At 59.0% G+C, this 57,671-nt stretch carries 54 protein-coding genes and 1 riboswitch (2 of these 55 cut by a window edge); of the genes, 32 read left to right on the top strand and 22 right to left on the bottom strand.

Annotated features, from left to right (window positions below):
* The 7 genes in view from KIK84_RS01875 to miaA are tightly spaced (at most 32 nt apart) and all read left to right on the top strand, a layout consistent with a single transcriptional unit that may run on beyond the window.
* A protein-coding gene (locus KIK84_RS01875; protein WP_214121281.1) for an ABC transporter substrate-binding protein crosses the window boundary here: on the top strand, positions 1-469 show its 3' end. Its footprint begins 653 nt before the window's first position; 469 of the gene's 1,122 nt are visible here — the last part of the coding sequence; its start codon lies beyond the left edge, outside the window; its stop codon occupies positions 467-469.
* Positions 466-1,527 carry a FecCD family ABC transporter permease gene (locus tag KIK84_RS01870; RefSeq protein WP_214121280.1) on the top strand — a complete coding sequence of 354 codons (1,062 nt, stop codon included), beginning with the start codon at positions 466-468 and terminating at the stop codon, positions 1,525-1,527. Before KIK84_RS01875 ends, KIK84_RS01870 begins: the two co-directional genes overlap by 4 nt.
* Complete coding sequence (locus KIK84_RS01865; RefSeq protein ID WP_214121279.1) at positions 1,520-2,338, top strand: ABC transporter ATP-binding protein; 819 nt, start codon at positions 1,520-1,522, stop codon at positions 2,336-2,338. The genes KIK84_RS01870 and KIK84_RS01865 overlap by 8 nt, the downstream gene beginning before the upstream one ends.
* A gap of 32 nt (positions 2,339-2,370) precedes the next feature.
* The gene (locus KIK84_RS01860) at positions 2,371-2,829 is read left to right on the top strand and encodes a pseudoazurin (RefSeq protein WP_214121278.1); all 459 of its coding nucleotides are present in this window, start codon (positions 2,371-2,373) and stop codon (positions 2,827-2,829) included.
* A gap of 30 nt (positions 2,830-2,859) precedes the next feature.
* Positions 2,860-4,095, top strand: coding sequence for an MFS transporter (locus tag KIK84_RS01855; protein WP_214121277.1), 1,236 nt, complete (start codon positions 2,860-2,862; stop codon positions 4,093-4,095).
* The gene (locus tag KIK84_RS01850; protein ID WP_214121276.1) at positions 4,088-5,572 is read left to right on the top strand and encodes an MATE family efflux transporter; all 1,485 of its coding nucleotides are present in this window, start codon (positions 4,088-4,090) and stop codon (positions 5,570-5,572) included. The genes KIK84_RS01855 and KIK84_RS01850 overlap by 8 nt, the downstream gene beginning before the upstream one ends.
* Positions 5,569-6,555, top strand: coding sequence for a tRNA (adenosine(37)-N6)-dimethylallyltransferase MiaA (miaA, locus tag KIK84_RS01845; protein ID WP_214121275.1), 987 nt, complete (start codon positions 5,569-5,571; stop codon positions 6,553-6,555). Before KIK84_RS01850 ends, miaA begins: the two co-directional genes overlap by 4 nt.
* Here the strand turns inward: miaA and KIK84_RS01840 are convergent.
* From KIK84_RS01840 to KIK84_RS01810, 7 genes are all read right to left on the bottom strand, one after another.
* Positions 6,552-7,892, bottom strand: coding sequence for an MATE family efflux transporter (locus KIK84_RS01840; RefSeq protein WP_214121274.1), 1,341 nt, complete (start codon positions 7,890-7,892; stop codon positions 6,552-6,554). The two genes, miaA and KIK84_RS01840, sit on opposite strands and share 4 nt — an antisense overlap.
* A 205-nt stretch (positions 7,893-8,097) precedes the next feature.
* Entirely contained in the window at positions 8,098-9,165 is a 1,068-nt protein-coding gene (locus KIK84_RS01835; RefSeq protein WP_214121273.1) for an amidohydrolase family protein, read from the bottom strand.
* Between the two features lie 40 nt (positions 9,166-9,205).
* The gene (locus tag KIK84_RS01830) at positions 9,206-10,741 is read right to left on the bottom strand and encodes a metallophosphoesterase (RefSeq protein ID WP_214121272.1); all 1,536 of its coding nucleotides are present in this window, start codon (positions 10,739-10,741) and stop codon (positions 9,206-9,208) included.
* Between the two features lie 195 nt (positions 10,742-10,936).
* On the bottom strand, positions 10,937-11,608 hold the full coding sequence (locus tag KIK84_RS01825) for an ABC transporter ATP-binding protein (RefSeq protein WP_214121271.1): 672 nt from the start codon (positions 11,606-11,608) through the stop codon (positions 10,937-10,939).
* 3 nt (positions 11,609-11,611) lie between these two features.
* The gene (locus KIK84_RS01820; protein ID WP_250207678.1) at positions 11,612-13,189 is read right to left on the bottom strand and encodes an ABC transporter permease; all 1,578 of its coding nucleotides are present in this window, start codon (positions 13,187-13,189) and stop codon (positions 11,612-11,614) included.
* A 3-nt stretch (positions 13,190-13,192) separates the two neighbouring features.
* On the bottom strand, positions 13,193-14,251 hold the full coding sequence (locus KIK84_RS01815) for a thiamine ABC transporter substrate-binding protein (protein WP_214121270.1): 1,059 nt from the start codon (positions 14,249-14,251) through the stop codon (positions 13,193-13,195).
* Between the two features lie 79 nt (positions 14,252-14,330).
* Positions 14,331-14,422, bottom strand: a riboswitch (TPP riboswitch).
* A gap of 59 nt (positions 14,423-14,481) precedes the next feature.
* Positions 14,482-15,189: a transporter substrate-binding domain-containing protein gene (locus tag KIK84_RS01810; protein WP_214121269.1), complete on the bottom strand. Its 708-nt coding sequence runs from the start codon at positions 15,187-15,189 to the stop codon at positions 14,482-14,484.
* Between the two features lie 109 nt (positions 15,190-15,298).
* Here KIK84_RS01810 and KIK84_RS01805 point away from each other — a divergent pair, with 109 nt between their 5' ends.
* The 4 genes from KIK84_RS01805 to speD all read left to right on the top strand — a co-directional run bounded on the left by KIK84_RS01805 (position 15,299) and on the right by speD (position 19,731).
* On the top strand, positions 15,299-17,707 hold the full coding sequence (locus KIK84_RS01805) for a bifunctional diguanylate cyclase/phosphodiesterase (protein WP_214121268.1): 2,409 nt from the start codon (positions 15,299-15,301) through the stop codon (positions 17,705-17,707).
* Positions 17,708-17,785: 78 nt separating this feature from the next.
* On the top strand, positions 17,786-18,400 hold the full coding sequence (locus KIK84_RS01800; protein WP_214121267.1) for a DUF4337 domain-containing protein: 615 nt from the start codon (positions 17,786-17,788) through the stop codon (positions 18,398-18,400).
* 55 nt (positions 18,401-18,455) lie between these two features.
* On the top strand, positions 18,456-19,259 hold the full coding sequence (locus KIK84_RS01795; RefSeq protein WP_214121266.1) for an exodeoxyribonuclease III: 804 nt from the start codon (positions 18,456-18,458) through the stop codon (positions 19,257-19,259).
* 28 nt (positions 19,260-19,287) lie between these two features.
* Entirely contained in the window at positions 19,288-19,731 is a 444-nt protein-coding gene (gene speD / locus KIK84_RS01790; RefSeq protein WP_250207677.1) for an adenosylmethionine decarboxylase, read from the top strand.
* A 2-nt stretch (positions 19,732-19,733) separates the two neighbouring features.
* Here speD and ntrC read toward each other — a convergent pair whose 3' ends face one another.
* The 8 genes from ntrC to KIK84_RS01750 form a co-directional block, all read right to left on the bottom strand.
* Positions 19,734-21,332: a nitrogen regulation protein NR(I) gene (ntrC, locus tag KIK84_RS01785; protein WP_214121265.1), complete on the bottom strand. Its 1,599-nt coding sequence runs from the start codon at positions 21,330-21,332 to the stop codon at positions 19,734-19,736.
* A gap of 31 nt (positions 21,333-21,363) precedes the next feature.
* Positions 21,364-22,422: a nitrogen regulation protein NR(II) gene (gene glnL, locus KIK84_RS01780; RefSeq protein ID WP_214121264.1), complete on the bottom strand. Its 1,059-nt coding sequence runs from the start codon at positions 22,420-22,422 to the stop codon at positions 21,364-21,366.
* A gap of 35 nt (positions 22,423-22,457) precedes the next feature.
* Complete coding sequence (locus KIK84_RS01775; RefSeq protein WP_214121263.1) at positions 22,458-22,952, bottom strand: hypothetical protein; 495 nt, start codon at positions 22,950-22,952, stop codon at positions 22,458-22,460.
* A gap of 134 nt (positions 22,953-23,086) precedes the next feature.
* Entirely contained in the window at positions 23,087-24,502 is a 1,416-nt protein-coding gene (gene glnA, locus KIK84_RS01770) for a type I glutamate--ammonia ligase (protein ID WP_214121262.1), read from the bottom strand.
* 156 nt (positions 24,503-24,658) lie between these two features.
* On the bottom strand, positions 24,659-25,471 hold the full coding sequence (locus tag KIK84_RS01765) for a competence/damage-inducible protein A (protein ID WP_214121261.1): 813 nt from the start codon (positions 25,469-25,471) through the stop codon (positions 24,659-24,661).
* On the bottom strand, positions 25,468-26,316 hold the full coding sequence (locus tag KIK84_RS01760) for an EI24 domain-containing protein (protein WP_214121260.1): 849 nt from the start codon (positions 26,314-26,316) through the stop codon (positions 25,468-25,470). The genes KIK84_RS01765 and KIK84_RS01760 overlap by 4 nt, the downstream gene beginning before the upstream one ends.
* A 32-nt stretch (positions 26,317-26,348) precedes the next feature.
* Positions 26,349-27,104, bottom strand: a complete 756-nt coding sequence (locus KIK84_RS01755; RefSeq protein ID WP_214121572.1) for a 16S rRNA pseudouridine(516) synthase — start codon at positions 27,102-27,104, stop codon at positions 26,349-26,351.
* A gap of 2 nt (positions 27,105-27,106) precedes the next feature.
* Positions 27,107-27,544 carry an RbsD/FucU family protein gene (locus tag KIK84_RS01750; RefSeq protein WP_214121259.1) on the bottom strand — a complete coding sequence of 146 codons (438 nt, stop codon included), beginning with the start codon at positions 27,542-27,544 and terminating at the stop codon, positions 27,107-27,109.
* Between the two features lie 67 nt (positions 27,545-27,611).
* Here KIK84_RS01750 and KIK84_RS01745 point away from each other — a divergent pair, with 67 nt between their 5' ends.
* The 4 genes from KIK84_RS01745 to KIK84_RS01730 all read left to right on the top strand — a co-directional run bounded on the left by KIK84_RS01745 (position 27,612) and on the right by KIK84_RS01730 (position 31,723).
* Complete coding sequence (locus KIK84_RS01745) at positions 27,612-28,544, top strand: PfkB family carbohydrate kinase (RefSeq protein ID WP_214121258.1); 933 nt, start codon at positions 27,612-27,614, stop codon at positions 28,542-28,544.
* Positions 28,545-28,614: 70 nt separating this feature from the next.
* Positions 28,615-29,379 (top strand): SDR family NAD(P)-dependent oxidoreductase, encoded by a 765-nt coding sequence (locus tag KIK84_RS01740; protein ID WP_214121257.1) that lies wholly within the window; start codon positions 28,615-28,617, stop codon positions 29,377-29,379.
* A gap of 39 nt (positions 29,380-29,418) precedes the next feature.
* Entirely contained in the window at positions 29,419-30,546 is a 1,128-nt protein-coding gene (locus tag KIK84_RS01735; protein WP_214121256.1) for a pectinesterase family protein, read from the top strand.
* Between the two features lie 16 nt (positions 30,547-30,562).
* Positions 30,563-31,723 carry a pectinesterase family protein gene (locus KIK84_RS01730; protein WP_214121255.1) on the top strand — a complete coding sequence of 387 codons (1,161 nt, stop codon included), beginning with the start codon at positions 30,563-30,565 and terminating at the stop codon, positions 31,721-31,723.
* On the opposite strand, the gene KIK84_RS01725 is transcribed toward KIK84_RS01730, so the two are convergent.
* Positions 31,720-32,955, bottom strand: a complete 1,236-nt coding sequence (locus tag KIK84_RS01725) for a GGDEF domain-containing protein (RefSeq protein ID WP_214121254.1) — start codon at positions 32,953-32,955, stop codon at positions 31,720-31,722. The two genes, KIK84_RS01730 and KIK84_RS01725, sit on opposite strands and share 4 nt — an antisense overlap.
* Positions 32,956-33,134: 179 nt before the next feature.
* Here KIK84_RS01725 and mutS point away from each other — a divergent pair, with 179 nt between their 5' ends.
* Entirely contained in the window at positions 33,135-35,774 is a 2,640-nt protein-coding gene (gene mutS / locus KIK84_RS01720) for a DNA mismatch repair protein MutS (RefSeq protein WP_250207676.1), read from the top strand.
* A 182-nt stretch (positions 35,775-35,956) separates the two neighbouring features.
* Positions 35,957-36,979, top strand: a complete 1,023-nt coding sequence (locus tag KIK84_RS01715; RefSeq protein WP_214121253.1) for an SEL1-like repeat protein — start codon at positions 35,957-35,959, stop codon at positions 36,977-36,979.
* A 240-nt stretch (positions 36,980-37,219) separates the two neighbouring features.
* Here KIK84_RS01715 and KIK84_RS01710 read toward each other — a convergent pair whose 3' ends face one another.
* The 6 genes from KIK84_RS01710 to KIK84_RS01685 are packed head-to-tail and all read right to left on the bottom strand — an operon-like array spanning position 37,220 to position 41,773.
* Entirely contained in the window at positions 37,220-37,780 is a 561-nt protein-coding gene (locus KIK84_RS01710) for a hypothetical protein (RefSeq protein ID WP_214121252.1), read from the bottom strand.
* A gap of 11 nt (positions 37,781-37,791) precedes the next feature.
* Entirely contained in the window at positions 37,792-38,637 is an 846-nt protein-coding gene (locus KIK84_RS01705) for an NAD-dependent epimerase/dehydratase family protein (protein WP_214121251.1), read from the bottom strand.
* Positions 38,638-38,671: 34 nt separating this feature from the next.
* Complete coding sequence (locus KIK84_RS01700; RefSeq protein ID WP_214121250.1) at positions 38,672-39,580, bottom strand: SPFH domain-containing protein; 909 nt, start codon at positions 39,578-39,580, stop codon at positions 38,672-38,674.
* Between the two features lie 10 nt (positions 39,581-39,590).
* A complete protein-coding gene (locus tag KIK84_RS01695; protein ID WP_214121249.1) occupies positions 39,591-40,031 on the bottom strand; it encodes an NfeD family protein in 441 nt (146 codons plus the stop codon).
* A gap of 10 nt (positions 40,032-40,041) precedes the next feature.
* Positions 40,042-40,731 (bottom strand): hypothetical protein, encoded by a 690-nt coding sequence (locus tag KIK84_RS01690; RefSeq protein ID WP_214121248.1) that lies wholly within the window; start codon positions 40,729-40,731, stop codon positions 40,042-40,044.
* Positions 40,706-41,773 carry an aldo/keto reductase gene (locus tag KIK84_RS01685; protein ID WP_214121247.1) on the bottom strand — a complete coding sequence of 356 codons (1,068 nt, stop codon included), beginning with the start codon at positions 41,771-41,773 and terminating at the stop codon, positions 40,706-40,708. The genes KIK84_RS01690 and KIK84_RS01685 overlap by 26 nt, the downstream gene beginning before the upstream one ends.
* Before the next feature lie 120 nt (positions 41,774-41,893).
* Here KIK84_RS01685 and KIK84_RS01680 point away from each other — a divergent pair, with 120 nt between their 5' ends.
* The 15 genes from KIK84_RS01680 to KIK84_RS01610 all read left to right on the top strand — a co-directional run.
* Positions 41,894-42,253, top strand: coding sequence for a hypothetical protein (locus KIK84_RS01680; RefSeq protein ID WP_214121246.1), 360 nt, complete (start codon positions 41,894-41,896; stop codon positions 42,251-42,253).
* A 158-nt stretch (positions 42,254-42,411) separates the two neighbouring features.
* A protein-coding gene (gene prfB / locus KIK84_RS01675) for a peptide chain release factor 2 (RefSeq protein ID WP_214121570.1) occupies positions 42,412-43,516 on the top strand; the annotation gives its coding sequence in 2 pieces (ribosomal slippage) (positions 42,412-42,492 and positions 42,494-43,516; 1,104 coding nt in all).
* Between the two features lie 34 nt (positions 43,517-43,550).
* Positions 43,551-44,768, top strand: a complete 1,218-nt coding sequence (locus tag KIK84_RS01670; protein ID WP_214121245.1) for an AAA family ATPase — start codon at positions 43,551-43,553, stop codon at positions 44,766-44,768.
* A complete protein-coding gene (locus KIK84_RS01665; protein WP_214121244.1) occupies positions 44,765-45,370 on the top strand; it encodes a DUF4276 family protein in 606 nt (201 codons plus the stop codon). The genes KIK84_RS01670 and KIK84_RS01665 overlap by 4 nt, the downstream gene beginning before the upstream one ends.
* Positions 45,367-46,044 (top strand): HAD family hydrolase, encoded by a 678-nt coding sequence (locus KIK84_RS01660; RefSeq protein ID WP_214121243.1) that lies wholly within the window; start codon positions 45,367-45,369, stop codon positions 46,042-46,044. The genes KIK84_RS01665 and KIK84_RS01660 overlap by 4 nt, the downstream gene beginning before the upstream one ends.
* Positions 46,028-48,766 carry an aminopeptidase N gene (gene pepN, locus KIK84_RS01655; protein ID WP_214121242.1) on the top strand — a complete coding sequence of 913 codons (2,739 nt, stop codon included), beginning with the start codon at positions 46,028-46,030 and terminating at the stop codon, positions 48,764-48,766. The genes KIK84_RS01660 and pepN overlap by 17 nt, the downstream gene beginning before the upstream one ends.
* A 22-nt stretch (positions 48,767-48,788) precedes the next feature.
* Positions 48,789-49,796 carry a class 1 fructose-bisphosphatase gene (locus KIK84_RS01650; RefSeq protein ID WP_214121241.1) on the top strand — a complete coding sequence of 336 codons (1,008 nt, stop codon included), beginning with the start codon at positions 48,789-48,791 and terminating at the stop codon, positions 49,794-49,796.
* Between the two features lie 159 nt (positions 49,797-49,955).
* Positions 49,956-52,043, top strand: a complete 2,088-nt coding sequence (locus tag KIK84_RS01645; RefSeq protein WP_214121240.1) for a DUF6402 family protein — start codon at positions 49,956-49,958, stop codon at positions 52,041-52,043.
* Complete coding sequence (locus tag KIK84_RS01640) at positions 52,040-52,705, top strand: flagellar biosynthesis sigma factor (protein ID WP_214121239.1); 666 nt, start codon at positions 52,040-52,042, stop codon at positions 52,703-52,705. The genes KIK84_RS01645 and KIK84_RS01640 overlap by 4 nt, the downstream gene beginning before the upstream one ends.
* A 97-nt stretch (positions 52,706-52,802) precedes the next feature.
* On the top strand, positions 52,803-53,402 hold the full coding sequence (locus KIK84_RS01635; protein WP_214121238.1) for a flagellar biosynthesis sigma factor: 600 nt from the start codon (positions 52,803-52,805) through the stop codon (positions 53,400-53,402).
* Positions 53,403-53,415: 13 nt separating this feature from the next.
* Complete coding sequence (locus KIK84_RS01630; RefSeq protein WP_214121237.1) at positions 53,416-54,426, top strand: DUF2515 family protein; 1,011 nt, start codon at positions 53,416-53,418, stop codon at positions 54,424-54,426.
* Positions 54,423-55,082 carry a flagellar biosynthesis sigma factor gene (locus KIK84_RS01625; protein ID WP_214121236.1) on the top strand — a complete coding sequence of 220 codons (660 nt, stop codon included), beginning with the start codon at positions 54,423-54,425 and terminating at the stop codon, positions 55,080-55,082. Before KIK84_RS01630 ends, KIK84_RS01625 begins: the two co-directional genes overlap by 4 nt.
* Before the next feature lie 220 nt (positions 55,083-55,302).
* Positions 55,303-56,427, top strand: coding sequence for an ATP-binding protein (locus KIK84_RS01620; protein WP_214121235.1), 1,125 nt, complete (start codon positions 55,303-55,305; stop codon positions 56,425-56,427).
* A complete protein-coding gene (locus KIK84_RS01615) occupies positions 56,424-56,801 on the top strand; it encodes a response regulator transcription factor (RefSeq protein ID WP_214121234.1) in 378 nt (125 codons plus the stop codon). The genes KIK84_RS01620 and KIK84_RS01615 overlap by 4 nt, the downstream gene beginning before the upstream one ends.
* Before the next feature lie 26 nt (positions 56,802-56,827).
* Positions 56,828-57,671: the 5' portion of a PAS domain-containing sensor histidine kinase gene (locus KIK84_RS01610; protein ID WP_214121233.1), read on the top strand. Its footprint extends 1,025 nt past the window's final position; 844 of the gene's 1,869 nt are visible here — the first part of the coding sequence; it begins with the start codon at positions 56,828-56,830; its stop codon lies off the right edge, out of view.

The following is a 57,671-nucleotide window of genomic DNA, read 5'->3' as shown; positions in this document are numbered from 1 at the left end:
CAGCTACACCTATGGCAAAAACATGTGGGGTGCCATGGCCTCCTTGGTGGGGGGGCGCAACATTGCCGAACCCTTTATCAAGAACTGGGGCGCCATCCACCCCGAGCAGTTTTTGAGCTCCAATCCCGACGTGGTACTCATGGCCGGCTACGAAAGCGTGGCCAACCCCACCGCCATGCAAATGGGCTTTGAGGTCGATGCCACTGCAGCGCAAAAACGCCTGCAAGGTTTTACCCAGCGCCACGGCTGGAGCCAAGTGAACGCCGTGAAAAACCAGCGCGTTTACGGTGTGTACCACGGCGCCACGCGCAGCATCTTGGACTTGGCGCTCATGCAGTACATGGCCAAAGCGCTCTACCCTACGCTGTTCAAAGACCTCGATCCGCAAGCCACCTACTTGGGCTTTTACCAACGCTACCTGCCCATTCGCCCCAGCGGCACCTTCATGATTCATCTGGATAGCAAGTGACCAGCAACAGTACCGCAACAGGCATCAGCCATGCCTTAGCAGGTCAACGCCAGCGGGAGAAATTCCGCTGGCTTTACCTTTTGGCTTTCACCCTCATCATTGCCGCCAGCTTGGTGCTGGACATTGCCACGGGCCCGTCCATGCTGGGCTTGGGCGATGTGGTACGCACCCTGCTCCACCCCGAATTGGCCGACCCCACCAGCAAAGCCATCGTGCTGGACATGCGCCTGCCCATCGCCCTCATGGCCTTGGTCGTGGGCGCAGCCTTGGGCGTGGGCGGGGGCGAAATGCAAACCCTGCTGGACAACCCCATGGCCAGCCCATTCACCTTGGGCATGGCTGCCGCCGCTGGCTTGGGGGCAGCGCTGAGCCTGTACTTTGGCGGTTTTGGCCTCTCGCCCATGGTGGCCATTCCCTTGGGGGCTTTTGTCATGTGCATGCTGTGCGCCAGCGTGCTGTTTGGCTTGGCACTGCTCAAGCACGTTAGCTCGCAAACGCTCATCTTGGCCGGCATCGCGCTCTTGTTTTTGTTCCAGTCCCTGCTGTCCTTGCTGCAGTTCCTCTCCTCTCCTGAGCTGAACCAGCAAATTTTGTTTTGGCTTTTTGGCAGTCTGAGCAAAACCACTTGGCAAACCCTGCTCATCACCACTGTGGTGACGCTGCTGTGCTGCGTGCTGCTGTTCCAAGACGCGTGGAAACTCACCGCCCTGCGCTTGGGTGAAGCACGCGCGCGCAGCTTGGGCGTGGACGTCACGTGGCTGCGCCTCAAGACTTTGGTATTGGTGGCTTTGATGACCTCCACTGCCATCAGCTTTGTGGGGGTGATTGGCTTTGTGGGCCTAGTGGCTCCGCACATCGCCCGCATGCTGGTGGGCGAAGACCAGCGCTTTTTTATTCCGCTGTCCATGCTGACCGGGGGCTTTTTGCTCTCCACCGCTTCGGTTCTGTCCAAAACCCTGGTGCCCGGCGCGCTGTTCCCCATTGGCATCGTCACCGCCATCATTGGTGTGCCATTTTTCTTCTGGCTCATTCTCGGAAAGCGCAGCCACCATGCTTGAAATCGACCGCCTGCGCTTGCAAGCCGGGCCACAAATCCTGCTCGATGGCGTGAGCACCCAATTCCAGCCCGGGCTGGTGTACGCCATCATCGGGCCCAACGGCACGGGCAAATCCACCCTGCTGCGCACCCTGTTTGGCGACAACAAAGCCATCTCTGGCACCGTGCGCTACGCGGGCCAAGAACAACTCGCCACCCGCAGCAGCGACTGGCGGCAGCTATTTGGCTACATGCCGCAAGACTCGCACATCAGCGCCGACCTGAGCGTGCTCGAAGTCGTGTTGCTGGGCCAGATGAGCCGCTTAGGCGTGCGCGTGGCTGACGAACAACTGCACAAGGCCCTGCTCGCCTTGGAGTCGGTGGGTTTGCTGCACTTGGCGCACCGCCCCATCCATGCGCTCAGCGGCGGGCAGCGCCAGCTCAGCCTATTTGCCCAAGTGCTGCTGCGCGATCCCCGCATCATGCTGCTGGACGAACCAGTCAGCGCCTTGGATTTGAAGCACCAGCTGCTCTTGCTCGACCAAGCCCGCACCCTGACGCGCGAACGGCAGTGGATCACCATCATGGTGTTGCACGACCTGAACCTGACGGCCCAGTTTGCCGACACCATCATCGCCCTCAACCAAGGGCAGATGCTGGCTTGCGGCAGTCCGCAACAGGTACTGACACCCCATTTGGTCGAGCAACTCTACGGCGTGCCCGTGCGCGTGCAATTGGACGAGGATGGCACCCCCTTCATACGTCCCAGCCGCACACAAACCCCACCCTGCGCTGACAAAGCCCAGCCCGCTACCCTGCCACAAGCGGCGTGATTTCTGCATGCCGTTTCACACTCCTGCGTCTTATGTTTTTCCGTTCTGCTCTGACAGCGCTGAGCAGCGCTGCCCTGCTGACTGTGCACAGCACCTGCCTGCATGCCGCCGAATACGAAGTGCGCATGCTGACCCAATCGACCCAAGGCCACATGGTGTTTGAACCCGCCTACCTGTCAGTGCAAGTAGGCGACACCGTGCGCTTTGTGCCCACGCAAAGCGGCCACTATGTGCGCAGCATGGCCGTACCCGACGGGGCCGCCAATTGGGCCAGCAAAGAAGATGAAACGCTTACCGTCACGATCACCCACGAAGGCCTGTACCTCTACATGTGCCCACCACACTTGATGATGGGCATGCTCGGCCTGATACAAGCCGGTGCCCCCCACAACCGCCAGCCCGTGCAAGAAGTGGCCGAGGACAAACGCAGCCGCATCCTGATGAACCGCGAACGGCTGGACGCTTTGCTGCAGAAAATCACGCCCCAGTAAAACTTGCGCAGCCCGCTACAGTCTGTCTTTGTGAGCACTCCACCCAAGCCATCCCTTCACAGCGCAGCCGCCAAGGTACTGATTGGCAACGCCTTGGCCTTTAATCTGGGCTTTTACATGGTGCTGCCCTATCTGGCCACCCATATGAGCCAAGACTTGGGTCTGCAAGCGGCCAGCATTGGCTTGGTACTGGGACTGCGCGTCTTTAGCCAACAGGGCTTGTTTTTGCTGGGCGGGTGGCTGGGCGATGTGTATGGCTACCGCCGCACCATCATCGTGGGCTGTGCTGTGCGCACCGTGGGTTTTGTGCTGCTAGGGGCTACCCACAATCTGCTGGGTTTGCTGCTGGGCGCTGCACTCACAGGTTTGGCTGGGGCCTTGTTCACGCCAACGGCACAGGCCTATTTGTCCCGCCTTTACCACGACAATGCAGCGCGCCAACAAGCCTTCACTTGGCACAACTGGATGAGTGAAGCAGGCATGCTGCTAGGCCCGCTGGTGGGTTTGTGGGCTGGCAGCCTTGGTTTTGGAGTGGCCGCCTTGGGGGCCAGCGCCCTGTTTGGCGCTTTGACACTACTGCAGTGGCGTGTACTGCCGCCCGACACGCAAACCCTGCACCACCCCGACAACGCCATCCTCCCCCACCTGCCCGAGCGCACGCTTTGGCGCCAACTGCTGGGGCACAAGGCTTTTTGGGTATTCAGCCTGCTGGCTGCAGGGTATTCGGTGCTGTTTCAGCAGCTCTACTTGGCCGTGCCGGCTTTTTTGCACGCCCACCAAGCCAACGCGACCATGGTGACCACCGTGTTCACCCAAACCGCCCTGCTGAGCATCGTGCTGCAGTGGCCCATCGCCAAATGGGCAGCCCCCCGCATGGGCACCCCCAATGCCATGGGTTGGGGTTTGGCCTGCATGGGTTTGGCCTTTTTGAGCCTGCTCAACCCTTTGGCCCTGAATCTGCCCACCATGATCAGCGTCATGGCCTTGCTGTTTAGCCTAGGGTCGGTGCTGATTTACCCTCTGCTCAGCAACCATGTGGCCCACTACGCTCCCGCCCAAGCCAGGGCCCGCTACTACGGCTTTTTTGCGGCTGTGGGTGGCATAGCGTCCTTGCTGGCCAACGTGCTCATTGGCTATGCGTTGGATAGCAACCATGCCCTGCCCCAACCATCGCTGTGGTGGGTGCTCGGTGTGGGTGCTGTACTGGCAGGCTGGGCCTTGCGCCACCACGTGGCGCTCTGCCTACAATCGCAGGCCCATGCCTGAGATATCTCCCATCGCCTCTACCGCCTCCCCCGCTCAACCATCCTCTCCCACCAGCCCTTGGCTACGCGCTTTGCGCGAGCTGGCCGCTTTGTGGAAAGTAGCGTGGCCCATCTTGCTCGGGCAACTGGCCATCATGGGCATGTCCACTATCGAGGTGGCCATGGCAGGCCACGTATCGGCACCCGACTTGGCGGTGGTGTCACTGGGCGTGTCCACTTGGAACGTGACCATCATCACCATCATGGGCTTGATGATGTCCGTCGCCCCCTTGGTGGCCCACGCCTATGGCGCACGGGACTTGGACGAAATACCGGGCATGGTGCGCCAAGCACTGTGGAAAGCCGTCTTTATCGGCTTGGCTGGCATGCTGGTCATGTGGCTTGCCGCCTGGGCGCTGCAATGGCTCACTGCCGAAGCCCGTGTGCGCGAACAGGCGCAGCACTTCATTGTCATCGTCAGCTTTGGCATACCCGCGTTTGCGGGCTACCGTGCGCTGTACAGCTACAGCACCAGCATCAGCCAGACCAAACCCATCATGGTGGTGTCTGTCGGCTGCCTGTTGCTCAACGCACTGCTCAACTGGCTGCTGGTATTTGGCAACTGGGGCCTGCCAGCGCTGGGCGGCATGGGCTGTGCATGGGCCACGCTGGCGTGTGCATGGTTCAACCTGCTGGGCCTGGGCCTGTGGGTGCGCTACGGTGCGGTGTACCACACCACCAGCCCGCTACGCGAACAAACCCAGCTGAACCTGCGCCTGCACTGGCCCACCCAGCGCCAGTTGATGCGCTTGGGGCTGCCCATTGGCATCACGTTCTTTGCCGAAACCTGTGCATTTAGCCTGATCGGCATACTGATTGCCCGCTTTGGCAGCACCGAAATGGCAGCCCACCAAGTGGCGCTGAACTTCATCTCTATCGTCTTTATGTTGCCCCTGAGCCTAAGCACCGCCGTGCTGGCGCGCGTAGGACAGGCATTGGGGGCCGGTACATCCGATGTAGCACGCTACCGCGCATGGTTGGGCGTGGTCTTGGGCTTCATTACCGGCTGTGTCATGGCACTCGTCATGGGCTTGGGCGGCAGCCACATTGCCAGCGCCTACACGGCCGACGCGGCGGTGGCCGAACGCGCCACGGTGCTGCTGGGCATTGCCGCACTGTTCCAGGTGTTTGACACCGTGCAAGTCATCGCCAGCAATGCCCTGCGCAGCTACAAAGTCACGCGCCTGCCCATGCTGCTCTACCTCACCGCGTTTTGGGGCGTATCGCTGCCCTTGGGCTGCTTGCTGGGTTGGGCCCCCAAGTGGTTGCCTAGCTGGATGCACCCAGCCCAACCATTGGGGGCTGTGGGCTTTTGGGTCGGCTTGGCAGTGGGCTTGCCCATTGCCGCCTTTGGCATGATTTACCTGCTGCAACGCACTGCACGGCGCACCTTGCCAGCGCTGTCAGCGCTACCAACAGCCGCTGGGGGCCACGCATGAGCCTGCCCCTGTGCATAGCCCTTGCAGGCCCCACCGCAGCGGGCAAAACCGCCGCTGCCTTGGCCTTGGCCGAGCGCTTGAACGGTGAAATCATCAGCGTGGACTCGGCCTTGGTCTACCGCAGCATGGACATCGGCACGGCCAAACCCACGCCAGCCGAGTTGGCCCAAGTGCCCCACCACCTGATCAACATCCGCGACCCGCTGCAGGCCTACAGCGCAGCCGAATTTGTGCGCGACGCGCAGGCCTGCATCGCCGACATCCACGCCCGCGGCAAACTGCCGCTGCTGGTGGGCGGCACCATGCTGTATTTCAAAGCCCTGTTGCACGGCATGGACGATATGCCCAGCGCCAACCCTGCCATCCGCGCCGAACTGGACGAACAAGCCGCCCGCATAGGTTGGCCTGCCATGCATGCCGAGCTGGCGCTAATCGACCCCAGCACCGCGCAGCGCTTGGCCCCCAACGACAGCCAGCGCATACAGCGCGCGCTGGAGGTGTACCGCATCAGTGGCAAACCCTTGTCTGCCTTTCATCAAAGCAGCGATGCTTTCGACGGCCAAGGCGCTATTAAAAAGATAGCACCCATAGCGCATGCAGCAAGCTCTGCAGCCCTTTTTTCCTTAGAACCCCATGACCGCTCTTGGCTGCACCAGCGCATTGCACAGCGCTTTCAGGCCATGCTGGCCGATGGATTTTTGGACGAAGTACAAGCCCTACGCCAGCGCGGTGACCTGCATTTGGACTTGCCCTCCATGCGCTGCGTGGGCTACCGCCAAGCGTGGGAAGCGCTAGACGGCCTCTACCCCCTGGCCGAGCTACCCGAACGCGGCATAGCCGCCACGCGCCAACTGGCCAAACGCCAAATCACTTGGCTGCGCTCCATGCCCGAACGCCAAGCGATCGCCTGCGACGCGCCCGATGCGCTGGAGCAATTGCTGCGGCAGGTGGAGGCGGTGGTGCAAAGCACCAAGCCGACTTAGGCCACCGCCTTCACCGCCCGGTAGGTGCGCCGGGCGTATTTGAGCCAGCGGCGGCGTTTCCAGCGGCGGTACATCATGAGGCCGCGAAACCATTCGTCGCAAATCATGGCCAGCCACACGCCGGGCAAGCCCCAGCCCAGGTAGGTGCCAAAAAACCACCCGCCCAGCGCAAACACCAGCACAAACGACGAGATGCCCATGAGCACCGGGTAACGGGCATCGCCCGTGGCGCGCAGCGAGTTGATGACCACCAAGTTGAACACCCGCCCGGGTTCGAGCACGATGCCCATGTACATGAGCGTGGCGCACGCGGCGATGATGGCTTCATCGTGCGTGAACAGGCGTACCAAAGGCTTGGCAAACACGGCCACGCCCACGGCCACTACCAGCGCAATGGCAATGCCCAGCCGCAGGCTGCGCAGCAGTTGTTTGTAGGCTTGGTCAAAAGCCCCCGCACCCACCATGTGGCCGACGATGATTTCGGTAGCCGCCCCAATGGCCACGCTGCACAGCACCACCACCCAGACCAACTGCATGGCATAGGTTTGGGTGGCTAGCTGTTCGGCCCCCATGCGGGCGGTAAAGGCCGTCACCACCATGAAGGCGCTGTACCAGCCCACCTGCTCCAGCGCAGCGGGCAAGCCTATGTGCATGATGCGGGTGAGCGTGCTCCAGCGCAGGCTCACCCAATCACGCCAGTGCATCTGCAGGCGCACGCGATAGTGCAGCAGCGCCCACATGACCACACAGGCCAGCAAACGCCCGGCCACGGTAGAAATAGCCACCCCCATGACGCCCATGCGCGGCATGCCAAACCAGCCGTAGAGCAAGATGCAATTGCCCAGCAGGGTGAAGATGTTTTGCCCAATGGCCACCAGCATGGGCTCGCGCGTGAGGCCGTGGGCCCGCAGCACCGACGATATGGCCAGGTTCATGGCCTCCAGCACCAGCGTCGCCCCCATGATGGTGAGGAAAGGCTCGGCATACGCCATCAGCCGGGGCGAGAGCTGCAGCGCCTGCAACAGCGGCGCGGCCAAAACCATGACCACCACGCTAAATGCCAGCCCAATCCAGCCATTGACCGCAATGGCCGAGCGCGCAATGCGGTGCGCCCCTGCCGTGTCGTGCGCGCCCAAGTGGTGGGTCACCACCACGCTGGCCCCCAAGCTGATGATGCCAAACAGCAGCAAGCACATGGCCACCACTTGGTTGGCCGTGCCCAAGGCGGCAACGGCATCGTCAGAAATATGGCTGACCATAAAGGTGCCAATGGCCCCCACACTCATGTGCAGCAAGTGCTCCACAAAAATAGGCCAGGCCAAAGGCAGCAGGCGCATGCGGGAAGGCACGGAAGAAGTCGGGGATGCAGGTCTAGATTCGCTCACCCTGAAACGCTACCACAGTGAACCTGCTCTGTAACCGCATTCCTTATGCCGTCCTTATGTATTCCTGACAGGAACTTGGATAAAAAAACACGGTCACGCGCCGGGACTGGGCATGGCGCTCACCCATTGGGGTGGGCAATGCCCAAGCCCAGCTAGGCTAAATCTCTTCGTGGTAAATCAACTTCCATGCCGCCTTGTAGGCCACCCGTTCGCGCAATGCGTCGGGCAAAGACTGGATGAATTCGCGTCGCCGACGCCCCCAGAGCAAGAGGCTATCGGTTCTATCGCCCCCAATATCCAGCGCTGCCAAAAACCGATAGGGGTGGGCCGCCATCACCTCGTGCCATTCGCTTTTGCGCGTCCAGTAGCGCGAGTGGCGTTCACCGCTCAACTCGTACACCGAACCAGCGTGGCCCATCGCGGTGTCCACATACAACTGGGGGTAGCGTTGCAGCCACTGCGCCAGCATGCTGGGGCCATAGAGCGTGGAGCGGGCCGAGTACCGTATCTGGTCGAAATGGCACCAAATCACCGTGGCCTTGGGGTACTGCTGGAGCATGCTCTCCAGCGGGGGCAGCAGCACGTCTTCAATCTCGTAATGCAACTGGAAGGGCAAGCCCGTTTTTTCTGCCAATGCAAACAGGCGGTGGCCCAAAGGCCCATCAATAGCAATTTGCACATCGCGGTGCATATCCCCACGCTGCACCTGTCTGGGCGAGGGGTAATGGTGGAACTCAAACTCCCCCATCATGGGATAGCCATCGGCCACCAAAAACTGCTCTGCAGCGTCTAAAAAAGCGCTGCCGTGCTCCGACCAAGCGGGGTGCCCACCCCCATTGCCTACGGGAATGAAATGCGTGGGGTAAGCACGCTGCAACTCTAGGCTGTGGTCCGACCATAGCTGGCCTTTGTTGACCAGGTTGGATGGCTGCTCGGCCGAGGCACACATGATCATGCCCACGGTGTCCATGTCCGACACGAACGCCGCCACGTCAAGCTTGTGGGGGTTGTAGGAGCTTTCTACATCGATGAGCGGTATCAGCCCACGCTGCTGGATGCTGCGCAAGCGCTGCAAATACCCCGCACGGGCCTGCATGCGGTCAAACGGCAGACGCGCCTGCTCTTGCCGTGGCTGCGGCCCGTCCATGGTCTGCGCAGCGCCATGCTGCCCCCAAGTGGCTGCAAGAGAGGCAGCAGCCCATGCCAAACAGTCGCGTCTTTGCATGCCAACAGTATGCGCGATAAGGCTGCTGCACTAGCACCCCTCACAAAGAGTAGATGGGCGCCGTATTTCCGATATCAAAAAACTCCTCGCGGATGGTGTTTTCGCCCAGTGTGAGCATGGCAAAACCATTTTTTGCGCGCGGCGAAATATGGACAAAAGCCAGTGCTTCATTTATTTTGAGCTCGGTGTTGGCATACCAATCCACGTTGCTGCAACCCTTCATGCCAATCGGTATGGCAAATGGCATAGAGCTATGACCAATACAACGGGTTTTCACTTCCTTGGAGGCTGCTTTGTCGTTGTAGACCATTCCAAGATGCGTATGCCCCCAGTACCAATAGTCGGGCGTCAAATTGCAATCTTTATTTATGTTGCTCCACAGCGGTTCATTCACTGCGCTTCCATCCGTGCTGATGCCAGTGTGGTGTGACATCAGAATCACCTTTTTCCCATCTTTTTTATTCTGGGTAATTTGCTGCAAAAACGCATACTGGGGGTTGACCTTTGGCTCGCCGAGCCCACCACGCATGTACAAATTGGAAGGATCGAAGTACGCGGTATCAATGCCTGCGATGACCCAATCCCCAAACTCCAGTGCAAAGTAGCTGCATCCGGCTTGTGCACTGAACAAGGGATCAGCCAACGCCACATCAAAGTAGCCATAAGCGCCCCCATACATCTCATGGTTGGAATTCAAGGTGAAGCATTGCCCTTGCTTGGCAATGTCAGGGTACTGGTACAACACATCCAGCAGGTTGTTTTGCTCCTCACCTTCTGGCAAACGATTGCCAGCGGTACCTGAGTAGTAGGTATCCCCCAAGTGGATGATGTAATCCGGTTTGTTCTCCAAATTCAACAAGGTGTCCATCACTGCAAACGCAGGCCCCTTGGGGTTGCCTAGGCCTTGGAGCTGGTACTGGCCAGAACCCCAGTCACCAATGATTGCAATGCGCACTTTTCCATCTTGGCCCTGGGGTTTGAGCGCAATGGGCGCAGGCGCGGGATTCGTCACAAAGGCGCGGATACCCCAGCCGTCTTGACCGTGATCTTTGCTACGCCGGTGATTCATGAACACGTTCTTTAATGTCCACGCCCAACGGATGTCTGCCTGCTCGTACGTGCGGCAGCCGTATATGCCACCCCACTTGTCACAAAGGACTCTGGAACTGCTGAGGAATGACTCCCTGACAGCGCTGAATTGCTCTGGGGTGAAGGCCGATGGGCGCGCGACCGCCGCCAGTGTGTCCCACAGGAGCTTGAGCTCTGGAATCGCATCCACTTCAGCCCTGAGCTCTGCTGGTGGGTTGTGGAGGTAATGCAAGGCAAAAGCGAACTCACCTACGGACTCCACATCGGCTGGCGCTGCTTTTTCACCAAGCAAGGACGTGACATGTTGGCTTGCAAGGATTTCTTGTCGCTCGATCTCCCGCAATAAGGCGTCCAACTTGGTAACAAGCGCTTCAATAGCCGAAGCCGCGTTCTCTAACTCCTGCAGTGCATTGTGTGGCTGCAAGTGCTGCATTCCTTCGGACAAAAGGGCATGCAGCTTGCTGCGATAGTCATTTCCACTGGCCATGATTTCCTCCCTATGATTTATATAACTGAATACGCAATCGGTAAGCATTGATTGCGAAACGTTTTTTAACAGGGATTTTCGGCATTGAATAGTGGATAAATCCTTTAATCCACTTGGCACTATCATTAATTACAGGGCCGCAGCTACGCACAAAAATCTTTTAGGCCGTCCTATGACTCGCTCGCCGAAAGTTGATTACCACCACCGCTGCAGTGCCCCGTCTTGCAGGCGGTAGCCCTGCTGGCCCAAGGCGCGGGCCTCTTGCTCGTCATGGGTAACCAGCACAGCAGTGATGGCGTTCTGAGCGATGGCTTGGGCAAACTCTTGGCGCATGGCTTGGCGCAAGTCGGCATCCAGCGCAGAAAAGGGCTCGTCCAGCAGCAGCAGCTTGGGCTGCACGATGAGCGAGCGGCCCAGCGCCACGCGCTGCTGCTCGCCGCCCGATAAGCGCCACACCGTGTCGTCCCCGCGCCCGCCCAAGCCCATGCGCTGCAGCATGGCATCGGCCATTGGGCGTGCGGCTTTGCGACCCAAGCCCTGCTCCACCAGCCCAAAGGCCACGTTGTCACGCACATTCAGGTGGGGAAAGAGCGCAAAGTCTTGGAACATGAGGACAAAGCCACGCTGGTGCACCGGCACGCGGGCCAAGTCCTGCCCGGCCCACAGCACGCGCCCTGCCTCGGCTTGCTCCAGCCCGGCAATGATTTTGAGCAGCGTGCTTTTGCCGCAGCCCGATGGCCCCAGCAGTGCCACCGTCTGGCCCTGCGGCACCTGCAAGTGCAACTGATGGAGCAACACCCGCGGGCCTTCGCCGGGCAGCGCACGGTCGTCGCGCCAGTGTTTGGTAATGGCTTGCAGTTCCAGCATGGTTTAGTCAGACGGTGAATCGGTTTGCCGCCCTGCTTCGGTGAGCACAAAGGCCAACAAAGCCAGCAGCATGAGCAAGGCCGAGAGTACCAGCGCCGCCTCTTGGTGGGCAGCGCCGGGGCGGCCTAGGTGGGAGTAAATGAGGGTGGTGAGCGTCATCCACTCAGGGCGGGACAAAAACAGCGTGACGGCAAACTCCCCCACCGCCGTGGCAGCGGCCATGGCCATGCCCCGGCGCACAGCGGGCAGCAACAGCGGCAAGGTGATGCGCCAAAACGCCCGCCACGGGCTGGCCCCCAAGCAGCGCGCGGCCTGCCACCACTGGGGTGGCAGGTTGTCCAGCCCGGCGGCCACGGCCTTGGCCACCAGCGGCACCGCCAGCACGGTGTAGGCGGCCAGCAGCAGGGGCAGCTCGCCCGCCCATTGCGGGTACAGCAATAGCAAACCAAAAGCCACCAACACGGGTGAGACGATGAGCGGCACGTAGGCCACCGTGCGCAGCCACAACCAGCGCTGCGCAGCCAGCGCCAGCAACAGCCCCAGCAGCGTGGCCAATAGCACCGCCACGGTGGAAAAGCGCAGCGTGTTCCACAGCGCCAACAGCGTCTCGTCTTGCCAGAGCACTGCCCATGCATCCGCTCCTAAATTAATAGCACGTACAGCAATACTGATAAGCGGTAGCGCCTCAAAAAGCATCCAAATCAGCAGTGCTGCCAAGAGCCACACGCGCATACGCCAGCCCCGCACCGCTTGGCGCGGAACGGCAGCGGCGCGCACGGGGGTGGCCAGCCAGCGCTCCACCCACGCATAGGCCAGCGCCACCGCGCCGGAGCACAGCATGAGCCACAGCGCCAGCACACTGGCCTGGCCCAGCTCCAGCTCGTGGGCTACCAGGGTGTAGACCTCCACCTCGGCTGTGGCGTAGCGGCTGCCACCCAGCACCAGCGCCAGCCCAAAGCCCGAGAAGCAGTACAAAAACACCAAACACAGCGCCGAAGCCAACCACGGCAGCATGGCGGGCCACTCCACCCGCCAAAAGGTGCGCCATGGGCTGGCCCCCAGCGTGCGGGCAGCAGCCACGCGGTTGGCCGCTACGTGCTGCAAGCCCTCGTGCCCGGCGCGCACCACCAAGCAGAGGTTGAAAAACACATTGCCGTACAGCAGCAGCCAGGGCGTGTCGCGCAGTGCGCCATCGCCCACCGTGCCCCACACGGTAAGCACCCCCAGCGCTGCCACGAGTGTGGGCACCACAAAGGGCAGCATGAGGCTGCGCAGCAGCAGCGTGCGCCCGGCAAACTGCCAGCGCGCCAGCACCCAGGCCAAGGGCACGCCCAGCAGCAAGACGATGAACGTGCTCAGCGCGGCTTGGCCCAGCGTCCACAGCAGGCGCTGGCGCAAATAGGCGTCTTGCCACGGTAGCCACAGGCTGGCACTGTCCCCATAGCCATCCCCCGCACCGTGCAGCATGAGCACGCCCGCTGGCAGCAGCACCATGGCCAGCAGCAGGGCCAGTGGCAGCGCGGCTTGGCATGCGGCCAAGCCCAGCGCACGGGCGTGCGCCCCTTGGGGCTCCAAGCGCATGGTTTACTTCAGCACCACCTGCGTCCAGCGCTTCACCCACGCAGCGCCTTTGGCGGCGATGTCGGCATCGCTCGGAGCGTCAAAACGGCTGGGTTCTTCGCCCACGCGCAGCGCGTCTGCCACGGGCACACTGGCCTCGGCAGGCTGCATCCACATCTCGGTTTGCATCTGCTGCTGCACAGGAGTCGAGCGCAGAAATTCGATGAACTTCTCGGCCAGTGCCACGTTCTTGCCCCCTTTTACCAAGGCCACCCCCTCTACTTGGCGGAACACCGCGCCGGGCAAGACCAGCGAGCCAGTGGGCGGCTCGCTCAGCTTGGTTTTGGAATAAAACAGCTCGGCTGCAGGGCTGCTGGCATAGCTCACCACCAGCGGGTACTTGCCACCGCTTTTGCTGAAGTCGGTGTAGTAGGCCTCGCTCCAGCCTTTGACCACTTTCACGCCGTTGCTGCGCAGCTTGGCCCAGAAGTCAAACGCTTTGTCTTCGCCCAACGCGCCAATGGTGGAGAGCAAGAACGCGTAACCGGGGCTGCTGGTGGCGGGGTTTTGCACCACCAAGAGCTTGGCGTACGCCGGCTGGGTCAAGTCGTCCAGCGTTTTGGGCAATGGCACGCCATGCTTGGCAAACCAGGCCTTGTCGTAGTTCAGCGTCACGTAGCCGTAGTCCACGCTCACCAGCGGCGCGGGCAAGCTGGCGTTGGCCTTGCGGCTGGCAGCGGCGGTGTTGGTGGCAGCCAGCACGTCGGCCGCCAAGGCTTTGGGAGCCAAGGCGTTGTCGATGCCGTAGACCACATCGGCAATCGGGCTGGCCTTGGTCAGGATGAGCTTGTTGAGCATCTCGCCCGCATCACCGGCTTTGTTGATGCTCAGCTTGGCGTTGTTCTCTTTCTCAAACTGGGCCAGCAAGGCCTTGGGCACGCCAAAGGAGCTGTGGGTCAGCACGCGCAACTCCTCTGCAGCGCGGGCACTGGGAGCCAGTGCCAACAGGCCTGCGGACAGGCCCACACAAACCGATACGGAAGCGCCCAGCACAGAGCGGCGCGAAACAGGAGAGGAAGTCATTCGAGCACTCGCTTTCAAGATTGGCAAATTGCGTGAACACGGCCAAGCCCAGTGGGGAGCGCAAGACGAGCAGCCGGTAGGCGACTGCCTTTCACACTCCCTACGCTGGTACCAGCCAGATCAGGTTCATGGGGTATTTCTCAGTCCTTGCGGACACCCCCGGTGAAGGGGGCCGATTGTAGCCAATCCCCCGCTCACACCAGCTACACGCCCCCAAGACACTTGCACACCTAGGGTTGCCAGTCCACGTAGCGAACCAAATACTGTTCCATCTGGCCGGACTGTTTCAGTTGTTTGATTCCCTCGGTCAGATAACGTCGAATGGCTGCCGCATCGGCGCGTGCTGGAACCAGCGCGCGCACGGGATAAGATTTGTAAAGCGCTCGGTGGATGCCGCTGTAATGGGGGGATTTCAGCAATGGATCGCCCACATTCATGGGAACAATCAGTGCGTCGGCCCGCTTGGAAAGAACCATGTCCATGCTGCACTGCAGGCAATTGGACTCCGTCACAGGAAAGGGATAGAGCGATGCGTGTGCCGCCTCGATCAGGACGATGTGCCCTTCTTGCCCGACGGAGTGCGCATCCAGCGGCTCGGACTTGCGCGAGTAAATCACGAAAGGGACGCGGCCTATCTCGACTTCGCTAACGTAGACCAACCCGGCAGGGGCTGGTTTATCGCCGTCTTGAATCATGGGGAGATGAAAGTCCGCTTTGCCAGCAGCCGTCTCCAATAGCGATCTCGCGAATGGACGGTTGACGATTTTGGTTCGCGTGTGGGTGGCTCGGTCTAGTGCGCGGACAAATTCCACCAGTTCGCCTTGCGAGGCCCCATTTTCAGGCAGCGACACGACGCGGTCATAGGTTTGCGCATGGGTTGGGATCAACCCCGAGAGCAGTCCCAGCAATAAAGCCCATACTGGCAGTAAACAACGCATAAGGTGTCCTTTCTTCATCGCCAAACCCTCGATGCATAGGAAAAACTAAAATCTGCGAAAACCACCCGTCAGTGTATTTTTTGTACAGCATTCGCACACTGCGCACTTGATGAAACTTCTGCGTTTCCTTCGACCCCAATTCCTTGATCGAGCCTTGTTTCGCAACAATGGGCTGGCTCGACGGATCATGGTGGCCATGATTTTGTTCAGTTCTGCGGTGACCGCGGTCATTACAGCTGCTGAACTTTATCTGGACTACCACGAAGACATGCGTGGAATCCGTGAGCGCGTCGATACCATCCAGAACATCTACCTGCCTACATTAACGGAAAGCGTCTGGATTGCGGAGACCTCACAGATCCAAACCCTGCTTGGCGGATTGTTGAACCTTCGCGATGTTGATCGTCTAGAAGTTGTGTCTGATGGCAAGGTGCAATGGGCTGTCGGTAGCCGATCATCACAGAGAGTCATCGAAACCGTCATCCCGCTCACCAGAGCTCACCGCGGTGAAAACCTGCTCATCGGTGAGTTGCATGTGGTGGCGAGCATGGACCATGTTTACGCGCGGCTTTGGTCTAAATTGCTTGTGATGCTGGTCAGCAATGCGATCAAGACATTTTTGGTGACGGCCTTTGTGTTGTTGTTGTTTCAGGGCATGGTGGGGCAGCACTTGGAACACCTCTCGGCTTATCTACGCCGTTTCGGTGCCAAAGGCACTGCCCAGGATGTCTTGACGCTGAATCGACCAAGCCATGGAATGTGGCGCCCAGACGCTTTTGATCATGTGACGAATGCGGTCAATATGATGCGTGCCGAGATTCTGCAGTCGTCGCAGAGTCTGCAACAGGCCCACCATCGCTTGGAGTCTGTGATTTCCAATTCGCCCCTCGCGATCTATACCCACGACAAGGACGGTATCGTCACGTCCTGGAATCCAGCAGCAGAATGGATTTTTAACTGGACTGCTGGGGACGCTGTTGGGCATCCCCTGCGGGTTGTTCCCCCGCAGAAAAAATCAGAGTTGGACGACATCCATGCGAGGGTGCAAAGCGGGGAGGTGATCCGGCAGCTGGAATTGCAATGGGTAAAGCGGGATGGCTCGCCTATCGACATCAGTCTCTCCATCGCTCCTTTGTTGGATTCCAATGGGAGCGTCAGCGGTTTTCTGTCGGTCGTCTCCGACATCACTGCACGCAAGTTAGCCGAGCAACGAATCAACTACTTGGCTTTTCACGATCTCCTGACCGGGCTTCCCAACCGCTTGCTATTGCAGGAAAGATTTGATCGGGCGACAGAATTGGCTTTGCGCCAAGATCGCAAGGTCGCTTTGCTTTTTCTGGATCTCGATAATTTCAAAGGCATCAACGACAGCCTGGGTCATGATGTCGGTGATGCCTTCCTCCAAGAAGTCAGCGCGCGTCTGAAAGACTGCATACGAGAAACGGACACGATCTGTCGACAGGGCGGGGATGAGTTCCTGATCATTCTGACGGATCTCGAACGAGCGGAAGATGCGTCGCCTCTCATTCAAAAAATGATGGCGAGATTGCAATACCCGATCCAGCTTGCTGGCGAGGAGCTTTCGACTTCAGCATCCATCGGCGTAGGGATGTTCCCTGACGATGGGGGGACCTTTGACATTCTGCACAAGAAAGCCGACATGGCCATGTACCAGGCCAAGGACGCAGGTCGCAACACCTATCGTTTCTTTGATGCGCAAATCAATTCACAAGCTGTCGACAACCTCGCTATTCGAAACGCACTGCATCGAGCGTTGGACAGGAATGAATTTGTACTGCACTACCAACCACAATTCGATCTGTTGAGCCATCGGATCGTGGGCGTTGAGGCACTGCTGCGATGGAACCATCCGGTTTTGGGGAGTGTTGCCCCCAGTCGTTTCATCCCGGTCGCGGAAGGAAATGGCCTGATTGTCCCGATTGGAAACTGGGTGTTGCAGCAAGCCTGCCGTCAGGCCGCAGCCTGGAAAGCTGCCGGATTGCCGGAACTGACCATGGCGGTGAATCTCTCAGCAATTCAGTTCAAGCGGGACGATGTGGAACTCCAGGTGAGCCAAGCACTTGCATCGACGGGCTTAGACCCCGCCAAGCTGGAGCTTGAATTGACGGAGTCCATACTGGTTCAAGATGTCGAGGGCGTTCTCGCGTGCGTTCGACGCCTCAAGCGCCTGGGTGTCAAGATTTCGATTGATGATTTTGGGACCGGCTACTCCAGCCTTGCGTATCTGAAGCAGCTGGATATCGATAAGCTCAAGATTGATGGTTCTTTTGTGCGTGACCTGGCCACTGACCCGGATGACGCGGCCATCGTGAATGCGGTCATCCAAATGGCACGCAGTCTGGGTCTGCGCACGATTGCTGAGGGCGTTGAAACGGAGGATATTGTCCAGCGCCTGCAGCACTACCAATGCGACGAGGCGCAAGGCTACTATTTCGCACGCCCGATGTCGGCCGATGCTTTGGCCCGGTTGCTGCAATCGATGCCGCCCCCCTCTTGAAGTGAATGGGAACTGAAGACATTCGCTTGGCATCCCTACAATCGGCGCTTTCGCTGATTTGCAGGAGACAAGCACACCATGTCTGGACACGGATTTCACGTACACGGCCCCCACGACCACGAGCTGGAACACGCCGCCCAAGGCCACGATGCGGGCCACGGCGATGACCACGGCCACGCTGGTGGCAAGTCGATGACCAACCAGATCGCGCTGTTCACCGCCATCATCGCCACCGTGGGGGCGATTTTTGGTTACATGGGCGGTGCCACCCAAGCCAACGCGGGTCTGTACAAAAACAACGCCGCCATCAAGAAAACCGAAGCCTCCAACCAGTGGAATTACTTCCAAGCCAAAAGCACCAAGCAAGCACTGGCCGAGGTGACCCGCGACCTGAGCACCAAGGCTGAGGACAAAGACAAGTACCAAGCCAAGGTGGAGCGCTACGAGAAAGAAAAGGCCGAGATCAAAGACAAAGCCGATGCTCTAGAGGCCCAAGCCCACGAGTGGGACGAGAAAAGCGAGGAGCAAATGCACCTGCACCACCGCTGGGCACAGGCCACCACCGTGCTGCAAATATCCATCGCACTGGCCGCCATTGCCCTGTTGACCAAGAAAAAGTGGCTGGAGTGGGCGATGCTGGGCGCGGGCTTGGCAGGCGTGGCCGTGGGAGCACTGGCTTTGCTACACATTTGATAGCTAGCCCAGCAATACCCATAAGCTCTACAGCCATTTTTAATAGGTAAATCCGATGCGCTTTGCAACCTGGAACGTGAACTCTCTGGGCGTGCGTCTGCCCCAAGTACTGGACTGGCTGGCCGCCCAAGAGCAAGCAGGGCAGCCCGTGGATGTGCTGGCGCTGCAAGAGCTCAAGCTCACCGACGACAAGTTTCCCCACGAAGCGCTGCAAGCCGCTGGCTACCAATGCGCATGGCACGGCCAAAAAACCTACAACGGCGTGGCCCTGCTCTCGCGCCTGCCGCTGCAGGCGGTGGTGAAAAACATCCCCGGTTTTGCCGATGAGCAGGCCCGCGTCATCAGCGCCACGGTGGGCGAAGGCGATGGTGACGGCACACACAGCGTGCGCGTGGTGGGGGCTTACTTCCCCAATGGCCAAGCACCGGGCAGCGACAAGTTTGCCTACAAGATGGACTGGCTAAACGCCCTGCGCGAGTGGCTGCGCCAAGAACTGGTGCAGCACCCGCGCCTGCTGCTCATGGGCGACTACAACATCACCTTTGACGATGCCGACGTCTGGGACCCCGAAGGTCTGCGCGACACCATCCATTGCACGCGCGAGGAACGCGAGCACCTGCAAGCGCTCATCGACCTGGGTTTGGCCGACTCGCTGCGCCGCTTTGAGCAACCGCCCAAAACCTACACCTGGTGGGACTACCGCGACTTGGGATTTCGGCGCAACCGGGGCATGCGCATCGACCACATTCTGGCCAGCACCGCCCTGCTGCCGCACCTGAGCGCCTGCGCGGTGGACAAAGCCCCCCGCAAGAACGAGCGCCCCAGCGACCACACGCCGGTGGTGCTGACGGTGGCGTAAAAAAGCTGTAGAGCACACGCACCCTGCCATGCGCCCTCCCCTGCACAAGCAGCCCACAACACCAGAAGAGCCAATGGCTGCAGCCGCTGGCACCCACTTGCTCATAGACCTGTGGGGTGCGCAGCAGTTGGACGATGTGGCGCACATCGAGCAAGCGCTGCTGCAGGCGGCACAGGCAGCAGGGGCAACGGTGCTGCACTGCCATTTGCACCACTTTCAAGCGGCTGCCAGTGCACAAAACACGCAAAGTTCGGAAGTACCAGCAGGCTTTGGTAGTGCGGGCACAGGGGTGACGGGGGTGCTGTTGCTGGCCGAGTCGCACATCAGCATCCACACGTGGCCTGAGCGCGGGTTTGCGGCGGTGGATGTGTTCATGTGCGGGGCCTGCGATCCGCACGCTTGTGTGCCAGTGCTGCAGCAGGCTTTTGCACCGCAGCGCCTGGTGGTGCAAGACCACCGGCGCGGCGCTTAGGTTTATTCCAAACCCAGTTCTTGGATTTTGCGGGTGATGGTGTTGCGGCCAATGCCCAGCTTTTGCGCGGCCTCGATGCGGCGCCCTTTGGTTGCAGCCAGCGCAGCGTGGATCAGGCGTGACTCAAAGCGGCGCGTCAGGATGTCCCACACCTCGGGGTTGTTGGCATCCAACAAGGCATGTGCTTCTTGCTCTAGCAGGCTTTCCCAGTCGCCTGCCACGTTGGCTTGGCTGGCTGCGCCGGGGACACTGGCTGGCGCATGTGCGGACACGTGCAGGGGCGCGGGGGCGCTAGCAGGCGTCGCTTCAGACGTGGCCAAATAGTCTCCGCCAGGGCCCGCTGGCAAACCCGCAGGCATGCTGGAGGCCAAGCTAGCTGTGCTGGCCACCGAAGACTGGCCACTTGCAGTGGCACCCGCCTCAGCACTGCCATCCCGCCCAAAGCTCACCTCTGGCGGCAGGTCTTTGCGCTCGATGACTTGTGCAGGTGCCATGACGGTGAGCCAGTGGCAAATGTTCTCCAACTGGCGCACGTTACCGGGGAAGGAAAAGCCCTCCAACCAAGCCAATGCCGCATCCGAAATGCGCTTGGGCTCCACCCCCAACTGCTGCGCGCTTTGCTGCAAGAAGTGGCGCGTGAGCATGGACACATCCTCTTTGCGCTCGCGCAAAGCGGGCAAGCGCAAGCGGATCACGTTGAGGCGGTGAAACAAATCTTCGCGAAAGCCCCCGTCTTTGACGCGCTGCTCCAAGTTCTGGTGCGTGGCGGCTATGACGCGCACATTGGACTTGATGGCGCTGTGCCCGCCCACGCGGTAGTAGTTGCCATCGCTGAGCACGCGCAGCAAGCGCGTTTGCAGCTCAAACGGCATGTCGCCGATTTCATCCAAGAACAAGGTTCCGCCCTCGGCTTGCTCGAAACGGCCACGGCGCATGGTTTGTGCGCCGGTAAAAGCACCCCGTTCGTGGCCAAAGAGTTCGCTCTCGAGCAAGTCTTTGGGAATGGCTGCTGTGTTGATCGCCACAAAAGGGCCACCGGCGCGGGGTGAATGCTTGTGCAGCGCACGGGCCACCAGTTCTTTGCCCGAACCCGATTCGCCCGTGATGAGCACCGTCACATTGCTTTGCGAGAGACGGCCAATGGCGCGAAACACGTCTTGCATAGCGGGGGCTTGGCCCAGCATTTCGGGCGCGACGGCGAGGTTTTCTTCCGTCACCTCTTCGCGCTGGCTTTCGTCCACCGCGCGGCGGATCAACTCCACCGCTTTGGGCAAGTCAAACGGCTTGGGCAGGTATTCAAACGCGCCGCCTTGGAAAGCGCTCACAGCGCTGTCCAAGTCAGAGAAGGCCGTCATGATGATGACAGGCAAGCCCGGCATCTTGGCCTTCACTTTTTCCAGCAGTTCAAGGCCAGATCCACCAGGCATGCGGATATCGCTCACCAGCACTTGGGGGCCGTCTTCGTCGGCCGCGGTCATGAGGGCGGTGAGCACGTCGCGGGTGTTGGAAAAGCTGCGGGTGGGCAACTGCTCGCGCAATAGCGCCTTTTCCAACACGAAGCGTATGGATTGGTCATCGTCTACGATCCAGATGGGCTTCATGATGCGGCGCTCTTTCTAGGTGTAATAAGGTTCAAGGCAAAGGAATCAAAATTTTGAAATCCGTACAGCCCGGTTCGCTCTCCACTTCGATCGTGCCATGGTGTTGCTGAACAAAGGTTTGTGCCAATGTCAGCCCCAATCCTGAGCCCCCGTCCCTCCCTGAGACCAGTGGGTAAAAGATGCGGTCTTTGATCGAATCGGGAACTCCCGGTCCGTTGTCAATGACATGCAATTCCAATGCCAAGGGATAGCGTTGCTTGCCCAGCGTTGCTTGTCTGGCTATGCGCGTACGAAATGTGATGACGGCTTCACCGCGTGCAATGGAGTCACCCAGCGCTTGGCAAGCGTTGTGCGCGATGTTGAGCACGGTCTGAATCAGTTGCTCACGATCACCCCGGAACTCAGGCAAAGAAGTGTCGTAGTCACGCACCACACGCAGGCCACGGGGAAACTCGGCCAACACCAAAGAGCGCACCCGTTCACACACTTCGTGGATGTTCACATCGCCTACCACGTGGGGGCGGCGGTGCGGGGCGAGCAATCGGTCTACCAAACTTTGCAGACGGTCTGCCTCGTGGATGATGACGCGGGTGTATTCCTTGAGCTCGCTGGAGTCAATTTCCATCTCCAGCAACTGCGCAGCACCACGAATACCCCCCAAGGGGTTTTTGATTTCGTGCGCCAAATTGCGCACCAGCTCTTTGTTGGTTTGGGCTTGCTCGGCTTGCCGCTCTTCGCGCTCTTGGCGGGTTTGCTGCTCCAGTGGCAAAAACTCCACCAGCAGTTGGTCGGCTTGGTCCAAGCGTGTGACCAGCACATGCACGTGCATAGGCTCCTGCGCATGGCGGCGCAGCATGCCGTCAAAACGCAGTGCTTCCATTTGGTGGTCATTCACACCTTCTAAGGCAGATAGCAAGGTGGGGCCGTCCGTGACCAAATCAAACAAGCTCGACCCAATCAAGCTGCGGCGCGATATGGCCAACATGTCTTCCAAGGCGGCATTGGCCCACAGCACCTGGGCATCTACCTGCACTGCCACTACCAGTGTGGCCAGACTGTCCAGAATATGAAAACGTTCCATCTCCACCATGTGCTCCTTTGCAATGGCTGGACAGGGGGCTGCGCTCAGGGCAAGCGGTTGAGCTCGCGCTGGATGCTGGCCATGTCCTCTTCGTTGCGGGCAATGGCATCTTTGAGCGAGGCCACGCGATCCAAGTACTTCTGGTTGTTGCGTGTCTCGGGGCCCAATCGCTCGGGCTCGCCATTGTTGTATTCCTTGAGCAGCTCGGCGTGGCGGTCTTTGGCTTTCTTGAGCTCGGATTCCAGAATGAGGCGGGCATCGGCATCGCGCGCTTTTTGGCTGGCGGTATCGACTTTGGGGGCATTGGCAGGGCTGGTAGCCGATGCACTGGCTTTGCTAGCGCCGCTGGCTGCACCTGCAGGCTTGGTGCCTTGCACGATGGTGACAGAACCACCCGAAATCAGCTTGCAGTCTTTGGCCCGCGCTTCAGACACTTGGTTGGTGTACTCGTTACCACAGCGGTAAATGCGGTCTTGGGCATTGGCTGTGCCAAGCGCCCAAAGAGTCCATACCGCAGCAGTTACAAGGTGCAATTTCATGTCCAACAATCTGTTAACAACGTCGCTCAATCAGCGCTCCCAAGTATGCCTGCATTGCGTCTAACAAAAAAGGACGGCGGCTGCCGTCCTTCTTTTTTGCAGCGCAGCCTTGGGCTTTACGCTACACAAGCGCCTTACAGCGAGTAGTACATGTCGTACTCGACAGGGTGAGGAGCCATGCGGAAGCGGGTCACTTCACCCATCTTCAGCTCAATGTAGGCATCCAGCATGCTGTCGGTGAACACGCCACCCTTGGTCAAGAATGCGCGATCCTTGTCCAAGTACTCGAGGGCTTGATCCAAGCTGTGGCACACGGTTGGCACCAGTTTGTCTTCTTCTGGTGGCAGGTGGTACAGATCCTTGGTAGCGGCTTCGCCGGGATGGATCTTGTTTTCCACGCCGTCCAAACCTGCCATCATCAATGCAGAGAAAGCGAGGTAGGGGTTGGCTGATGGATCGGGGAAGCGTGCTTCGATACGACGACCTTTGGGGTTAGCCACAAAAGGAATACGGATAGAAGCAGAGCGGTTGCGGCTGGAGTAAGCCAGCTTCACTGGAGCCTCAAAGCCAGGAACCAAGCGCTTGTAGCTGTTGGTGCCGGGGTTGGTGATGGCGTTCAGTGCGCGGGCGTGCTTGATGATGCCGCCGATGTAGTACAGAGCGAAATCGCTCAAACCAGCATAGCCGTCGCCTGCGAACAGGTTCTTGCCGTCTTTCCAGATGGACTGGTGCACGTGCATACCGGAACCGTTGTCGCCAGCGTAGGGCTTGGGCATGAAGGTGGCAGTCTTGCCGTAGGCGTTGGCCACGTTCCAGACCACGTACTTCAGAACCTGAGTCCAGTCAGCGCGCTCAACCAGTGTGGAGAACTTGGTACCGATTTCGTTTTGACCAGCGCCAGCCACTTCGTGGTGGAACACTTCGACTGGAATGCCCAAGGATTCGAGGATCAGGGACATTTCAGCGCGCATGTCTTGCGTGCTGTCAACGGGAGGCACGGGGAAGTAGCCGCCCTTGGTGGTGGGACGGTGGCCACGGTTGCCGCCTTCGAGCACCTTGCCAGAGTTCCAGGGGGCTTCGTATTCTTCGATTTCAAAGCCGACTTTGCCGGGTTCGTTGGACCAACGCACGCCGTCAAAGATGAAGAATTCTGGCTCGGGTCCGAAGTAAGCGGTATCGCCCAGACCGGAGGCCTTGAGGTAGGCTTCAGCGCGCTTGGCGATGGAGCGTGGGTCACGGTCGTAAGCCTTGCCATCGGATGGCTCCACCACGTCGCATTGCAGGAACAGGGTGGTTTCTTCAAAGAAGGGGTCGATGTTGGCCGTATTGGGGTCAGGCATCAACTGCATGTCGGAGGCTTCAATGCCCTTCCAGCCAGCGATAGAGGAACCATCGAATGCGTGGCCGGATGTGAATTTGTCTTCGTCGAATGCGGAGATTGGCACGGTCACGTGCTGCTCTTTACCACGGGTGTCGGTGAAGCGGAAGTCAACAAACTTGACTTCGTTTTCCTTCACCAGTTTCATCACGTCTGCGACGGTCTTGGCCATCAGATACTCCTGTTACACGGTTGTGAAAAGAATTTGCCCTGTGTTTGATGCAGCTTTTGTGCCAGACCTGCACGGGCCACATCCCAAGGCACGGGCATTGTGCCTTGGTTTGATGTTACTAATTTGGTGCAGCACGCAATGCATTGCTTTGGTGCATCAATGATTGCGAACCAATTCGGTGCATATTGGGCATTGTGCAGCTTGCAGCATCTGCACCATTTCAGAGAACGCTGTTTCCACCTCAGCTGGTGTGCCCTTGACACCCAGCTCCACATGGCGGCCCCATTGGGGGTGATCCACGCTGGGCAAACTGAACACGCGCACAGGGTGACGCTGCTCCAATTGCTGCATCAGCGGGGTGAGCGCAGCTTCCATAGCACCTTGCAAAATGACCGATTTTTCCAGCCACGCGCCCTGCACAAAACAGTGCGCGTAGTGGGTATTGAGCACCCATTCGACCATGGGCCACGCCATAACGGGGAATCCAGGCACGAAATGCACATGCCCACCAGCAGGGCCTGCACAGCGAAATCCCGGAATTTTGTTGTAGCTATTGGGGATGATGTCGGCCCCCAAGGGGAAACGCCCCATATTCAGGCGGTGCTGGTGCACCTCGCTGGTGGGGTCTAGCGCCTCGCCTTTCTGGGCCGCCATCTCGCGCATGCGCTCGGTAATCAAAGCCTCAGCCTCCGGGTGCAGCACCAAAGGCACATCCAAAGCACGGGCGGCGCACTGGCGAGTGTGGTCATCGGGCGTAGAGCCTATGCCACCAAACGAGAACAGCACATCGCCCGAGGCGAAAGCGCGCTGCAAAGCAGCGGTGATGCGGTCTGGGTCATCGCCCAAGTATTCGGCATAAGCCAACTGCAGGCCTTTGGCCCCCAGCAGTTCAATGACTTTGGACAAATGCTGGTCTTTGCGCTTGCCCGAGAGGATTTCATCGCCAATGATGATGGCACCAAACTTCATACAGAACCTCCTACCACATCGTCCATCACCGGCAGTTGGGTGCTGGGTGGAATTTGCAAACGCAACTGGTGCAAAGCGGCCAAGCAAAAGTGCACGAACCAGAGCGTGGAAAACACAAATACGGCGGTGTAGAGCCAAATGGCTATGGGAATGAGCAGTGGTGCCATGTAGACGGTGGTGACACCCAGCGTCCACATCATGCTGGGCAAAGCACTGAGGTAGCCCACCACCACCCCCATGACAAGCAGCGGTATGCGGTGGCGACGCAAAATGATGCGACGCTCCACGCTGCTGGCGTGATCGGTGAGCGCATCGTAAGACATGATGCGCGCGGTCAACCAGCCCCAAATGAGCGGTGGCAGCAGCAGCAGCAGCGGCGGAATAAGCCACAGCGGCATGGTCACCACCATGGCACCAATCGCCATGAGCAAAGATCCTATACCCCATGCCAAACTAAGCCACCAGTTCCCCCCCTGCTGGCGTTCCATGCTGGGGAAACGGCTGTGCGCCACCATGTTGACGATGCGCGGAACCATGAACACGGCGACCAAAATCAGGCTTAGCGTCACGATGACGGGAGTGGCCAACAAAACCACCAACAGCGGGGCCATTACCACCTTGGCTTGGGCCAAGCCCAGCGAGCTAAGCCAGCCCCAAATGGTTTCCAGCGCCGCGGAGCCACCCAGCCAGATGCGAACCGCATCCACCGCGGGCTCCCAAAAGAAATACGCAGCCAGCCCCGTCATCAGGGCCATGCCCACGAAGGGCACCAAAGACAAAACGATAACCCGCAAGCGCAGGCAGTACAGCGCAGAGCGCCAGAAGGCATCTAACACACCCAGCATGGCTTCTCCTTCACGTAAAAGCGGTGTCCCGCTCAGGCTGGCACAGCGGTTTGCACAGCCTGCAACTCGGTGGGCGACAACCAGCGCCACTGGCCAGGGGCCAAATCGGGCGGGAGCTGCATGCTACCAATTTGGCTGCGGTGCAGAGCCTCTACCCGGTTGCCAGCGGCTGCCACCATGCGTTTGACTTGGTGGTATTTGCCCTCGGTCAAAGTCAGGGCAATGCGCTGCGCATCCAAGGCCTCGCAGGCTGCGGCGCGCACGGGCTGCGGATCATCGTCCAGCACTACCCCGCTGAGCAGACGCTGCACCAGCGCGGGCTCGACCGCGTGTTTGAGGGTTACTTCGTACACCTTGGGCACGTGGCGCTTGGGGGAGTTCATGCGGTGAATGAAAGTGCCATCGTCGGTGAGCAAAAGCATGCCCGTGGTGTCTTGGTCCAAGCGCCCCACTGCTTGCACACCCTGCACCGCGCCTTTTTGGGGGCGGCTGCGCAGGGGTGCGGGCAGCAAGGTATAGATGCTGGGCCAAGCCGAAGGTTTTTGCGAGCACTCGGTGCCAGCGGGTTTGTGCAGCAACACATAGGCCTTTTCATGGTAGGCCCAGTCCACGCCCATGACCCGAAAACGCAGTCCATCTGCTACAAATTCTGTAGCTGCATCAGCAACAGGGACGGGCTCTACAGCCGAATTATCCGCATACACCTGCACCTTGCCTTGCTGGATCAGTCCAGCACACACACGCCGTGTGCCAAAGCCTTGGCTATAGAGGATTTCTTGCAGCTCCAAAATCACAGAATCACGCCTTTGCAAAACATGGCATTGCCGTAAGCCGTGGTTTCACCCGACTGGACAATCAGGCTGGCCCCCTTCACCTTGTCATAAAACGCAAAGCGCTCCACAGGCTCGACGCGGCTACCTGCTACGCCATGGACGGTGGCCAACTGCACCACAGACTGCTGGGCTTCGGTGCGAAAGTTGGGCTCTGCGCCGCTCACGTGCATAAAAGCCACGGGTTTTTCCACATCTTCAGCCAAGGGAAATACCGACAAGATAGCGCGCGACACGCGCTCCAGCGAATGCCCCGGAATGCGCACCAGCGCCTTGCCTTGGGCCAGCATGTCGGCCGTGAAATTGGCGTCAGCCACCACCACCCACTCGCCATGCCCCATGGCGCACAGGTGGTGCAAAAGTTCGGGGGTCAGCAAGGGGTCTATGCCTTTGAGCATGGCAGTCTCCAGATACAAAAGGGTTACGGGGGATTAATTTATTATGGCCGCTTCACGAGGACGACTTATGAAGAAAACGATTTGGGTGCTGGGTGAGGCGCTGATGGATTGCGTAGCCCAGCCAGATGGTAACTTGCGTCCGCTGCAAGGCGGCAGCCCCTTTAACATGGCCCGTGCGGCCGCTCGCCGCGGGGCAGAGGTGGGATTTTTAAACCCCTTCTCCACCGATTTGTTTGGCCAACAGTTGCTAGACACCCTGCACGCCGATCATGTCACACCCTTAGGAGGCAAAAGCAACAAGCCCACCTCCTTGGCGGTGGTGCAAATTGATCGCATGGGGCAACCCAGCTACGGCTTTTACCGCGAAGGCATTGCCGACCGCGACTACGACTTGGCAGCGGTGTGCACCCTGCTGCAACAGCAGCCTGCAGGTATTTTGCACACCGGTTCGCTGATGCTGCTGCCCACCGAGGCTGAGCGCACCTTGCAAGTCATTGAGGCGGCCTTGCAAGCGGGCTGGACTATTAGCCTTGACGTGAACATGCGCCCCAAACTGGCTCCCGATTTGCAAGCCTATGTGCAAGCGGTGCGCCGCATTGTGCCGCTGGCGCATTGGATCAAGGCCAGTGACGAAGACATCGAGTTGCTGCAGTTTGGCAAAGCCGAGCGCAGCACCGCCGCCACGACCGCGCAAAACCTGCTTGATCTGGCCCCCCAATGCAGCCGCTTGGCACTCACATACGGTGCCGCGGGCGCATGGTTGTCAGTCAATGGCCAGTCGTGTGAAGACGACTGCCCCCGTATTGCTGTAGCCGACAGCGTAGGCGCTGGAGACACCTTCTGGGGCAATTGTTTGGGCGACTGGGCCTTAGACGATGCCGCTCCCGCCGAACGGGCCCCCACCACCCTGCGCAATGCCATGGTGGCCGCCGCTATCAACTGCACACGCGTGGGATGCCAACCACCGCGCTTTGCCGAAGTGGAAAACTGGGGCCGATAAATCCCCAGCAGGTGAAAACCTCCAGAAACGCGCTATAGGATTGCGTTTTGGCATTTCTGGAGATTCACCCATGTCTAGCACCACCGTTTCCACTCTCCCCACCGCTTTGGTCACTGGCGCATCCGTTGGTTTTGGCCGCGCCATTGCTATCCGTCTGGTGCAAAGTGGCTACCGCGTGCTGGCGGCTGCGCGCCGCCTAGAGGCGTTGGAGCAGTTGCGCCAAGAGTACGGTGACAACATCGTGCCTGTGCAACTGGATGTGACCAGCACTGAGAGTTTGGAAGCCATCCAACCGCTACTGCCCAGTGTGCAATTGCTGGTCAACAACGCTGGCTTGGCACTGGGCCTGGAAAAAGCCCCGCAAGCCAATTTGGACGACTGGGAAACCATGATCCAAACCAACATCGTGGGCCTGACCCGCCTGACCCGCGCCGTACTGCCCCACATGGTGGAGCGCGGCCAAGGGCATGTGATCAACCTCAGTTCTATTGCTGGCAAATACCCCTACCCCGGTGGCAACGTGTACGGCGCTACCAAAGCCTATGTGACCCAGTTCAGCCTCAACCTGCGTGCCGACTTGTCGGGCACCGGTGTGCGCGTGACCGATATCCAACCCGGCCTATGCAGCGGCACCGAGTTTTCCAACGTGCGCTTCAAAGGCGACGATGCCAAAGCCGCCGCGGTATACGAAGGCGTGCAAGCGCTGACCGCAGAGGACGTGGCCGAAGCCGTGCACTGGGCGCACCGCCTGCCACCGCACGTCAACATCAACGTCATTGAGCTCATGCCGGTCGCCCAAAGCTTTGCGGGCCTGAGCGTGGCGCGCAACACCTGAGACACAAGCCCGAAAGCACCAATGCTTTTTTCCCGCCGCATGCTACTTACCACCGCCAGCGCATGGTCTTTGGGTACTACGCTGCCCAGCTGGGCTAGCACCGCCACTGCCGTGACCGCAACGACTGCCAACGCGGTAGTGGACGCCCACTACACCGGCACACCGGGCGCGCTGCTGGCAGGGAAACCCACGTGGAACACCATCCAAGCCGCCTTGGATGCTGCGCCCAGCCAGGCCTCTGTTCCTTGGATAGTGTGGATTCGCCCGGGCGTGTACCGCGAAAAACTGCATATCACCCGTGCGCATGTGCACTTGGCTGGCGAGAACCGCCAGAGCACAGTCTTGGTTTACAACGCTTATTCAGGCTTGGCCAAACCCAGCGGCGGTACATGGACTACATTTGGCTGCGCCACCCTGTTGGTGCAAGCACCTCACTTCACCGCCACCAACATGACGGTGGCCAATGACTACGACTTTCCCAGCAACGACAAAAAAGACCGCAAAGACCCCAGTTACCAGCGCGACCCGCAAGCCGTGGCGCTGATGACGGACAAAGGTGCGGACTGCAGCCTCTTTGCCAACCTCACCATCACGGGCTACCAAGACACCTTGTTCACCGAAGCCGGGCGCAGCTACTTTGACCAGTGCAGCATCAGCGGGCATATCGACTTCATTTTTGGCGCAGGCCAGAGCTTTTTCAACGCCTGCGACATCATCACCCGACCCCGCTACCCCAAGCCCAGCATCGTGGGCTACGTGACAGCGCCCAGCACCTCCATCGAGCAAGCTTACGGCTTGGTCTTTTACCGCTGCAAGTTGTTGAAAGAAAGCAACGATGTAGGGCATGCATCCAGCCCTCTGGGCCGTCCATGGCATCCCACACGCACCTTTGCCGATGGGCGTTATGCCGATCCCAACGCCATTGGCAGCAGCGTCTTTATAGAATGCTTCATGGACGATCACATCACTGCCAACGGCTGGGACTCCATGACAGGCACCCCCAAGACAGGAACCGAGCGCACCGTGTTCCGCCCCGAAGACTCGCGTTTTTACGAGTACCACAATACGGGGCCTGGGGCACAGTCAAGCCCACGCCGCCGGCAATTGGATGCCAGTCAGGCCAGCCAGTACAGTGCCGAGAAGGTGCTGGCAGGCTGGAGTTTCTAAAAGCAAGGAATACCGCATGAACATGGAGATGAGCCGCCGCACCACTTTGGCCTGGATGGGACTGGGCACAACCGCTGCATGGCTGCAAGGCTGCGCCTCTTTGCCATCGGCGATGCCCACGGCCCATGCCATCGTGGACCGCCATTTCAAAGGCACACCAGGCACCGTAGTCAACGATGTTGCCACCTGGACAACGCTGCAAGCCGCGCTGGAGGCGGCACCCGCAGACCGCACCGAACCATGGGTTATTTACATTCGCAACGGTCGCTATTACGAGAAACCCAGCATCCACAAACCCTTCATGGCTTTGTACGGTGAAAGCCGTGACAAAACCATCATCACCTTCGACGCCAGCAATGGGGCCGACAAACCCGGTGGGGGCAAATGGGGCACTTCGGGTTCAGCCACTGTTACCGTAACTGCCAGCGACTTCAGCGCCCAAAACCTCACCATAGAAAATGGCTTTAACTACCCTGCCAACGAAGCCAAAGCCCCGACCGACCCGAGCTACAACCGCGGCCCCCAAGCGGTGGCACTGAAAACGGAAGGACAGTCCGATCGCTGCATGTTGCGTGGTGTCACTTTGCTGGGCTACCAAGATACCGTTTTCACCGATGCTGGGCGCAGTTACTTCACTGACTGTGCCATCAGCGGCCACATCGACTTTATTTTTGGCGCTGGCCAGAGTTTTTTTGAAAACTGCCAGATCATTTGCCGCCCCCGCAAACGCAAGGGATCCGAGCCCTTGGGCTATGTCACAGCTCCCAGTACATCGCTAAATCAAGCATACGGCTTGGTATTTTTCCGCTGCAAACTGGTCAAAGAAAACGCCCAAGTGCCTGCCAACTCTTATGCACTGGGACGCCCATGGCACCCCACCCGCACTTTTGCCGATGGCCGCTATGCCGACCCCAATGCCGTGGGCAGCAGCGTGTTCATTGCGTGTTTTATGGACGACCACATCATGCCTATGGGCTGGGACGCCATGGCAGGCACGGCCAAGGATGGCAGCAATAGCGCCATCTTCAAACCCGAAGATGCGCGCTTTTGGGAATACAAAAACACGGGCCCCGGTGCCGTCGTCAACGACAAACGCCGTCAGCTAAGCGACAACCAAGCCACTGACTACAGCCAAGACAAAGTACTGGCTGGCTGGATAGCTGCGCTGCGACCTTAAGCCGCGGCATGCTCGCGCACCAACTGCAGGCTGACATGGTCTACCTGCACGTTGTTGCGGCCAGCACGTTTGGCTTGGTACAGCGCGGTATCTGCGCGCACCAGCATATTGCTTATCAAATCCGGTTGCGCGCCGTGCCCCAAGGCTAAACCGATGCTGACCGTCACCCTGTGGGTTTGCTCACTGGCTTGTGCCACTATGGACGCTTGTGCCACCGCCCAACGAATGCGCTCGGCAGTCTTCCAAGCTTCTTGTAAATCAGCATCCAAGAGCAGTACAGCAAACTCTTCGCCCCCCATGCGGGCAGCCACATCGCCACCTGCGCGAATTTGCGACTGAATCACCTGCGCCACTTGGCGCAAACATACATCCCCTTGCGGATGACCCCATGTGTCGTTGTACTGCTTGAAATGATCGACATCGATCATGAGCACTGCCATGGTTTTGGCAGCTGTATCCCCCATGCGCGAGCATTGGGCGAAAACCTCCTCGAAATGGCGTCGATTGGGCAACTGGGTCAGCACATCGGTATTGGATGCATGGGCCAAAAGACGGTTGAGTTCCTGCGTTAAATTCACTCGCAACTGATCACGAAGCGTTACCAAAAAATTGCGCCTATTGGCCACTTCTAATCGGTAATTTGTCAGTAAAGTGAATATTGTTGTTAAAACATACGAAACCAGCGCAGCCGCTTTGGCCTCCAAAGTAACCGTTGGATGGAATGCGATGGCCATGCTCATCACAGCAACACCTGTAATGGAAATCCACACACAGGTGCGAAAGTACAAAGGCACCACGATATTGCTGGCCAGCATCGTCAGCGCCATCACGTAACCATCGTAATTGGCAAAGGCACTGCGTGTTTGCCAAAAAATCAGCGCCACGGCGATATGCACCAGCGTGAAGCAGGTCCACGCATTGATTTCGCGCCAACGGGCACTGATGCCATAGCGCACCAACCACAACATGACCAGCCCTGGCACCGTGACCAATCCCAAGCGCATGGCAACGGCAAAACCAAACAATTCTGGACGGACGAAGTAATCGTTGATGAGAAACAAATTCATCAAGCACAACATGGCCAGACCAATCCCAAAAACTTGTCGTGCGCGGTCTGGGGCTATGTAGGCTTCGTAAGCATCTTCAACCGATTGATCAAAGCGCGCCAAGCCGGCGAAGTGTTTCAGCTCCTCCTCCACCTGCTGGAGGGCAATAGTGTTATGGTTTTGCAAGCAATCCCCTGGCTCTTGTGCGTACGCTAGAAGAAAGAGCTTGCCACAAACGCCCCCTTTTATGCAAATTTATGTAAACACATAAATACCCCCTTCTGGCCGCCAGCCTGCCCGCACGGGCCGATTGTCAACGGCACAATGCTGTCTTTCTCGTTTGCTATTTAGCGTTTCTACCTTCCATGTCCACGCCCGAAAACGCCGCCCCGCTTGATCCTGCATTGGCTGCCCACACCCCCATGATGCAGCAGTACTTAAGCCTCAAGGCCCAGCATCCGGACACGCTGCTTTTCTACCGCATGGGCGACTTTTACGAGATGTTTTATGGCGACGCCGAAAAAGCAGCGCGCCTGTTGGACATCACCCTGACCACCCGCGGCCAGTCGGCCGGGCAGCCTATTCAGATGGCGGGCGTGCCCTTTCACGCCATGGAGGGCTATCTGGCCAAGCTGATTCGCTTGGGCGAATCGGTCGCTATCTGCGAGCAAGTGGGCGAAGTGGGCGGCAAAGGCCCGGTGGAGCGCAAAGTGGTGCGCGTGGTCACCCCCGGCACCCTGACCGATGCCGAACTGCTGCACGACAAAACCGACCCCGTGCTGATGGCGGTACACCAAGGCCCGCGCAACCGCTGCGGCCTGGCTTGGCTATCCGTGACGCAAGGCGAAGTGCACCTGGCCGAATGCGCCAGCGACGAAGTGGGCAGCTGGATCACCCGCATCCAGCCCAACGAACTGGCCTACAGCAGCGACTGCACCACCGCGTTTGAAGAGCGCCTCAAGAAACTGCGCCACCAACTCAGCGGCCTGTACCTCACGGCCCGCGCCGCGTGGCAGTTTGACGCCGCACTGGGCCAGCGCAAGCTGCTCGAATCCCTGCAAGCGGCCAGCTTGGCCGCTTGGCATGCGCAAGACCTGCCACTGGCCCACGCTGCCAGCGCTGCCCTGCTGGCCTATGCCGAACACACCCAAGGCCGTACCCTGCGCCACCTGCACGCCGTGCGCGTGCAGCGCGAGGAGGCGTTGATAGACCTGCCCGCCACCACCCGCCGCAACCTAGAACTGGTGCAGACCCTGCGCGGCGAAGACAGCCCCACCCTGTTTAGCCTGCTGGACACCTGCATGACCGGCATGGGCAGCCGCACGCTCAAGCGCTGGCTCTTGCAGCCCCTGCGCGAGCGCACCGAGGCACGCCACCGCCTGCACACCATCCACACCCTGCGCGAAGGCCAGCACGGCCAGTTGTGGCAGCAACTGCGCGGCCATATCAAAGGCTGCGCCGATGTGGAGCGCATTACCGCCCGCACCGCATTGCGCCAAGTACGCCCACGCGAGCTGGTGGCTCTGGCTTGCACGCTACAAAAAACAGAGCAGCTTCAGCAATACCTGTGCGCTCTGCAGCTCGATGGCAGTTATTTGCAGCACCTGGCCAACGAACTGCAACCGCCTGCCGAGGCGCTCAGCCTGCTGCTGCGCGCCATCCACCCCGAACCCGCCGCGCTGGTGCGCGATGGTGGCGTTATCGCCAACGGATTTGATGCCGAACTGGACGAACTGCGCGCCATCCAAACCAACAGCGACGCCTTCTTGCTCAAACTGGAAGTGCAAGAGCGCGAGCGCACCGGCATTGCCAACCTGCGCGTGCAGTTCAACAAAGTGCACGGCTTTTATATAGAGGTGAGCAGCGGCCAGTTGGACAAAGTGCCCGAGGACTACCGCCGCCGCCAGACGCTGAAAAACGCCGAGCGCTTTATCACGCCCGAACTCAAAGCGTTTGAGGACAAAGCCCTGAGCGCCCAAGAGCGTGCGCTGGCACGCGAGAAATGGCTGTTCGAACAAGTGCTGGACGCACTGCAAAGCCACATTGCCCAACTCAGCCGCGTGGCGCAAGCCCTGGCCGCGTTGGACGCGCTGTGCGCGCTGACCGAACGCTCGCTCACGCTGGACTGGTGCCAGCCCCAGTTTGTGGCCGAGCCGTGCATAGACATCACCCAAGGCCGCCACCCCGTGGTGCAAGCGCGCTTGGCCGAGCTGTCCAGTGGCTCCTTCATCGCCAACGACACGCACCTGGGGCCGCGCCAACGCATGCAAATCATCACCGGCCCCAACATGGGCGGTAAATCGACCTACATGCGGCAAGTCGCCCTCATCGTGCTGCTGGCCAGCATGGGCAGCTACGTGCCCGCGCAAGCCTGCCGCTTGGGGCCTATCGACGCCATCCACACCCGTATCGGCGCGGCAGACGACTTGGCCAACGCCCAGTCCACCTTCATGCTGGAGATGACCGAGGCCGCGCAGATACTGCACAGTGCCACCGCGCACAGCCTGGTGCTGATGGACGAAATCGGCCGCGGCACCAGCACCTTTGACGGACTGGCGCTGGCCTCGGCCATCGCCGGGCAGCTGCACGACAAAACGCAGGCCTTCACCCTGTTTGCCACGCACTACTTTGAGCTGACCGAATTCCCCGCCAAGCACCACGCCGCGCAAAACGTGCATGTGAGCGCCACCGAAGCCGGACACGACATCGTGTTTTTGCACGCCATAGAACCCGGCCCGGCCAGCCGCAGCTACGGTATTCAGGTAGCCCGCCTGGCCGGCATGCCCAGCAGCGTGCTGCACCAAGCCCGCCACACGCTGGAAGCCCTGGAAACCCAGGCCAACCAGAACCAAGCGCAGATCGACCTGTTTGCCGCCGCCCCGGTCGAGCCAGCCGCCAGCGGCAGCGCCTTGGATGCAGCCTTGGCCGCCATCAACCCCGATGCACTGAGCCCCCGCGAGGCGCTCGATGCGCTGTACCAGCTAAAGAGATTGGCGCAAAACTGAGGCTTATCCCAACGCAACAACCAGAAAATACACGTTTTAAAACAATTAAAGAAGTCATGTTGAACCGCAAATTGCTTGCCGCCTTGGCACTTGTCGTTGTGTCTTGCTGGGCCCACGCCGGGGTTAAGGAGGGTAAAGCTGCCCTAAAGGCGAAAGACTACAAAACAGCGCTTGCAGAGTTCATGGCAGAGCAAGCCAACCCTGCTGCGCAAAACAACCTTGGAGTGATGTACACCAAAGGCCAAGGCGTGCCGCAGGACTACAAGGAAGCAGTCAAGTGGTATCGCCTCGCCGCTGACCAAGGTTATGCTTCTGCGCAAAACAACCTTGGAGTGATGTACCACAATGGTCAAGGCGTCCAGCAGGACTACAAAGAAGCACTCAAGTGGTTCCGATTGGCCACCGACCAAGGCTACGCTGCTGCGCAATTGAACCTTGGGTTGATGTGCGCCAAAGGCGAAGGCGTACCGCTGGACTACAAGGAGGCTGTCAAGTGGTTCCGATTGGCCACCGACCAAGGCGACGCTGCTGCGCAACACAGCCTTGGAACGATGTACCACAATGGCCAAGGCGTACCGCAGGACTACCAAGAAGCCGTCAAGTGGTACCGCCTCGCCGCTGACCAAGGTGATGCTTCTGCGCAAAACAACCTTGGAGTGAGTTACAAATATGGTCAAGGCGTACCGCAGGACTACCAAGAAGCCGTCAAGTGGTACCGCCTCGCCGCTGACCAAGGTGATGCTTCTGCGCAAAACAACCTTGGAGTGATGTACCACAATGGCCAAGGCGTCCAGCAGGACTACAAAGAAGCACTCAAGTGGTACCGCCTCGCCGCTGACCAAGGCGATGCTTTTGCGCAAAACAACCTTGGAGTGATGTACACCAAAGGCCAAGGCGTACCGCAGGACTACAAGGAAGCCGTCAAGTGGTACCGCCTCGCCGCTGACCAAAACCATGTCCGTGCGCAATACAAGCTTGGGGAAATGTACGAAAACGGCAAAGGTCTTCCTGCCAACAAAGTGGTGGCTTATGCCCTGTACAACCTGAGCGCTGCTGACTCTGCCTATGCTTTGAAACAGCGCGATGCATTGGCCCCAAAGCTGACCAGTCAAGAGATGAGCGCTGCCCAAAACCTCACTCAAGAACTGGGTAAATCCAAAAACTTGCTCTCGGCTTTAGACAAGTACAACCAGAGCCTTCGGTAAAAGAGAAAAACGAAAGCAATGCCCCTTACCCAGCCCCCAACCAAGCGCAACTGAAGTTCGCTCCTTTCTCAACCCAATGGAAGTCTGGCACAGGCAATTGCAAATACCATACCCCGTTGAACAAGCGGTGCACATCAAAAACAAATTAACGCCATATTGGCATCTACCATGTTCTATGCTGGCCGTTCCATACTATGCGGCATCTTTTCCGGGGTTTGTTGTTTGGGGCCCCACTAGCCTCTATGGCAGCGTTTTCCCGGGGGAATAGTGCCACTGCGGAGTCCTCAAGACTACCCACAGAGCTAGCAGTGCCAAAGCACCCGCTGCCCACAAGAATGCCGGCGCATCGCTAAAGCGCTGCGGGAAAATGGTTTTGGCAGCCCCCAAACCAATGGCATTGCACGAAACAACCAACAAAGCCACGGAGTAGTCGTGAAAGCGACGGGCTCTGTTGGCGCCCAAAGACCACGCGGGGTCTGTGTTGTAGCTCGGCAATTGCTCATTGGCGCCGCCCAACTGCTCCAATTGCGCCAGAAACAGGCGCAGGTTGGTCAAAGCGCGCTCCGCTTTGTAATTGAGAAAAGCAAAGCACAAGGACACCACGGGAAAGCCCAACACCAACCACTCAATGGGCGCTTGCGCCGCAGCCCCTGCAGAGCGCAGTGCCACCACAGCGGCCAACAAGCTCACGACCAAACTGACATACAAGGCCAGCGCTTGCTGGCGTTGGGCAATACGGGTATTGACCTCGTTATAGGCGGCGATAAAACGGTAATTGGCATCGACTATCAAACTGGCCACCCCACATTCCTTTAAACCAAACCCGCCTCAAACCCCTTGGGCGCTCTGCCCAGCAGCTCGGTAAACCCGGTGGCATCGGCACACGCACCGGCTTGCAGCATGCGCAAGTTGTCGGGGTGAAAGACGGGGTGCACATAGCGCAGCACGCTGGCGCTGGCCATGACCAGCGACCACGGCACGGGCATTTGCAGGGCACGCCCCTTGCCGCGGGCTTGGCGCAGCGTCTGCAGCCACTGCGGCAGGGTATAGACCTGCGGGCCCACCGCATCGACGGTGCGGCGCAGCAGTGGACTGCCCGCTGGCGCATCGATGGCGCGCACTACTGCTGCTGCCACATCGCTCACATGCACGGGCTGCAGCAACTGCTGGCCATTACCCAACACCGAGATCACGGGCAAGCTGCTCATGCGCACAAACATGGCCGTGCTGCTGCCCCCCTTGCCATAGACCATGGAGGGTCGCAGCACCAGCCAATCGGCATCCAGCGCGCGCAGGGCATCGTCGGCCGCCCGTTTGCTGCGCTGGTAGGGGGTGAAAGCGTGTTCATCGGCTCCTAAAGCCGATATTTGCACCATGCGGCGTATACCCTGGGCGTGCGCGGCAGCAAACAAGGCTGCTGGCGCTTGGTGGTGCACGGTGTCAAACCGCTGCGTCCCCCGCTCGCCAATGATGCCCACACAATTGACCACCGCATCCACCCCCTGCAGCAAGTGCTGCCACTGGGCCGGTGTGGTCAGCAGCGACTGATCCACCCCACTGCGGCGCGACACGGCCAGCACGCTGTGCCCGGCCGCCTGCAGGGCTTGGGCCATATGCGACCCCATAAAACCCGCTCCTCCGGTTATCAGCACCCGCATGGTGGTCTCCTGTGGTTGTTATGCGCAGCGCGCTTTACTTACCGACTTGCACCATCTTCATGGCCGAGGTGATGAGGGCCGACACATCGCTCATATTGCTGGGCACGATGAGGGTGCTGTTGGCCTTGTTGGTCACTTGGCTGTAGGCGTCCACGGCTTTTTCGGCCACTTTGAGCTGCACCGCTTCGTGGCCACCGGGTTGGTTGATGGCTTTGGCAATGCGCTCAATAGCGATGGCAGTGGCTTCGGCCACGGCGGTGATGGAGGCAGCCTCGCCCTGGGCTTGGTTGATGGCCGCTTGCTTCTCGCCCTCAGAGCGGGCGATAAACGCCTCGCGCTCGCCGGTAGCAATGTTGATCTGCTCTTGGCGGCGGCCTTCGGAGGCGGCAATCAGCGCCCGCTTTTCGCGCTCGGCCGTGATCTGCGCTTGCATGGAGTGCAGGATAGCTGGCGGTGGCGTCAGGTCTTTGATCTCGTAGCGCAACACCTTCACGCCCCAGTTGATGGCCGCTTCGTCCACGGCAGCTACCACCTTGGAGTTAATGAGGTCGCGCTCCTCAAAGGTCTTGTCCAGCTCCAACTTGCCAATGACCGAGCGCAGCGAGGTTTGCGCCAACTGCGAAATCGCCATCAGGTAGTTGCTGGAGCCATAGCTGGCGCGCTGTGCATCGGTCACCTGAAAGTACAAGATGCCATCCACCTGCAATTGGGTGTTGTCCTTGGTGATGCAGACTTGGCTGGCAATATCGAGCGGAATTTCTTTGAGCGAATGCTTGTAAGCCACTTTGTCGACAAACGGCATGAGGAAGTTCAGGCCCGGTGCCAAGGTGCTGTGGTAGCGGCCCAAGCGCTCGACCACCCAAGCATGCTGCTGCGGCACGACTTTGACCGATTTGATGATGAATGCTGCTGCAATAACCAGCAGTACGAGTGCGATTTCCATGACTGTCTCCTTAAATAGCTTCTACCAGCAGGCGATTGCCCACCACTTGCACCACGCGGTGCTGACCACTGTGCAGAGGGGCTGATCCGTGGTGCTGCACCGTCCACTGCGCGCCACGGTACTGCACATGGGCCGTACCATCGGCATGCCAATGGTCCACGTGCACCACGGCCCCCACGTCTTGCTGCACATCCGGGTTGGCTTGGGCCGATGGCGCAAGCGCCGCCAAACGACTGCGGCGCAGGTACAAAGCCAGCACCAGCACACTGCCCACCACAGCAGCCAGCACCATTTGCGGTGCCAGCCCCAAGCCCGCATGGGCTGCCAGCGCGCCAGCGGCCAAACCCACTGCCACCATGAGCAGATAAAACGTACCGGTAATGAGCTCTGCCAATACAGCAATGCCCACCAACACCCACCACACCACGGGGGTGCTCCACCATGCATCCATGCTTGCCTCCTTAAAACCGTTTGCGAAAACCAAAGGTCAGAAAGTCTTCCCCGTTGGCACCGTAGTTATTGAGCAGATCGTATATCGCACAACGGTGGTGCAGGCGCACAAACCACTCGTTTTGAGGGGTTTGGGGTCGTGAAAACGCCACTTCGACGAACAAAAAGTTGAGCGTGCGGCTGCCCTGCCCCTCGGGGCCTCGCTCCAAAGGCCCCACTTCGCTGGTGTAGGAATAACCCAACGGTGCCAAGCGCACATCGGTGCGCAGCACATCGCGCCAGGGCAGACCACCCCAACGCAAAGCAGGTGCCACGGAGAACTCGGTCACATTGGCCAAGCCCCACTGCTGGCCCAGCATGCCATCGAGCTCAATGGAGACGGGCCAGGTGTCGGACTTCCACAGCGTGGTGGTGCCCGTGAGAGCCAGCATGTACTGGTCTTGGTAGTTGGCCCGCCCAGCTATGGCACCGGCAGGCTCGGCATCGTGGTAAATGCCTGCATACCAACCCACACTGCTCTCTAGGCTGCGGGGGCTGTCTGGCTGTAGCGCGTAAGGTGTAGCGGGTTCATAAGCCTCTGCGCCGCTAGCCCACAGACTGACAGCCATGCCTATAGCACAAGCCAAGGCCTTGCCAGCAGGCCCAGCAAGCCCCCAGCGCCGTGGGTGCACGGGTTTAGATGGCTGGGTCCCAGTGCTCATGGCGAATCTGGTCGATAGCGACCAGTACCTCTGGGCTCAGGGTGCTGCCCCATGCGTCCAAGTCTTCATCGAGCTGGGCTACGCTGGTCACACCAATGATGGTGCTGGCCACCTGCCACTTGGTGTAGCAAAACGCCAGCGCTAGCTGGGTCGGTGTCAGACCATTGTCACGCGCCAGTTGGTTGTAGCGCTTGGCGGCGGCCAAAGACGCCGCACGTCCCCAGCGCTGGCCACGGGTGGAGGCAAACTTTTGCATGCGCGCACCTTCAGGAGCGCCTGGGCCGGTAAAGCCACTGGTGTCGTACTTGCCCGTGAGCAAACCAAAACCCAGCGGCGAGTAGGCCAGCAGGCTCACGCCCAAGCGGTGGCAGGTTTCGTCCAGCGCGTTCTCGTACGAGCGGTTGATCAGGCAGTACGGGTTTTGCACCGTGGCCACGCGGGCCAGACCATGCTGCTCGGCCAAGCGCACAAACTCGTGCACGCCATAGGGCGTTTCGTTGGACAAGCCAACAGCTCGTACCTTGCCCGCACGCACCAGCTTGTCCAGGGCACGCAACTGCTCTTCGATGCTGGCCAGCCCCTGCGGGTCTTTTTGCGGGTCAAAGTACTGCATGCCAAAAGCGGGCACATGGCGCACGGGCCAGTGGATTTGGTAGAGGTCAATCACATCGGTCTGCAAGCGGCGCAGGCTGCCGTCGCAGGCCTCCAGAATGTCTTGCTCGGTCAGATTGGCGCTACCACCGCGAATCCACGGCATACCGCGCGAGGGGCCTGCCACTTTGGTGGCGATGACCAGTTTGTCACGGGCGCTGGGTTTGGCTGCCAGCCAGCGCCCGATGATTTGCTCGGTCACATTGAAGGTCTCGGCGCGTGGCGGCGCCGCGTACATCTCGGCCGTGTCCAAAAAGTTCACGCCGCGCTCCAGGCTGCGGCTCAGGATACGGTGGGCCGTGGCTTCGTCCACTTGCTCGCCAAATGTCATGGTGCCCAAGCAGATGGGCGTGACCTGCAGGTCACTCTTGCCAAGTTGGGTGGTTTTCATGCAGCGCAGTGTAGCGGCGCACGAAAGCCCCTGATTAGGCTGGTTTTAAGCCACTTATTGGGCTTTAGTTTGGCGCGGATCTGCGCAGAATCGACTCCAACAGCTTCACAGGAGAGCAGCATGCAACACCACCCCCACCGTACAGTCGCCCGCACCAGCGCTGTTGTGCTGGCCGCATGCAGCTTGGCGGCCCAGGCCCAAGCACAAAGCGCGACGCAGCCGATTGGCAGCCTCACCAGTGGCGGCCATGCCGAGTGGGCGCTGCTGGCCATGGCCGACACCGACTGCAACGACAGCCTGCGCAACGTGGGCAGCACCCCCATCACCCTCAATTCCCCTTGCCTGCGCAAAGCCAGCCAAAACCTGCGCTCTGCCACCGGACAAGAATCCACCGAAGAGGCCACGAAACCACGCAGCAACCGCCCTTTGGCGCGCACCACCCCGGTGTTTAGCAACTGGTTTCAAGGTTTGTTCCGTTAAAGCCAAGGGCTTAGCGTACCGATTTGTGTCAGTAGTCAGAGCAACTTGACGGCAAGCGCTGCAAAGCCTTGCCGTTTTTTTCTGCTCGGCGCTCAGGGCGGCAACGCCATGCGAAAATCGCGCCTTTCCCCTATTGACTACAACGAGAACACACCATGATCGAAGCAGAGCGCATCAACAGCATTGGCAACTCCTTGTCCGACCTGAACCAGCGGACGCAAGAGTTACGGGGGTATCTTTGACTACGATGCCAAGGCCGACCGCCTGCGCACCGTCAATGCCGCGCTGGAAGACCCTGCCGTTTGGAACGACCCCAAGCGCGCCCAAGAACTGAGCAAAGAGAAAAAAGCGCTCGAAGGCGTGGTCATGGTCATTGACGACCTGCTGCGCGACATTGGCGACAACTCCGAACTGTTCGAGATGAGCAAAGAAGACGGCGACGAAGCCGGTCTGCTCACCATCGAAGAAGAAGCCGCCAAGCTGTCCAAAGTGGTGGAGGGTTTGGAATTTCGCCGCATGTTCAACAATCCGGCTGACCCCCTGCCCTGCTTCTTGGACATCCAAGCCGGTGCGGGTGGCACCGAGGCCTGCGACTGGGCCAGCATGTTGCTGCGCCAGTACCTGAAGTATTCCGAGCGCAAAGGCTTTACTGCCACGGTGGAAGACATCACCGACGGCGACACCGCAGGCATCAAGAGCGCCACTATCAAGATCGAAGGCGAATACGCCTTTGGCCTGCTGCGCACCGAAACCGGCGTGCACCGCTTGGTGCGCAAGAGCCCCTTTGACAGCTCGGGCGGCCGCCACACCTCGTTCGCCTCGGTGTTTGTGTACCCCGAGATCGACGACAGCATCGAGATCGACATCAACCCCGCCGACGTGCGCACCGACACCTTCCGCGCCAGCGGCGCTGGTGGTCAGCACATCAACAAGACCGACTCGGCCGTGCGCCTGACCCACATCCCCACCGGCATCGTGGTGCAGTGCCAAGACGGCCGCAGCCAGCACAGCAACCGCGACGTGGCGTGGAAGCGCCTGCGCTCGCGCCTGTACGACCACGAGCTGCGCAAGCGCCAAGCCGAACAGCAAAAACTGGAAGACAGCAAGACCGATGTGGGCTGGGGCCACCAGATCCGCTCTTACGTGCTGGACAACAGCCGCATCAAGGACCTGCGCACCAACGTCGAAGTCTCGGCCACCCAAAAGGTGCTGGACGGCGACCTAGACGTGTTCATCGAAGCGAGCTTGAAGCAAGGCGTGTAAACGCTTTCAACGCCTACGAAACAAGGGGGACGATGTGTTGCTCAAAAATCTGAAAGTCCAACACTACAAAAGCTTGGACTCAGTAGACGTTACCTTCTCCCCCGACGTCACCGTGATCGTCGGCCCCAACGGCGTGGGCAAAAGCAACTTTGTGGATGTGCTCCGCTTCTTGCGCGATGCAGTGACCGAAGACCTAGAGCATGCTGTTACCAAGCGGGAAGGTATTCAGCGGATATTGCAGACATACAAGACCAAGCCGTACAAGATTGGTTTTCAGCTAGAAATAGGTTCTGCAACCGATATAGAGCTTAATAACTTTGGCAACTACCAATTACAAATCCGCTCTGTGGGATCAAGCGACTATGCGGTGGAATTGGAGAAGGTGTCCGTGCATACCGATGAATTCGGACTTGGAGTGGTGACGTACTCAAGCATATTTGAGAGAGACAAGCAGGGTAACGGCCAGAGAATTGTCACGGGCAACACAAATAAGCCGCCCAAAGTAGTTTTCGATTTCAAAGGAATTGCTTCTGACCAAATTTATGTGGGTTTAAAACATGAAGGTGAAACGATTGGTAGCTTCGTCGCGCACACAATACGCGCATTAAGTTTCTGCACCATCTACCCCAACACCCTGAAAAAACCCGCCATCCCAGACCGAGACACCTCACTCAAGGAGTCGGGCGATAACTGGGCATCGGTCATTAAAGCCATGAAGCGTTCGCCCAAAGGACGCGAGGCTTTAGAGCGCATATTCGAAGCCATGCAGACGGTGATTCCTTCTTTTCAAGAGGTCACCATCAAAACGGTGGGTTCTTACCTCGTTCCATGGTTTCACTTCAGCAACGAAGATGGCACAACGTCCACGTTTGACCCCGTGCAACTATCCGACGGTACGCTGCGCTTGTTCGGCATGCTGCTGGCGGCCTACCAACTGCCGCGCCCCAGCTTGCTGGTCATAGAAGAGCCTGAGCAAACCATTTACCCCGGTGCGTTGGGCGTGCTCGCGGATGTATTCAAGGAAATCAGCAAAACCACACAGGTACTGATCACCACACACAGCCCGCACTTGGTGCAGTGCTTTGCGCCAGAACAAGTACGGGTCGCCACCATGAAAGATGGCATCACCCAGATTCGCCCGATCCACCCCATGCAAATGGAGGCGGTGAAAGAAGGCCTGCTCAGCTTGGAAGAGTTCATGACTGGCGAAGGCTTGCGCCCAGACGATGCGCCAGAGGAGTCTCTGGCATGACTGGCAAGCTGCACTTGATTGTGGAAGGCGACGGGGACAAAACAGCAGTGCCCAAGCTGGTTCACAAAATACTGGCTGATAAGCAGCTGTCGCATGTTCGCTTGACTGGTGAGCCGCAAGTGAGCGGTGGTATTGCCAAAGTAGAAAAGCGACTGGCAGACTTCCTTGGCTACGCCCTAAAGCACCAGTGCCCCATTCTCTGGGTGCTCGATTGCGATGAAAAAATTCCGGGTAAAACGCTCTGTCCAGTAGAACAAGTTGCCAAGCTCAAAGCGCAAATAGCCCAATTAGCGTTGCACAATCCGCAGCCCATTGAGTTTGCTTTTTTCATCAAAGAATTCGAAGCCCTGTTTTTGCTCGAAGAGCAAGCACTGCGCACCCATTTCAAACTAGCCCCTACTGTGACAATCGACCCCAAAGTGGCCTTGCGCCGAGATGCCAAAGGTGAGATCAGCGCCTTACTTGGGAAAGAACGTGCGTACAAGGAAACAACCGATCAGGCAAAGATCACGTCCTTGTTAAGCCTAGACAAGTGCCGCGAGGTGTCTCGCGACTTTCGCCACTTAGAAAGCGCTGTTTTACGACTGTGCACAACACCATGACCCTGCAAGCCCTCATCTTCGACATGGATGGCACCATGATCGACTCCATGCCCTCGCACAAGCAAAGCTGGATTGCCTTTGCAGAGCAGCAGGGCTTGGTGGTGGATGTGCCCAGCCTGATGCGCCGCACCACGGGCCGTACCGGCATCGAGTGCATGCGCATCTTGTTCGAGCAGCCCGACATGCCCGAGGACGAGGCACTCGCCTTGGTTCACCAAAAAGAAGCCGTGTACCGCGACCTCTTTACCCCCATCTTTGCCGAGGTGGCGGGCTTTAGCGCCTTCTACCAGCAGGCGCTGCAACGTGGCCTGCGCTTGGGCGTGGGCACGGCGGGCGACCGCCACAACCAAGCTTTTGCCTACCACCACCTGCGCCTGCCCACTGCGCCACTGGCTACAGTAGGGGGCGACGAAGGCCTGCCCGGCAAGCCCGACCCGGCTATTTTTCTAGAGGTAGCGCGCCGCATTGGCGTAGCGCCTGAACACTGCATCGTGTTTGAAGACGCGCCACTGGGCATAGAAGCGGCACGCCGCGCCGGCATGCGCGCTGTGGGCATTGCCAGCAGCCACCCAGCCCACGAACTGCAAGGCGACCACGTGCTGACCGTGGTGCCCGACTACCACCATTTGTTGAATTCCCGTTTTTTGGAGACCCACCATGTCCATGCTTCGTGATGGCGCCCCCGCTACCGTAATCCGCCGCCAGGACTACACAGCCCCGGCGTTTTGGATTGACACCGTTGACCTGACGTTTGACCTCGACCCGGCCAAAACCCGTGTCCTGAACAAAATGACGCTGCGCCGCAATGCCGACGTGGCTGCAGGCCCGCTGCGTTTGGATGGCGAAGAGTTGAACTTGGCCCGCGTGCTGGTCAACGGCCAAGGCACCAGCTTCAAGATGGAAGACAACCAACTGGTGCTGGAAAACCTGCCCGAAGGCACCGAGCCCTTCACGCTGGAAATTTTCACCACCTGCGCCCCGGCCAAGAACAGCAAGCTCATGGGCCTGTACGTGAGCAACGACTCGTTCTTCACCCAGTGCGAGGCCGAGGGTTTCCGCCGCATCACCTACTTCTTGGATCGTCCCGACGTGATGGCCAGCTACACCGTGACGCTGCGCGCTGACAAGAAAAAATACCCCGTGCTGCTGTCCAACGGCAACTTGGTCGAACAAGGCGACTTGGACGGCGCAGACAACGCAGGCCGCCACTTTGCCAAGTGGGTCGATCCGCACAAAAAACCCTGCTACCTGTTCGCCTTGGTAGCGGGCAAACTGGTGGCGCGCGAGCAGCGCATCGTCAGCCGTGCGGGCACCGAGCATTTGCTGCAGGTGTTTGTGCGCGCCGGCGACTTGGACAAGACCGAGCACGCCATGAACTCGCTCATGGCCTCCATCGCCTGGGACGAAGCCCGCTTTGGCCTGCCGCTGGACTTGGAGCGCTTCATGATCGTCGCCACCAGCGACTTCAACATGGGTGCCATGGAGAACAAGGGCCTGAACATCTTCAACACCAAGTACGTGCTGGCCAACCAAGCCACCGCCACCGACACCGACTACAGCGGCATCGAGAGCGTGGTCGGCCACGAGTACTTCCACAACTGGACGGGCAACCGCATCACCTGTCGCGACTGGTTCCAGCTCAGCCTCAAAGAAGGGCTGACCGTGTTCCGCGACCAGGAGTTCAGCCAAGACCTGTGCGCCGACGACTCGGCCAAAGCGGTCAAGCGCATTGAAGACGTGCGCGTGCTGCGCACCGCCCAGTTCCCCGAGGATGCGGGCCCCATGGCCCACCCGGTGCGCCCAGACAGCTACATCGAGATCAACAACTTCTACACCGTCACCGTGTACGAAAAAGGTGCCGAAGTGGTGCGCATGATGCAAACGCTGGTGGGCAGCCCCGCTGACCCACTGGGTCGTGCCGGTTTTGCCAAGGGCATGACGCAGTACTTTGCCCGCCACGACGGCCAGGCCGTGACCTGCGACGACTTCGCCCAAGCCATTGCCGATGCCAACCCCGGCTCGGCGTTGGCGCAGCGGCTGGAGCAGTTCAAGCGCTGGTACGCCCAAAGCGGTACCCCCCGTGTGCAAGCCCGTGGCTTTTACAACGCCCAAGAGCAGACCTACACCCTGACGCTGAGCCAGCACTGCGCGCCCAGCAACGACCAGCCCAGCAAGCTGCCCTTTGTCATCCCCGTGCGCATGGGCTTGGTGGGCGCGCAATCCGGCCAAGCGCTGGGCTTGCATCTGGATGGCAACAGCCATGGCCATGAACACCTGCTGGTGCTGGATCAGCCCGAGCAAGTCTTCACCTTCACCCAAGTGAGCGAAGAACCCGTGGCCTCGCTGCTGCGCGGCTTCTCTGCCCCGGTCATTTTGGACATGGACTTCAGCGACGCACAGCTGCTCACTTTGCTGGCGCACGACAGCGACGCCTTCAACCGTTGGGAAGCTGCCCAGCGTCTGGCGCTGCGGTTTGCTATCAATTCAATAGCAGCCACAGCAGACGCAGCAAGCTCTAGCGGCCAATTCTTGTCTGAAGAATTTGTAGAGGCCCTGCGCGCCGTGCTGCGCAACCCACAACTCGATGCAGCATTCAAGGAACTGGTGCTGACGCTGCCATCGGAAACCTACATCGCTGAACAACTGGGCGTGGTGGACCCACAGCGCATCCACGCCGTGCGCGAAGGCATGCGCGCCCAACTGGCCAATGCCCTGCACGCCGACTGGGTGTGGGCTTTTGAGGCACACAAAGACAGCGGTGCCTACAGCCCCGACGCCCACTCCAGCGGCCTGCGCGCACTGGCAGGCTTGGCGCTGGGCTACCTGTGCCTGGCCGCCCGCGACAGCGGCGACACCGTGTGGCCCGGCAAAACACTGCAGCGCTTCAAGGATGCGGGCAACATGACCGACCGCTTCAACGCCCTGCACGCTTTGGTGGGCAGCGGCAGCCCCTTGGCTGAAGCGGCATTGGCCCGCTTCCACACCCAGTTCAAAGACGAAGCGCTGGTACTGGACAAATGGTTTGCCCTCCAAGCTGGTGCCTGTGACCGTGGCGGCCAAGTGCTGGGCGCTGTGCGCCAGTTGCTCAACCACCCCGACTTCACGCTGAAAAACCCCAACCGCGCCCGCAGCTTGATCTTCAGCTACTGCAATGCCAACCCGGCAGGCTTTCACCGCGCCGATGCGGCTGGTTATGTGTTCTGGGCCGAGCGCGTGATGGAACTGGACGCCATCAACCCCCAAGTAGCCGCCCGCTTGGCCCGTGCGCTCGACCGCTGGAAAAAGCTGGCCGAGCCCTACCAACACGCCGCCCGTGAGGCGCTGGTGCGCGTGGCCGCCAAGGGCGACCTGAGCAACGACGTACGCGAAGTCGTGCAGCGTGCGCTGGCGGACTGATTAGCAAAAAACGGAAGTCCCCATGACACAAAAACGCATATCCCTGACCCGCTACTTGGTCGAGCAGCAGCGCACCAACGGGCTCATCCCCGCCAACCTGCGCCTGCTTCTTGAAGTGGTGGCCCGCGCCTGCAAGCGCATCTCCATCGCCGTGAACCACGGTGCACTGGGCGAGGTGCTGGGCAGCGCCGAGAGCGAAAACGTGCAAGGTGAAGTGCAGAAAAAGCTCGACATCATTGCCAACGAAGTGCTGATCGAAGCCAATGAGTGGGGCGGCCACTTGGCTGCCATGGCCAGCGAGGAGATGGACAACATCTACGCCGTGCCCAACCGCTACCCGCAAGGCGAATACCTGCTGCTGTTCGATCCTTTGGACGGTTCCTCCAACATCGACGTGAACGTCAGCATCGGCACCATCTTCAGCGTGCTCAAAAAGCCCGAAGGCGGGGCCGACGTGTCGGTACAAGACTTTTTGCAAACCGGTTCGCGCCAAGTGGCAGCGGGCTACTGCATCTACGGCCCGCAAACCACGCTGGTGCTGACCGTGGGCAATGGCGTGGCCATGTTCACGCTGGACCGCGAGCAAGGCTCGTGGGTACTCACGTCCGAGAACGTGCAAATCCCGGTGGACACCAAAGAGTTCGCCGTCAACATGAGCAACATGCGCCACTGGGCCCCCCCCGTCAAGCGCTATGTGGACGAGTGCTTGCAAGGCACAGAAGGCCCACGCGGCAAGGACTTCAACATGCGCTGGATTGCCTCCATGGTGGCCGATGTGCACCGCATCCTGACCCGTGGCGGCATCTTCATGTACCCCTGGGACAAGCGTGAGCCAGACAAACCAGGCAAGCTGCGCCTGATGTACGAAGCCAACCCCATGGGCTGGATCGTGGAGCAAGCAGGCGGCGCGGCTACCAACGGCCACCAACGCATTTTGGACATTGCGCCAGAGAAGCTGCACCAGCGCGTGAGCGTGATTTTGGGCAGCAAGAACGAGGTGGAACGGGTGACCAGCTACCACCAAGCTTAATCACTTTTACCGCACTAGGCTGATTCGACCAAATTCGCCTAGTGCGTCAAGCAATAGATGCTCAGCGTTAGCAAAAAGTGACAGCCAACCATCTCACCATGCCCAAATGTTACAAAAAGATTCAGAATCACGCGTCATCCACTACTCGCGCTGATTCACATGCCAAGCAACCGCATTTACGTACCAGAAAAACCAGTCTTTAGATGGTTTAAATCCAGTAAACAGTGGAAGTGGCTAGAGCAGTCAGCCCCAGTGGGCTTGGATAAAGCTCCGCCCAAGCTCAAACAAAGCAACACACCTGCCACCAAGCCAGTAACAAGTGCTGCGGTATCCAAACCCAAGCAAAGCGGCTGGATTACCTTTTTCAACCACGTAGAGACCGTGCAAAAGTGGTGGAACATGGAACCTCCACCCAAACCTGCCCCAGTGTCTAAGCCCGCAACAGCGGCGGGAGCCAAGCCCCCCAAACCCATAGAGCCGTTTGACATACAAGACGCACCAGCCACCCTAGAGGGCATGGGCTACAAGCGCTATGCACTGTGGATGCGACGCTGGTTTGCAAGCCCCCGCCACACCGTAGTCAGCGAAGAACAAAAGCAAGGCGGCACCCCCACTGCAGCGCGCTACCCCACGGACATGGTGGACACCACCACCCTCAAAAAATCAGACCTGCAGCAAGACGAGCAATTCAAAAAAGCCTACGACACCATCCGCTCAGAAGCCTTCTTGCAAAGCACCGCCGTCAAGCAAGCCATTCAAAAAATGTTTGCCAACGTGCAAGGCTACGGACAAGACATACGCCCCTTCGAATCAGCCACGCTAGAGCGCCAACGCATCCACAACCACTACTGCTTTGCCTCCATTCAGGTGGGTAGCGACTTCTTGCGCAATCTGGAAGACATACGCAAAAACGACCAAGAAAAATCCACCCACACAACCAGCGAACTAGAAGCAGCCTTTGGCAGGGTCTACCTGTACGCCTGCATTTACGACGCCCACGTCTATTACCTCAATCGGCAAGAGCGACTGCTCAAAGTCACACACGTAGCCTTCTACATCCGCGCCCCCTTTGGGTTTGACACCTTGCCCAGCACCCAAGAATTCAGAGGCCACTTCAACCACAAACACCTGGCCTTGGCTACCAACGGCCAGTGGGCCAACAAACCCGTGTACGTGGGCGACGATCCACATGCTAGGCATGCGGTGTACCGCCCACTGTTCAATACAGACTTTCTGGCATGGGCCGACAAGCACCAGCAAGGCGGGGATTTCTTGGTCTTCTCCGACATATTGGTGCCGCCCATAGCCCCTATCGAAATAGTGCTGCGCGACAAAACCCCCGAAGACTACTGGTACGAGTACCAACAAGAAGCCCAAGCCATAGTGGCCCCTGCTGGCGTGCTCATTGCAGACCCACAAGCACGCAACCGCGCCATCAATGCCGCTTACGCCAAGCTGTGGCTGCAAGACAAGCGCTTGCAGTGGGCGGGTTTGGCAGCTTTTGCCTCCAAGCAAGTGGGCTGTGGCTTGCTGCATGCCAGCCATCTGATAGCGGCAGGGCAAGCCAACCAGCAGGCTGCTGCACTATCGCCCTATGGCAGCAACGACATAGATGCCGTAACGCAAGGGGCTGCTGGGTCAAGCCAGTATGTGTACAACCAGTTAGCGCTGGGCAATACAACGCTGTTTTTGGATGTGTACCCGCTGCACCGCTTCTTTCAGGAGTGGGGGGCACAGAATTTGGAGAGGTTCTTGGCACATCGTGAAAACTTAATAGCCGACTCCGCGCGACCCATCCTGTGGCCTATTGGCAAGCAATTGGCATTTGGTCGAAAGCATCAACAAATCATCAACGCCTTCAACGCCATAGAAGCGGGGGATGTTGCAAAGAGTGTGCGAGAGCTCGCTGATCATGAGCAGCTCAATATTCTGCAACCAGCGATGTACAACAACCCTGTTTTCCATGCACTGATGCGGGCCAACCAAGTCTCGTTTGTGACAGGCTTTCCAAACGGTATGGCCGAGGCGGTTCAACTAACCTTGGCCAGCCAGTGCAAACCGCTCAGCGATGGGCGCACCGTGAGTTTTAGCAATGAAGCCAGTGCCGATTTAGCAGACCCCAAACAACGCATGGCATTTGTGCTCAAAGCAGCAGAGCAGTTTGACAAGCTGCTGGCAGCACCCCACACACGCAGCCAGATTGAGCAGTCTTTGCAAGTCATAGCCGCTGGTGGGGGTGTCAAGTGAAGCACGTCCTGAATAAATGGGTTCTCTCGCTGGTACTGGGGTTTGTGCTCGCAGGAGCTATAGGCGTGGGTTTGTATGTCCATGCACAGAGTGGAGTGCCAGAAGTAGCGTTAAAGCTAGGTGAGCCATGGGAGGACATGCGCAAACGCTCCTCCGCAAAGATAGACCCCACCATTACAGACACATCAGCATTTGGAATTATTGAAGGCGATGCACGCATGCGCTTTGTGGACGATCAGTACGGTTTTGTGACGCCACGGGCTAAGTTTCTGACGGTTTCATATGACAGCCAAAAAGTGGCTAGCGTACGCATGTCCCCCCAAGTGGAGACCTTGCCACTGGATGAGGCTCTCAAGGTGGTGCTGGATTTGCAGCAGCAGTGGGAGCGGGGGGGCTGGAAGCACGTAGAAATGCGCGGAAAACCGCCGTTCGAAAACACTCCGCAGTGGCGCGAAAACTTAACAAACTGCAAACCCAACACGAATTACTGGTACGCATCAAATCTGTATCAAGTGCAATTGAGCCTTGATTGCTTTGATGATTCGAAATACCCGAACCAGAATCGATATCTCATAACTCTGGAATTGGCGAAACTGGGTCTCGCACTGAGGGAAAGTCAAACATCCCGAGCCGAAAGCCACTTAAAAATGGTCGCACCGTGAGCTTTAGCCTCTATACCAGCGTTGATCTGGCAGCACCCCACACACGCAGCCAGATTGAGCAGTCTTTGCAAGTCATAGCCGCTGGTGGGGGTGTTAAGTGAAGTACCTTCAGAATAAATGGGCTATCGCGCCAGCATTAGCTCTTGCGGCGGTCATTGCATGGGGGCTATTTGCACATACACAAAGCGCTGTACCCGAGGTCGCTCTCAAACTGGGTGAGCCATGGGAGGACATGCGCAAACGCTCCTCCGCAAAGATAGACCCCACCATTACAGATACATCCGCATTTGGAATTATTGAAGGCGATGCACGCATGCGCTTTGTGGATGAACAGTACGGTTTTGTGACACCACGGGCTAAGTTTCTGACGGTTTCATATGACAGCCAAAAGGTGGCTAGCGTACGCATGTCCCCCCAAGTGGAGACCTTGCCACTGGATGAGGCTCTCAAGGTGGTGCTGGATTTGCAGCAGCAGTGGGAGCGGGGGGGGTGGCAAGCTATTGCAACTGATCAACACCCCTTGTTTTCGGATAGTGAACAGTGGCTCAAAGAACTTAGTGACTGCAAATTTCATACGACTTATTGGCGGGCAATAGATCGATTTCAGACGCAACTCAACATGGGATGCTTTGATGACAGCAAGTACCCTAATGAAAAACGCTATCTGATTACCTTGGAATTGTCTCGACCTTACTAAGTAGGGCATCTCAATGAGACAAACCTTCTACATCCGCGCCCCCTTTGGGTTTGACACCCTGCCCAGCACCCAAGAATTCAGAGGCCACTTCAACCACAAGCACCAGCAAGGCGGGGATTTCTTGGTTTTCTCTGACATATTGGAAGAAGCCCAAGCCATAGTGGCCCCTGCTGGCGTGCTCATTGCAGACCCACAAGCACGCAACCGCGCCATCAATGCCGCTTACGCCAAGCTGTGGCTGCAAGACAAGCGCTTGCAGTGGGCGGGTTTGGCAGCTTTTGCCTCCAAGCAAGTGGGCTGTGGCTTGCTGCATGCCAGCCATCTGATAGCGGCAGGGCAAGCCAACCAGCAGGCTGCTGCACTATCGCCCTATGGCAGCAACGACATAGATGCCGTAACGCAAGGGGCTGCTGGGTCAAGCCAGTATGTGTACAACCAGTTAGCGCTGGGCAATACAACGCTGTTTTTGGATGTGTACCCGCTGCACCGCTTCTTTCAGGAGTGGGGGGCACAGAATTTGGAGAGGTTCTTGGCACATCGTGAAAACTTAATAGCCGACTCCGCGCGACCCATCCTGTGGCCTATTGGCAAGCAATTGGCATTTGGTCGAAAGCATCAACAAATCATCAACGCCTTCAACGCCATAGAAGCGGGGGATGTTGCAAAGAGTGTGCGAGAGCTCGCTGATCATGAGCAGCTCAATATTCTGCAACCAGCGATGTACAACAACCCTGTTTTCCATGCACTGATGCGGGCCAACCAAGTCTCGTTTGTGACAGGCTTTCCAAACGGTATGGCCGAGGCGGTTCAACTAACCTTGGCCAGCCAGTGCAAACCGCTCAGCGATGGGCGCACCGTGAGTTTTAGCAATGAAGCCAGTGCCGATTTAGCAGACCCCAAACAACGCATGGCATTTGTGCTCAAAGCAGCAGAGCAGTTTGACAAGCTGCTGGCAGCACCCCACACACGCAGCCAGATTGAGCAGTCTTTGCAAGTCATAGCCGCTGGTGGGGGTGTCAAGTGAAGCACGTCCTGAATAAATGGGTTCTCTCGCTGGTACTGGGGTTTGTGCTCGCAGGAGCTATAGGCGTGGGTTTGTATGTCCATGCACAGAGTGGAGTGCCAGAAGTAGCGTTAAAGCTAGGTGAGCCATGGGAGGACATGCGCAAACGCTCCTCCGCAAAGATAGACCCCACCATTACAGACACATCAGCATTTGGAATTATTGAAGGCGATGCACGCATGCGCTTTGTGGACGATCAGTACGGTTTTGTGACACCACGGGCTAAGTTTCTGACGGTTTCATATGACAGCCAAAAGGTGGCTAGCGTACGCATGTCCCCCCAAGTGGAGACCTTGCCACTGGATGAGGCCCTCAAGGTGGTGCTGGATTTGCAGCAGCAGTGGGAGCGGGGGGGGTGGACTCTTGGGCGTAACGATGGGCAGTCCAAGATTGAAGATACGCCTGAGTCGCGAGAAAAAATAATGAGCTGCATGGCGAACCCTACTTTTTGGCGAGTACCTAGGCTGTATCAAACCCAGTTGGATATTGCGTGCTTTGACGATGGCAAGCATCCTGGCGAAAAGCGTTACCTAATTACCTTGGAGCTATCTAGGCCTTACGGTGGGAAGGAAAAGAACGAAGAGCCGTCGCCAGACTCTGCCATGCAGCGCAAATGATCACTGTTGAACAAGTTGGCTGTGGGTTTGACACCCTGCCCAGCACCCAAGAATTCAGAGGCCACTTCAGCCACAAGCACCTAGCATGTGGTCGTCCACCAAGGAAAGTAACAGCCGTAGCAATTTAAAACCAATGGTAGTTGGCAATACCCATTGCCTTCTACCAATCTGGTGTTAGATTGAAGTTGTCTGGACTACGGAGCGCGTTGCGCTGAGATTCATGCCAGTCAACTACCACCAACCTTCGGTCACGGCGCTTTTTGACGCCATGCCCGCTCCCCTTCTCACTTTTGGCGTTACGGGCTTGGTCACCAGTGCCAACAAAGCCGCCCGCAACCACCCCGGCCGCCCGGTGGAAGCCATGAGCGGTGTGCCCATCATCAAGGCTTTGGTGGCTGACATCACCTTGGGCAAGATCAAAATTCCCTACGAAGCCGATATCGAACTCTTTGACGGCCTGCGCCTGCACGGCCAGTTCATGGCAGGGCCTGCTGGGCTGGACATTGCATTTGTCGGTCAAGCCGATGCCAGCGGAGTATCCGGCCGAGAACGCCTGAACTTGGGCGAAATCATCGCCCTGCTGCGCGATGAAATCAGCCCGCCCATGGGCAAATTGGAAGGTTTGCTCAAGCAAGTGACGGGCTCTGAGTTGGGCGAGAACCTGGAGCAGGCTGCCGCAGCGCTCAACCTGCGCCTCAAGCGTTTGGCGGATTTGGTGGAAGTGTTTGGCGACGAGGTGGCCATCGCACGCGACCGCATTGAGATTTTGCCGCTCATGCAAAGCGTATGCAGCAAGCTGCAGACCAAGGCCGAGCCGCTGGGCGTGTACTTTGACCTGCAGCTACCCGAAACCACCCTGCCCCCTGTGTACGGCAACGCCAAACTGGTGGAGCGCGCCTTGCACGAATGCTTGGACAACGCCATCACCCACAGCCGCCGCGAGGTGAACGCCCAACAAAAGCTGGCCGTGGACATCCGCTTCACACTCTCGGGTGAGCATGTGCTCATCAGCGTGCGCAACAAGGGCGCCACCACCCTCAAGGTGGGCAAGGAAGCGGTGCAACCCTTTACCGCCGCCAAAGCCACCGCGGCCCCTGCGGTGGGTGGAGCCAGTGCCGCCCCAACCGCCACCCCACGCCTAGGCCTACCGCTGGTGCAACGCATCGTGGCGCTGCACGGCGGCAATATGCGCATGAAAACCAGCGATACCGATGTGCATGTGCTGCTCGAATTCCCCACCGGTGCGCCGCACCGTGGCCAAGCCCAGCTGGACATGGCGCAAGCCCAGCGCTACGCCGAAGACCTGGCCCAACTGATGTCGCGCCGCAAGAAGGAGGTTGTATGACCCGCAAAGCCCTCATCGTGGACGACCAAGCGGATATTCGCAAACTGATTGTGCTCACCATGGAAGGTGAAGACTTTGAACTGCACGAGGCCGACAACGGTGTGGATGCATGGCAAAAAGCGCAAACCCTGCGCCCAGCGGTAGTGCTGCTCGATGTGATGATGCCCGGTGGACTCGATGGCTACCAAGTGTGCGAAAAAATCAAGCAAGACCCTACGCTGCAACGCTCCACCAAGGTGATTTTGCTCACTGCGCGTGGCCAAAAAACCGACATAGAACAAGGGCAAGCCGTGGGGTGCGACGCGTATTTGGTCAAACCCTTTAGCCCCATAGAACTGCTGGACACCGTGGATCGCTTGGTAGCCCAAGCCTAGACGCCCACCAAACCCAAGGGGGAGCCATGAACACCACCATCCCTGGGCTGCACAAGTTGCTCAAATCTGTGGTTGCGCACGACCCCAGCGCCTCGGCCCATCTGCAGCAAATGCAGGCCATACTGAACACCACGGGCGAGGCCATCATGGAGCTCGATGCCAAAGGCCGCATCCAAAGCATCAACCCCGCCGCCGCCAGTATGTTTGGCCGTGGCGAAGAGATGCTGCACAAAAAAGCGCTGGAACAGGTCATCTACGGCATGCGTGGTGTGGAAATAGCGCCCCAGTTTGTGGGCGACCCCAGCATTGGCTACAAACCCCGCCGCGTCATGCGGCATGACCTGCAGGGGATTCGCGCCGACGGCACGCTATTCCCCGTAGAGGTGTCGCTCGGTGAAATCCAGCTCAGTGGATCGCTACGCTACGCCTGCGTGGTACGCGACCTGACCGATGAGCGTGCCGCGCAAGAAACGTCCGAGCTGTACCAGCGCGCACTGAGCAGCAGCCACAACGCGGTGTTCATCACCGATGCGCGCCAGACTGGCATGCCCATCGTCTACATCAACGATGCGTTCCAACGCCTCATGGAGCTGCCACGCCACCAGATAGTGGGCACAAGCCTGAACATACTGCGCCAAGGCATGCACACCGACATGGGCCTGAGCGAGCTCATGCTGGCCGTGCAAGAAGAGCGCAGCGCCACCTCCACCATACGCCGCAACCTGCCCAACGGCCAATTGCAAGTGGCCGAGGTGACCCTCTCGCCCGTGAGCAATGACCGGGGTGAACTGACGCACTTTGTGGGCATTGCATCGGACATCACCGAGCGCGTGCAAGCCCAAGAGGCCATTGCCCAGCGCCGCGCCCAAC

Origin of the sequence: Curvibacter sp. CHRR-16, from assembly GCF_018474005.1 — a bacterium.
Classification (GTDB): Bacteria; Pseudomonadota; Gammaproteobacteria; order Burkholderiales; family Burkholderiaceae_C; genus Allorhodoferax.
This window is presented reverse-complemented; position numbering and strand designations above follow the sequence as displayed.

Bases quoted from the DNA above. Each gene is read 5' to 3' on its own strand.
- KIK84_RS01680 (WP_214121246.1), top strand. From the start codon at position 41,894: ATGCAACACCACCCCCACCGTACAGTCGCCCGCACCAGCGCTGTTGTG.
- KIK84_RS01740 (WP_214121257.1), top strand. From the start codon at position 28,615: ATGTCTAGCACCACCGTTTCCACTCTCCCCACCGCTTTGGTCACTGGC.
- KIK84_RS01660 (WP_214121243.1), top strand. From the start codon at position 45,367: ATGACCCTGCAAGCCCTCATCTTCGACATGGATGGCACCATGATCGAC.
- KIK84_RS01615 (WP_214121234.1), top strand. From the start codon at position 56,424: ATGACCCGCAAAGCCCTCATCGTGGACGACCAAGCGGATATTCGCAAA.
- pepN (WP_214121242.1), top strand. From the start codon at position 46,028: ATGTCCATGCTTCGTGATGGCGCCCCCGCTACCGTAATCCGCCGCCAG.
- KIK84_RS01765 (WP_214121261.1), bottom strand. From the start codon at position 25,471: ATGAAGTTTGGTGCCATCATCATTGGCGATGAAATCCTCTCGGGCAAG.
- KIK84_RS01850 (WP_214121276.1), top strand. From the start codon at position 4,088: ATGCCTGAGATATCTCCCATCGCCTCTACCGCCTCCCCCGCTCAACCA.
- KIK84_RS01665 (WP_214121244.1), top strand. From the start codon at position 44,765: ATGACTGGCAAGCTGCACTTGATTGTGGAAGGCGACGGGGACAAAACA.
- KIK84_RS01840 (WP_214121274.1), bottom strand. From the start codon at position 7,892: ATGCGCCTGCTGCCTTTGGCCTGGCCTATTTTTGTGGAGCACTTGCTG.
- KIK84_RS01685 (WP_214121247.1), bottom strand. From the start codon at position 41,773: ATGAAAACCACCCAACTTGGCAAGAGTGACCTGCAGGTCACGCCCATC.
- glnA (WP_214121262.1), bottom strand. From the start codon at position 24,502: ATGGCCAAGACCGTCGCAGACGTGATGAAACTGGTGAAGGAAAACGAA.
- KIK84_RS01750 (WP_214121259.1), bottom strand. From the start codon at position 27,544: ATGCTCAAAGGCATAGACCCCTTGCTGACCCCCGAACTTTTGCACCAC.
- KIK84_RS01795 (WP_214121266.1), top strand. From the start codon at position 18,456: ATGCGCTTTGCAACCTGGAACGTGAACTCTCTGGGCGTGCGTCTGCCC.
- KIK84_RS01835 (WP_214121273.1), bottom strand. From the start codon at position 9,165: ATGCAAAGACGCGACTGTTTGGCATGGGCTGCTGCCTCTCTTGCAGCC.
- speD (WP_250207677.1), top strand. From the start codon at position 19,288: ATGCGCCCTCCCCTGCACAAGCAGCCCACAACACCAGAAGAGCCAATG.
- KIK84_RS01775 (WP_214121263.1), bottom strand. From the start codon at position 22,952: ATGAAATTGCACCTTGTAACTGCTGCGGTATGGACTCTTTGGGCGCTT.
- miaA (WP_214121275.1), top strand. From the start codon at position 5,569: ATGAGCCTGCCCCTGTGCATAGCCCTTGCAGGCCCCACCGCAGCGGGC.
- KIK84_RS01695 (WP_214121249.1), bottom strand. From the start codon at position 40,031: ATGGATGCATGGTGGAGCACCCCCGTGGTGTGGTGGGTGTTGGTGGGC.
- KIK84_RS01805 (WP_214121268.1), top strand. From the start codon at position 15,299: ATGAAACTTCTGCGTTTCCTTCGACCCCAATTCCTTGATCGAGCCTTG.
- KIK84_RS01690 (WP_214121248.1), bottom strand. From the start codon at position 40,731: ATGAGCACTGGGACCCAGCCATCTAAACCCGTGCACCCACGGCGCTGG.
- KIK84_RS01630 (WP_214121237.1), top strand. From the start codon at position 53,416: ATGAGACAAACCTTCTACATCCGCGCCCCCTTTGGGTTTGACACCCTG.
- KIK84_RS01700 (WP_214121250.1), bottom strand. From the start codon at position 39,580: ATGGAAATCGCACTCGTACTGCTGGTTATTGCAGCAGCATTCATCATC.
- KIK84_RS01820 (WP_250207678.1), bottom strand. From the start codon at position 13,189: ATGCGCTTGGAGCCCCAAGGGGCGCACGCCCGTGCGCTGGGCTTGGCC.
- KIK84_RS01745 (WP_214121258.1), top strand. From the start codon at position 27,612: ATGAAGAAAACGATTTGGGTGCTGGGTGAGGCGCTGATGGATTGCGTA.
- KIK84_RS01860 (WP_214121278.1), top strand. From the start codon at position 2,371: ATGTTTTTCCGTTCTGCTCTGACAGCGCTGAGCAGCGCTGCCCTGCTG.
- glnL (WP_214121264.1), bottom strand. From the start codon at position 22,422: ATGGTGGAGATGGAACGTTTTCATATTCTGGACAGTCTGGCCACACTG.
- ntrC (WP_214121265.1), bottom strand. From the start codon at position 21,332: ATGAAGCCCATCTGGATCGTAGACGATGACCAATCCATACGCTTCGTG.
- KIK84_RS01705 (WP_214121251.1), bottom strand. From the start codon at position 38,637: ATGCGGGTGCTGATAACCGGAGGAGCGGGTTTTATGGGGTCGCATATG.
- KIK84_RS01645 (WP_214121240.1), top strand. From the start codon at position 49,956: ATGCCAAGCAACCGCATTTACGTACCAGAAAAACCAGTCTTTAGATGG.
- KIK84_RS01800 (WP_214121267.1), top strand. From the start codon at position 17,786: ATGTCTGGACACGGATTTCACGTACACGGCCCCCACGACCACGAGCTG.
- KIK84_RS01620 (WP_214121235.1), top strand. From the start codon at position 55,303: ATGCCAGTCAACTACCACCAACCTTCGGTCACGGCGCTTTTTGACGCC.
- KIK84_RS01715 (WP_214121253.1), top strand. From the start codon at position 35,957: ATGGCAGAGCAAGCCAACCCTGCTGCGCAAAACAACCTTGGAGTGATG.
- KIK84_RS01830 (WP_214121272.1), bottom strand. From the start codon at position 10,741: ATGGCCAGTGGAAATGACTATCGCAGCAAGCTGCATGCCCTTTTGTCC.
- KIK84_RS01825 (WP_214121271.1), bottom strand. From the start codon at position 11,608: ATGCTGGAACTGCAAGCCATTACCAAACACTGGCGCGACGACCGTGCG.
- KIK84_RS01650 (WP_214121241.1), top strand. From the start codon at position 48,789: ATGACACAAAAACGCATATCCCTGACCCGCTACTTGGTCGAGCAGCAG.
- KIK84_RS01815 (WP_214121270.1), bottom strand. From the start codon at position 14,251: ATGACTTCCTCTCCTGTTTCGCGCCGCTCTGTGCTGGGCGCTTCCGTA.
- KIK84_RS01865 (WP_214121279.1), top strand. From the start codon at position 1,520: ATGCTTGAAATCGACCGCCTGCGCTTGCAAGCCGGGCCACAAATCCTG.
- mutS (WP_250207676.1), top strand. From the start codon at position 33,135: ATGTCCACGCCCGAAAACGCCGCCCCGCTTGATCCTGCATTGGCTGCC.
- KIK84_RS01810 (WP_214121269.1), bottom strand. From the start codon at position 15,189: ATGCGTTGTTTACTGCCAGTATGGGCTTTATTGCTGGGACTGCTCTCG.
- KIK84_RS01760 (WP_214121260.1), bottom strand. From the start codon at position 26,316: ATGCTGGGTGTGTTAGATGCCTTCTGGCGCTCTGCGCTGTACTGCCTG.
- KIK84_RS01735 (WP_214121256.1), top strand. From the start codon at position 29,419: ATGCTACTTACCACCGCCAGCGCATGGTCTTTGGGTACTACGCTGCCC.
- KIK84_RS01730 (WP_214121255.1), top strand. From the start codon at position 30,563: ATGAACATGGAGATGAGCCGCCGCACCACTTTGGCCTGGATGGGACTG.